Annotated in this window: 49 protein-coding genes and 2 tRNA genes (2 of these 51 cut by a window edge); 32 read left to right on the top strand and 19 right to left on the bottom strand. The window is 60.2% G+C overall.

What is annotated here, in order from left to right:
• Nucleotides 1-601, bottom strand: the 5' portion of a protein-coding gene (locus GTP69_RS05975) for a hypothetical protein (RefSeq protein ID WP_161054023.1). Its footprint begins 29 nt before the window's first position; only the first 601 of its 630 coding nucleotides appear in the window; the start codon lies at nucleotides 599-601; the stop codon falls past the left edge of the window.
• A 92-nt stretch (nucleotides 602-693) separates the two neighbouring features.
• On the opposite strand from GTP69_RS05975, the gene dusA reads away from it, so the two are divergent.
• From dusA to GTP69_RS05950, 5 genes are all read left to right on the top strand, one after another.
• Nucleotides 694-1,719: a tRNA dihydrouridine(20/20a) synthase DusA gene (dusA, locus tag GTP69_RS05970; protein ID WP_161054022.1), complete on the top strand. Its 1,026-nt coding sequence runs from the start codon at nucleotides 694-696 to the stop codon at nucleotides 1,717-1,719.
• 338 nt (nucleotides 1,720-2,057) lie between these two features.
• Entirely contained in the window at nucleotides 2,058-3,809 is a 1,752-nt protein-coding gene (locus GTP69_RS05965) for a methyl-accepting chemotaxis protein (protein ID WP_202424312.1), read from the top strand.
• 111 nt (nucleotides 3,810-3,920) lie between these two features.
• Nucleotides 3,921-4,253 (top strand): energy transducer TonB, encoded by a 333-nt coding sequence (locus tag GTP69_RS05960; RefSeq protein ID WP_161043764.1) that lies wholly within the window; start codon nucleotides 3,921-3,923, stop codon nucleotides 4,251-4,253.
• Nucleotides 4,254-4,321: 68 nt separating this feature from the next.
• Nucleotides 4,322-4,663 (top strand): energy transducer TonB, encoded by a 342-nt coding sequence (locus GTP69_RS05955; RefSeq protein WP_110847039.1) that lies wholly within the window; start codon nucleotides 4,322-4,324, stop codon nucleotides 4,661-4,663.
• A 152-nt stretch (nucleotides 4,664-4,815) separates the two neighbouring features.
• Nucleotides 4,816-5,229, top strand: a complete 414-nt coding sequence (locus tag GTP69_RS05950; RefSeq protein ID WP_161054021.1) for a hypothetical protein — start codon at nucleotides 4,816-4,818, stop codon at nucleotides 5,227-5,229.
• A 312-nt stretch (nucleotides 5,230-5,541) separates the two neighbouring features.
• Here the strand turns inward: GTP69_RS05950 and GTP69_RS05945 are convergent, their stop codons facing one another.
• Nucleotides 5,542-5,991 (bottom strand): hypothetical protein, encoded by a 450-nt coding sequence (locus GTP69_RS05945; RefSeq protein WP_161054020.1) that lies wholly within the window; start codon nucleotides 5,989-5,991, stop codon nucleotides 5,542-5,544.
• A 187-nt stretch (nucleotides 5,992-6,178) separates the two neighbouring features.
• Here GTP69_RS05945 and GTP69_RS05940 point away from each other — a divergent pair, with 187 nt between their 5' ends.
• A complete protein-coding gene (locus GTP69_RS05940) occupies nucleotides 6,179-6,586 on the top strand; it encodes a response regulator (protein ID WP_161054019.1) in 408 nt (135 codons plus the stop codon).
• Here GTP69_RS05940 and GTP69_RS05935 read toward each other — a convergent pair.
• The 5 genes from GTP69_RS05935 to GTP69_RS05915 form a co-directional block, all read right to left on the bottom strand.
• A complete protein-coding gene (locus tag GTP69_RS05935; protein WP_161054018.1) occupies nucleotides 6,583-6,942 on the bottom strand; it encodes a hypothetical protein in 360 nt (119 codons plus the stop codon). The genes GTP69_RS05940 and GTP69_RS05935 overlap by 4 nt on opposite strands.
• Before the next feature lie 207 nt (nucleotides 6,943-7,149).
• A tRNA-His gene (locus GTP69_RS05930) sits at nucleotides 7,150-7,225 on the bottom strand.
• Between the two features lie 107 nt (nucleotides 7,226-7,332).
• Nucleotides 7,333-8,160, bottom strand: coding sequence for a glutamate racemase (gene murI / locus GTP69_RS05925; RefSeq protein WP_161054017.1), 828 nt, complete (start codon nucleotides 8,158-8,160; stop codon nucleotides 7,333-7,335).
• Nucleotides 8,160-9,689: a fumarate hydratase gene (locus tag GTP69_RS05920; protein WP_161054016.1), complete on the bottom strand. Its 1,530-nt coding sequence runs from the start codon at nucleotides 9,687-9,689 to the stop codon at nucleotides 8,160-8,162. The genes murI and GTP69_RS05920 overlap by 1 nt, the downstream gene beginning before the upstream one ends.
• Before the next feature lie 16 nt (nucleotides 9,690-9,705).
• Nucleotides 9,706-10,296 (bottom strand): YqhA family protein, encoded by a 591-nt coding sequence (locus tag GTP69_RS05915; RefSeq protein WP_161054015.1) that lies wholly within the window; start codon nucleotides 10,294-10,296, stop codon nucleotides 9,706-9,708.
• Nucleotides 10,297-10,505: 209 nt separating this feature from the next.
• On the opposite strand from GTP69_RS05915, the gene acs reads away from it, so the two are divergent.
• The 6 genes from acs (at nucleotide 10,506) to GTP69_RS05885 (ending at nucleotide 17,326) form a co-directional block, all read left to right on the top strand.
• Nucleotides 10,506-12,494 (top strand): acetate--CoA ligase, encoded by a 1,989-nt coding sequence (gene acs / locus GTP69_RS05910; RefSeq protein ID WP_161054014.1) that lies wholly within the window; start codon nucleotides 10,506-10,508, stop codon nucleotides 12,492-12,494.
• Between the two features lie 119 nt (nucleotides 12,495-12,613).
• Nucleotides 12,614-12,703: transfer RNA gene (locus GTP69_RS05905), tRNA-Ser, on the top strand.
• A gap of 220 nt (nucleotides 12,704-12,923) precedes the next feature.
• On the top strand, nucleotides 12,924-14,165 hold the full coding sequence (locus GTP69_RS05900; RefSeq protein ID WP_161054013.1) for a tyrosine-type recombinase/integrase: 1,242 nt from the start codon (nucleotides 12,924-12,926) through the stop codon (nucleotides 14,163-14,165).
• A 1,006-nt stretch (nucleotides 14,166-15,171) separates the two neighbouring features.
• Nucleotides 15,172-15,972 carry a YaaC family protein gene (locus GTP69_RS05895; protein ID WP_161054012.1) on the top strand — a complete coding sequence of 267 codons (801 nt, stop codon included), beginning with the start codon at nucleotides 15,172-15,174 and terminating at the stop codon, nucleotides 15,970-15,972.
• A gap of 123 nt (nucleotides 15,973-16,095) precedes the next feature.
• Nucleotides 16,096-16,734: a DUF5343 domain-containing protein gene (locus GTP69_RS05890; protein ID WP_161054011.1), complete on the top strand. Its 639-nt coding sequence runs from the start codon at nucleotides 16,096-16,098 to the stop codon at nucleotides 16,732-16,734.
• A complete protein-coding gene (locus tag GTP69_RS05885; protein WP_161054010.1) occupies nucleotides 16,727-17,326 on the top strand; it encodes a Swt1 family HEPN domain-containing protein in 600 nt (199 codons plus the stop codon). The genes GTP69_RS05890 and GTP69_RS05885 overlap by 8 nt, the downstream gene beginning before the upstream one ends.
• 250 nt (nucleotides 17,327-17,576) lie before the next feature.
• Here the strand turns inward: GTP69_RS05885 and GTP69_RS05880 are convergent, their stop codons facing one another.
• The 10 genes from GTP69_RS05880 to udk all read right to left on the bottom strand — a co-directional run bounded on the left by GTP69_RS05880 (nucleotide 17,577) and on the right by udk (nucleotide 29,332).
• Nucleotides 17,577-18,311, bottom strand: coding sequence for a ribonuclease activity regulator RraA (locus tag GTP69_RS05880; protein ID WP_161054009.1), 735 nt, complete (start codon nucleotides 18,309-18,311; stop codon nucleotides 17,577-17,579).
• Nucleotides 18,308-19,078 (bottom strand): polysaccharide lyase family 7 protein, encoded by a 771-nt coding sequence (locus tag GTP69_RS05875; protein WP_161054008.1) that lies wholly within the window; start codon nucleotides 19,076-19,078, stop codon nucleotides 18,308-18,310. Before GTP69_RS05875 ends, GTP69_RS05880 begins: the two co-directional genes overlap by 4 nt.
• Entirely contained in the window at nucleotides 19,075-19,827 is a 753-nt protein-coding gene (locus tag GTP69_RS05870; protein WP_161054007.1) for a GDSL-type esterase/lipase family protein, read from the bottom strand. Before GTP69_RS05870 ends, GTP69_RS05875 begins: the two co-directional genes overlap by 4 nt.
• A gap of 13 nt (nucleotides 19,828-19,840) precedes the next feature.
• Nucleotides 19,841-21,112, bottom strand: coding sequence for an MFS transporter (locus tag GTP69_RS05865; protein ID WP_161054006.1), 1,272 nt, complete (start codon nucleotides 21,110-21,112; stop codon nucleotides 19,841-19,843).
• A gap of 35 nt (nucleotides 21,113-21,147) precedes the next feature.
• Nucleotides 21,148-22,092, bottom strand: a complete 945-nt coding sequence (locus tag GTP69_RS05860; RefSeq protein ID WP_161054005.1) for a sugar kinase — start codon at nucleotides 22,090-22,092, stop codon at nucleotides 21,148-21,150.
• 12 nt (nucleotides 22,093-22,104) lie between these two features.
• A complete protein-coding gene (locus tag GTP69_RS05855; protein WP_161054004.1) occupies nucleotides 22,105-24,099 on the bottom strand; it encodes a DUF4962 domain-containing protein in 1,995 nt (664 codons plus the stop codon).
• A gap of 19 nt (nucleotides 24,100-24,118) precedes the next feature.
• A complete protein-coding gene (locus GTP69_RS05850; protein ID WP_110847021.1) occupies nucleotides 24,119-24,874 on the bottom strand; it encodes an SDR family NAD(P)-dependent oxidoreductase in 756 nt (251 codons plus the stop codon).
• Nucleotides 24,875-24,907: 33 nt separating this feature from the next.
• On the bottom strand, nucleotides 24,908-25,945 hold the full coding sequence (locus GTP69_RS05845) for a LacI family DNA-binding transcriptional regulator (RefSeq protein ID WP_161054003.1): 1,038 nt from the start codon (nucleotides 25,943-25,945) through the stop codon (nucleotides 24,908-24,910).
• 25 nt (nucleotides 25,946-25,970) lie between these two features.
• Nucleotides 25,971-28,433 (bottom strand): TonB-dependent receptor, encoded by a 2,463-nt coding sequence (locus tag GTP69_RS05840; RefSeq protein ID WP_161054002.1) that lies wholly within the window; start codon nucleotides 28,431-28,433, stop codon nucleotides 25,971-25,973.
• Between the two features lie 257 nt (nucleotides 28,434-28,690).
• Complete coding sequence (gene udk / locus GTP69_RS05835) at nucleotides 28,691-29,332, bottom strand: uridine kinase (RefSeq protein ID WP_161054001.1); 642 nt, start codon at nucleotides 29,330-29,332, stop codon at nucleotides 28,691-28,693.
• 106 nt (nucleotides 29,333-29,438) lie between these two features.
• Between udk and GTP69_RS05830 the strand changes: the two genes are divergently transcribed.
• The 6 genes from GTP69_RS05830 to GTP69_RS05810 all read left to right on the top strand — a co-directional run bounded on the left by GTP69_RS05830 (nucleotide 29,439) and on the right by GTP69_RS05810 (nucleotide 33,469).
• Complete coding sequence (locus tag GTP69_RS05830; protein WP_161054000.1) at nucleotides 29,439-29,825, top strand: hypothetical protein; 387 nt, start codon at nucleotides 29,439-29,441, stop codon at nucleotides 29,823-29,825.
• Between the two features lie 95 nt (nucleotides 29,826-29,920).
• Complete coding sequence (locus GTP69_RS31815; RefSeq protein ID WP_371867816.1) at nucleotides 29,921-30,334, top strand: STY0301 family protein; 414 nt, start codon at nucleotides 29,921-29,923, stop codon at nucleotides 30,332-30,334.
• Nucleotides 30,335-30,435: 101 nt separating this feature from the next.
• Nucleotides 30,436-30,996 carry a peroxiredoxin gene (locus tag GTP69_RS05825; RefSeq protein ID WP_110847015.1) on the top strand — a complete coding sequence of 187 codons (561 nt, stop codon included), beginning with the start codon at nucleotides 30,436-30,438 and terminating at the stop codon, nucleotides 30,994-30,996.
• On the top strand, nucleotides 30,993-32,243 hold the full coding sequence (locus GTP69_RS05820) for a protein-disulfide reductase DsbD family protein (protein ID WP_202424311.1): 1,251 nt from the start codon (nucleotides 30,993-30,995) through the stop codon (nucleotides 32,241-32,243). Before GTP69_RS05825 ends, GTP69_RS05820 begins: the two co-directional genes overlap by 4 nt.
• 19 nt (nucleotides 32,244-32,262) lie before the next feature.
• Complete coding sequence (locus GTP69_RS05815) at nucleotides 32,263-32,847, top strand: sigma-70 family RNA polymerase sigma factor (protein ID WP_202424310.1); 585 nt, start codon at nucleotides 32,263-32,265, stop codon at nucleotides 32,845-32,847.
• Nucleotides 32,840-33,469 carry an NrsF family protein gene (locus GTP69_RS05810; RefSeq protein ID WP_161053999.1) on the top strand — a complete coding sequence of 210 codons (630 nt, stop codon included), beginning with the start codon at nucleotides 32,840-32,842 and terminating at the stop codon, nucleotides 33,467-33,469. The genes GTP69_RS05815 and GTP69_RS05810 overlap by 8 nt, the downstream gene beginning before the upstream one ends.
• 271 nt (nucleotides 33,470-33,740) lie before the next feature.
• Here GTP69_RS05810 and GTP69_RS05805 read toward each other — a convergent pair whose 3' ends face one another.
• Nucleotides 33,741-33,956: a hypothetical protein gene (locus tag GTP69_RS05805; RefSeq protein WP_161053998.1), complete on the bottom strand. Its 216-nt coding sequence runs from the start codon at nucleotides 33,954-33,956 to the stop codon at nucleotides 33,741-33,743.
• Nucleotides 33,957-34,173: 217 nt separating this feature from the next.
• Here GTP69_RS05805 and GTP69_RS05800 point away from each other — a divergent pair, with 217 nt between their 5' ends.
• Complete coding sequence (locus GTP69_RS05800) at nucleotides 34,174-35,388, top strand: MFS transporter (RefSeq protein WP_229260828.1); 1,215 nt, start codon at nucleotides 34,174-34,176, stop codon at nucleotides 35,386-35,388.
• Complete coding sequence (locus GTP69_RS05795; protein WP_161053996.1) at nucleotides 35,385-37,019, top strand: glycoside hydrolase family 43 protein; 1,635 nt, start codon at nucleotides 35,385-35,387, stop codon at nucleotides 37,017-37,019. The genes GTP69_RS05800 and GTP69_RS05795 overlap by 4 nt, the downstream gene beginning before the upstream one ends.
• Here GTP69_RS05795 and GTP69_RS05790 read toward each other — a convergent pair.
• The gene (locus tag GTP69_RS05790) at nucleotides 36,997-37,437 is read right to left on the bottom strand and encodes a hypothetical protein (protein WP_161053995.1); all 441 of its coding nucleotides are present in this window, start codon (nucleotides 37,435-37,437) and stop codon (nucleotides 36,997-36,999) included. The two genes, GTP69_RS05795 and GTP69_RS05790, sit on opposite strands and share 23 nt — an antisense overlap.
• Nucleotides 37,438-37,563: 126 nt before the next feature.
• On the opposite strand from GTP69_RS05790, the gene GTP69_RS31040 reads away from it, so the two are divergent.
• The 12 genes from GTP69_RS31040 to GTP69_RS05735 all read left to right on the top strand — a co-directional run.
• A complete protein-coding gene (locus GTP69_RS31040) occupies nucleotides 37,564-38,994 on the top strand; it encodes a GDSL-type esterase/lipase family protein (RefSeq protein ID WP_202424309.1) in 1,431 nt (476 codons plus the stop codon).
• Nucleotides 38,994-40,874: a WD40/YVTN/BNR-like repeat-containing protein gene (locus tag GTP69_RS31035; RefSeq protein ID WP_202424308.1), complete on the top strand. Its 1,881-nt coding sequence runs from the start codon at nucleotides 38,994-38,996 to the stop codon at nucleotides 40,872-40,874. Before GTP69_RS31040 ends, GTP69_RS31035 begins: the two co-directional genes overlap by 1 nt.
• Before the next feature lie 125 nt (nucleotides 40,875-40,999).
• On the top strand, nucleotides 41,000-42,214 hold the full coding sequence (locus tag GTP69_RS05780) for a XylR family transcriptional regulator (RefSeq protein WP_161053994.1): 1,215 nt from the start codon (nucleotides 41,000-41,002) through the stop codon (nucleotides 42,212-42,214).
• Between the two features lie 85 nt (nucleotides 42,215-42,299).
• The gene (xylB, locus tag GTP69_RS05775; protein WP_229260827.1) at nucleotides 42,300-43,079 is read left to right on the top strand and encodes a D-xylose 1-dehydrogenase; all 780 of its coding nucleotides are present in this window, start codon (nucleotides 42,300-42,302) and stop codon (nucleotides 43,077-43,079) included.
• 65 nt (nucleotides 43,080-43,144) lie between these two features.
• Nucleotides 43,145-44,149, top strand: a complete 1,005-nt coding sequence (gene xylF / locus GTP69_RS05770) for a D-xylose ABC transporter substrate-binding protein (RefSeq protein ID WP_161053992.1) — start codon at nucleotides 43,145-43,147, stop codon at nucleotides 44,147-44,149.
• 58 nt (nucleotides 44,150-44,207) lie between these two features.
• A complete protein-coding gene (gene xylG / locus GTP69_RS05765) occupies nucleotides 44,208-45,728 on the top strand; it encodes a D-xylose ABC transporter ATP-binding protein (RefSeq protein ID WP_161053991.1) in 1,521 nt (506 codons plus the stop codon).
• The gene (locus GTP69_RS05760) at nucleotides 45,725-46,867 is read left to right on the top strand and encodes a sugar ABC transporter permease (protein ID WP_161053990.1); all 1,143 of its coding nucleotides are present in this window, start codon (nucleotides 45,725-45,727) and stop codon (nucleotides 46,865-46,867) included. Before xylG ends, GTP69_RS05760 begins: the two co-directional genes overlap by 4 nt.
• A gap of 346 nt (nucleotides 46,868-47,213) precedes the next feature.
• On the top strand, nucleotides 47,214-50,201 hold the full coding sequence (locus GTP69_RS05755) for a TonB-dependent receptor (protein ID WP_161053989.1): 2,988 nt from the start codon (nucleotides 47,214-47,216) through the stop codon (nucleotides 50,199-50,201).
• Nucleotides 50,202-50,224: 23 nt separating this feature from the next.
• Complete coding sequence (locus tag GTP69_RS05750; protein WP_161053988.1) at nucleotides 50,225-51,874, top strand: GH35 family beta-galactosidase; 1,650 nt, start codon at nucleotides 50,225-50,227, stop codon at nucleotides 51,872-51,874.
• Nucleotides 51,875-51,893: 19 nt separating this feature from the next.
• Nucleotides 51,894-54,755, top strand: a complete 2,862-nt coding sequence (locus GTP69_RS05745; protein WP_161053987.1) for a glycoside hydrolase family 31 protein — start codon at nucleotides 51,894-51,896, stop codon at nucleotides 54,753-54,755.
• A 2-nt stretch (nucleotides 54,756-54,757) separates the two neighbouring features.
• Nucleotides 54,758-56,305 (top strand): GH39 family glycosyl hydrolase, encoded by a 1,548-nt coding sequence (locus tag GTP69_RS05740; protein ID WP_161053986.1) that lies wholly within the window; start codon nucleotides 54,758-54,760, stop codon nucleotides 56,303-56,305.
• A protein-coding gene (locus GTP69_RS05735; RefSeq protein WP_161053985.1) for a glycoside hydrolase family 95 protein crosses the window boundary here: on the top strand, nucleotides 56,302-57,671 show its 5' portion. The gene runs 940 nt beyond the window's last position; 1,370 of the gene's 2,310 nt are visible here — the first part of the coding sequence; it begins with the start codon at nucleotides 56,302-56,304; its stop codon lies beyond the right edge, outside the window. Before GTP69_RS05740 ends, GTP69_RS05735 begins: the two co-directional genes overlap by 4 nt.

The raw sequence follows: 57,671 nt of genomic DNA, 5'->3' as shown, positions 1-57,671 counted from the left end.
TTTCCAGCTGGCGGAAGAACTCCTTCATGGCGGCGCCATAACGCTGCGTGGCATCCTTGCTGATCCAGCGCATCTGCGCCTGCGACAGCGCGGCGGCGCCTTCCGGCGAGGCCAGCAAAGTATCGATGTGGCGGATCGCCTCACGGCCCCAGGCCGTGCGCGGACAGGCAATGCCACCCACCAGCAATCCCGGTCCGCCGGCCAGCGGTAGCGATTTCAGGCTGGCCAGTTCCGGACTTTGCAGGATGGCGTGGGTCATCACAAAGTCCAGTTCGATGGTGTAATCGGCGCGGTTCAGGGCCAGCATGGCCGGACGATCGGTTGCGGTGGGGGCAGCAGGTAGGCGTTGCGGAAATAAGCCAGCTTTTCCCGGTCGGGTGTGCGCAGCGCGTTGGCAAAGCAGGCGTGCTGGCCCGAGGCGATCTGCGACCAGGTAGCGGACTACCTGATCCGCCATGCCGTTACCAGGCTTGCCGTCGATGAGTTCGCCGACCGGCGGAAAGTCCGACATCATCCAGGTGATGGTTTCGGTGGCCCGCACCGGGGCATTTGCCAGCAGCAGTGCGGCGAAGAACGCACTGGAAGTGAGTGACAACCGCACGGCTGGCGTCCTTGCTTGGGGAGGTGTCCGGTAAGGGTAACTGAAGTTGCGCTATAATGTCGACCCTTCCGCGATTCCACTGCGTAGCCATCATGACCATCATCACTCTGCCGACCGCCGACCAAGCACCCGTAGTGCCAAGCCGCCGCCTGTCCGTGGCGCCGATGATGGATTGGACTGACCGCCACTGCCGCGTGTTCCACCGCCATATCAGCAAGCACACCTGGCTGTACACCGAGATGGTGACCACCGGCGCGCTGGTGTATGGCGACGTCGAACGTCACCTGCGCTTCAACGAGGAAGAACATCCGGTGGCCCTGCAACTGGGCGGCAGCGACCCGACCGACCTGGCCACCAGCGCCAAGCTGGGCGAGAAGTGGGGCTACGACGAGATCAACCTCAACTGCGGTTGCCCGTCCGAACGCGTGCAGAAGGGCGCTTTCGGCGCCTGCCTGATGGCCGAGCCGGAACTGGTGGCCGACTGCGTCAAGGCGATGCGCGACGCGGTCTCGATCGATGTCACCGTCAAGCACCGCATCGGCATCAACGACGTGCAAAGTTACGACTTCGTCCGCGATTTCGTCGGTAAAGTGGCGGATGCCGGTTGTACTACTTTCATCGTCCACGCCCGCAATGCGATCCTGAAAGGGCTGTCGCCGAAGGAAAACCGCGAAATCCCGCCGCTGAAGTATGAGTATGCCTACCAGCTCAAGCGCGATTTCCCTGACTTCGAAATCATTATCAATGGCGGCATCAAGACCGAAGCCGAAATCGATGAGCACCTGAAGCATCTGGACGGCGTGATGCTGGGCCGCGAGGCGTATCACAACCCGTTCGTGATGGCCAATTTCGACCAGCGCTATTACGGCGACACCAGCGCGCCGTTGACCCGCGACCAGGTGCTGGAAGCCATGATTCCCTACATCCAGGCCCAACTGGCGCAGTACGGCCCGCTCGGCCTCAAGCTCAATTCCATCACCCGTCATATGCTCGGCATCATGACCGGCCTGCCGGGCGCCCGTGCCTTCCGTCAGACTTTGTCCGACTCCAAAAAGCTCGCCCTTGGCGACGCCAATCTCCTGCTCGAAGCCGCAGCCCGACTGCGTATTGCTGCGTAGAACTACGTATATTGACAAACTTTCATTGGCTGTGGTGGCATTTCCACACAGAAAGTTCGTTTGCGTATTTTCCGGGCAGTAATTGCTTGCTTTGAGGCAAAATTTGCATCTATAATTCCTGAATATACACACATATCCACCGACTTTCGTGATGTATTGGGGTTCCAAAAAACTACACGCAGGCTGCTGGTGGAGCTGCAAATTTTTGCATTCGCAGTCATTGTTTGCTACTGTCACAGCTTATTACTTAGCAGCAAGGGTTTTGTTCCGATGACATCCCAAGCGTTGTGTCATCCATGGCAACTTCTATCAACTGTGTCACTTAAGAAGAAGACGAAATGAATTTAGCAAAAATGAAAGTCGGTACCCGCCTGGGCCTCGGATTTGCCCTGGTGCTGGTATTCCTGGTGGCCGTGACTGCTGTCGGCATCCTGCGCATGTCGCAGATCCAGAACCGTCTGGACCACGTCATCAGCGTCAACAACGTCGTCTCCCGCCTGGTGCTGGATATGCGCAACAACGTCGCCGAGCGCATCAACTCGCTGCGCGTGCTGACCATGATCGCCGATCCGGCCGACATGGAACAGGACATGAAACGCATCAAGGAACTGTCGGGCACCTATACCGAGTTCCAGGACAAGCTGAGCAAGCAGTTCGCGCAGGAATCGCTGCCGGAAGAAAAAACGCTGCTGGTCGCGGTCAAGGAAGCGGAAGCCGTGGCGATGCCGGCGATTGCCAAGGCGTCGGAACTGTGGCTGGCCAGCAAGCCTGAAGAAGCCACCCGCGTGCTGGTGAAAGAAATTCGTCCTGCCCAGAAAAAATGGATGACCGCGCTGGAACAACTGGGCGCGCTGGAAGACAAGATGAACGCGCAGATGCAGGTGGATGCCGCCAATGGCTTCTCCAGCGCCCGTACCTTCATGATCATCATGGGCCTGCTGGCTGTGGCGATCTCGGTGGTGGCTGCACTGGTCATCACCCGCGGCCTGCTGAAGCAGCTGGGCGGCGAGCCGGACTACACCGCCTCGATCGCCGGCAGCATCGCCGCCGGCGACCTGTCGATTTCGATCAACACCACCGGCGCTGACAAGAACAGCCTGGTCGTGGAAATGCGTGAAATGCGCAACAGCCTGCGCGACATCGTCAGCCAGGTGCGCACCGGTACCGAAACCATCGGCACCGCCTCGCGTGAAATCGCCGCCGGTAACGTCGACCTGTCGTCGCGTACCGAAATGCAGGCATCGTCGCTGGAAAAAACCGCGTCGGCCATGGACGAGCTGACCTCGACCGTGAAACAGAACGCCGACAATGCCCGTGAAGCCAACCAGCTGGCCTCGGCCGCTTCGGATGTGGCCGTCAAGGGTGGCCAGGTGGTCTCGCAAGTAGTCGACACCATGAGCTCGATCGACGCCTCGGCCAAGAAAATTGTCGACATCATCGGCGTGATCGATGGCATCGCCTTCCAGACCAACATCCTGGCGCTGAACGCCGCCGTGGAAGCAGCCCGTGCCGGTGAGCAAGGCCGTGGCTTCGCCGTGGTGGCGTCGGAAGTGCGTAACCTGGCGCAACGTTCGGCCGGTGCAGCAAAAGAAATCAAGATGCTGATCGATGATTCGGTCGAGAAGGTCGGCGCCGGCACCAAGCTGGTCGGCCAGGCCGGTGTGACGATGGACGAGGTAGTGTCCTCGGTACGCCGCGTGACCGACATCATGAGCGAGATCGCCAACGCCAGCCAGGAGCAGAGCGCCGGTATCGCCCAGGTCAACCAGTCGATCATCGAGATGGACAGCATGACCCAACAAAATGCCGCGCTGGTGGAAGAAGCCGCCGCCGCAGCACAAAGTTTGCAAGATCAGGCCAGCGAGCTGTCGCGCGTGGTCAGTGTCTTCAAATTGGTGGAAGGCGAGGAGCGCGCGCCAGTGGCAGCGCCCGCAATGGCCACCAGAGCAGCCGTGGTCAAGCCGATCGCTGCCGCCCGTACGCCAGTGAAGAAACTGGCTGCCAAGCCAGCGCCTGCACCGGCCGCCAAACCGAAAAAAGTCGCCGCAGCAGCCAGCGCCGCCGGCAGCGATGAGTGGGAAGAGTTCTAAGCAGTTCTGAAAAATATTTGCCGCAGTCTGCCGTCCGCTGTTGTGGACAGATGGCCCGCTGTGGAGTTCGTTTAACCAGTCATTAATAACAAATTGTTGGGAAATCGTAATATGAACAAGTCTGTATTCGCCGCTGTCATCCTGTCCGTCGCCACCTCGGCTGTGTTTGCTGCTGAAGTGCCAGCCTCGCTGTCCGACAAAAACTGCAAAGCGGAATATCCAAAAGCCTCGCTGCTGAACGAAGAGCAGGGCGACGTTTCGATGGCCTTCCTGGTCGGCGCCGACGGCAACGTGATGGATTCCAAAGTGGAAAAGTCGAGCGGTTACAAAAACCTCGACAAAGCCGCGCTGAAGGCACTGAGCGCCTGCAAATTCAAACCAGGCACCAAGGATGGCGCTGTAGCCCAGACCTGGACCAAGGTCGACTACAGCTGGAAGCTGTAATTAGTCTCAAACAGGCTCTGCATGGGTAGAGCCTGCACGCCGGATTCTTACACTTTTGGGGAAATCAGATGTTTACAAATAAGCGTTGGTTGAGTGTGATCGCAGCAGTGCTGATGTCGGGCACCGCTTTTGCCGCCGAAGTTCCTGCATCGTTCGATGCCAAGAACTGCAAGGCTGAGTATCCAAAAGCCTCCCTGATGAATGAAGAGCAGGGTACCGTGTCGATGTCCTTCCTGGTCAAGCCGGACGGTAGCGTTGCTGATTCCAAAGTCGACAAAAGCAGCGGTTTCAAGAATCTGGACAAGGCTGCCATCAAGGCGCTGAGCGCCTGCAAGTTCAAACCGGGCACCAAGGACGGCGCTCCGGCCGAAACCTGGACCAAGGTTGATTACGCCTGGAAACTGGACTAATCTGGCTGAAGGCGGCCGCGTGCTGAGCAAAAAGGAACCGACTGCGGTTCCTTTTTTTTCGGCTGTCATGACTGTTGTAAGCAACTGTAATGGCGCAAGAGTGCCACGCGAGTTCCTTATATAGTACGATCTGGATTGAGGAGAAAACCGCCATGAAAACTTTTGTTATCGCCGTTGCCGCGCTGGCGGCGCTGACCGGCTGCGCTACGCAGCGTCCAGCTTATTACACCACTGCCCGCGTGCAGGACCCGTATCAATGGCACACCGTGTCGGTGCTGCCGTCGGGTTCGCAAGCGCAATCGGGCACGTGGACCGAGGAACTGCCGCCGCAGCCGCAGCAGCAGTCGCGCGTGGTCTACAGCACCGAGCCGGCTTACAGCACCAGCACGGTCTATGTGACGCAGCCGACCTACTACGCGCCGGCGCCGGTGTATTACGCTCCGGCGCCATCGTATTATTACCCGCCGGTATCGATCGGCCTCGACTTCTCGTTCGGCCGCTGGTGCTGTGGCGGTGGCCGCGGTTGGGGCGGTCGCGGCTGGGGTGGTGGCTATCACCGCCGTTAATCAGTTACGGACGTAAAAAATCCCGCTGGCGCCTTCGGGCGCACAGCGGGATTTTTTTATGGCGCTGCTTAACGCAGCACGTAGATCGATGCCTGGCTTAGTACGTTTTCCGAGCATAACTCGTAAGCCGAAGCGCCTGCCACGACAAGCAGCAAAGCACCAAATGCGATGTGTAAATAGCGTGCCATGACGGGCTCCTGAAAGAAGGTGGGACTGGAATGACTTCAGGATAGTCCACGACCCGCATTTCAGGCATCAGCCGAATGTCCGACAAAATGTAGGACAAAAGCTCGTCTCTAGCTTTTCAACAACTTATTTGGTTTTCCACAGCGTGACCGGTCCGGCCGGGGCGGTGTCGAGCGCGTTGGACACGGTCAGCCACTGCTGCAGGCGTTCCGGTTGCTTCAGGTGGATGCCCATGCCATCGATGATGCCGATCTGTTCCAGCATGCTGGCGCTGATCTTGGCCTTGGAGACGGTAGGGGCGCCCATGACCATGCGGTCATAGGCCTTGCGCGCCTTGTTTTCCCACTTGTGCAGGCTGGTTTCGTCGAAGCGGTTGGCTTCGAAATACACGGTCAGCGTGCCATCCGGGTTGCCGAAACCAACGATGCCGGAGCCCATGCGGATGGCGGCGTTGTTGCCGGCGTCAAACGCTTCGGAAGGAACAAAGACTGCGGCGCGACCGTCGGTATCTGGACGGCCAATCGGCGTGTCTTTGCTATAGGTGCTGACTTCAATAATAGGTTTTTCTTGGGACATACACTTACGCGTTTTCAGGGGATAAGTCGAGCTAGGCGGGGGTTTTGCATGGGGATGCAAACGACCGTTCTATTGTAGCGTTAACCTAGTTCCAACGGGCAATAGACGTGGTCAAAATGTTGTAACGTTACGCATTAGTAAGGACATTCGGTTATAGTTGGCAACATGATAGCGACGGGAGGCGGGCATGCCAGCACACCAGGGACTAAGCGTTTTCATCATTGACGACAACGAAATGACGCGCAGCCTGTTGCGCGTGATTATCCAGGGCGATAACTACGATGTGGTAGGCGATGCCGGCACTGCCGAATCCGCGCGATTACGGTTGCGTTCGCTCCGCGCCGACATCATTTGCCTGGATGTGGTGATGCCGGACGGGAACGGCCTGGAGCTGTTGAACTGGATCAGCGAGAAGCAGCCCAAGGCCGCCGTGCTGATGGTCACTGCCAGCACCGACCGCAGCACGGTCGAACAATCGCTGCGCAACGGCGCCAAGGGCTACATCGTCAAACCCTTCAATCCCGGCACCGTGATGAATACGCTGGATAAAATCGCCGCCCAAATCCACGCCCAGCGCGCCGCCAGCAAAACCTAGAGATAACGCACGCAAGCCACCATGGCGCCAATGATCGCCACGGCGAAGCCCGCCATGCGCCAGGTGAGTTGGTAGACGGCATCGGCCAGTTCTGCCTTGGTGGCATAGGTATGCTGAAGGCTGAGCAGGACATCCAGCTTGCCGTTTAAGACTGCTAGCTCTTCCTTGGTGGCATAGGTGTGCTGAAGACTGAGTAGGACATCCAGCTTGCCATTTACGACGGCTAGCTCTTCTTTGGTAGCGTAGGTGTGCTGGAGACTCAGAATGGCATCCAGTTTGCCGCTTGCAATCGACAGTTCTTCCTTGGTCGCGTAATTGGATTTGATAACCGCAACCGACGTGATGAGATCGTCCATGGCCGCAGACTTTCTTTCTGCAGAAGATGAACGATCATCTGGCCTCTCTGATTCGATGTCAAGCAAGCTCCTGTGCGCCATAGCAGCCTCCGTCTTGTTATCGGGGCAGCGTACATGCCGCTGTGGGTGCGGGCGTGGAGGTGCATCAAGCGCCGGCCTGAAACGCAAAAAGCCCAGTCTGGAGACTGGGCTTTTCACTTAATTCTTTGGGGTGGCTGATGGGGCTCGAACCCACGACAACAGGAATCACAATCCTGGACTCTACCAACTGAGCTACAGCCACCACTGTCTTACTACTACTCGCTGTTTAACTACTGCTGAACAACGAGCCAGAATTATACAAGCCAGTTTCGATTCCTGCAAATTTAATTTTCGAAACTTGAAGATGACCTAAACATCAACCTTTTCCACCGCCGGCTTCAGGTCCAGCAAGTCGGCAAATGCCTGCGCCAGGGCGGCCGCGTCACCGGTGGTGTAGCCGCGCAGGGTGGCGACGCCATCCGTACCATGCGGCAAGCCGGACGCATCCAGCAGACGGCCCAGCTGGCGCGCCACGGCGTCACCGGTATCGATCAGCACCACATCGCCGCGCGCGTGATCGCGCAGCACGCGTTCGATGCCGGCGCGGACAAACGGGTAGTGGGTGCAGCCGAGCACCAGCGTATCGGCACCCTGCTCAAGCAGCGGCGCAACGTAGTGTTCCAGCATGGCGGCGATGGCCGGTGCGGCAAGGTCGCCTTTTTCGATTTCATCGACTAGGCCCACCGCCGGCTGCAACAGGAACTCGGCCTGCGTGGCGGCGCTGATCTGCTCGCGCAGTTGCAGGAACTTGTCGCCCTTCAGCGTGCGCGCCGTCGCCAGCACGCCGACCTTGCCATTGCGCGTGGCGGCAGCGGCTGGTTTCAGGCCAGGCTCCACGCCTACCACCGGCAATTCGGGATATCTGGCGCGCACCGCCTTGATGGCGGCCACGGTGGCCGTGTTGCAGGCCACCACCAGCGCCTTGGCGCCGTGCGTCAACAGGAAGTCGGTCACCGCCAGCGCGCGCTCAACCACATACTGCTCGGTCTTGTCGCCATACGGCGCGTGGCCGGAGTCGGCGAAGTACATCAGATCTTCATGCGGCAGCTGCGCTCGGATGTGGCGCAGCACCGACAGCCCGCCCACGCCGGAATCAAAAACCCCGATCGGGGAGCCGGGAGAGCGGGCGATTTGCATCAGGCAGTCACAACAGGCACGTTGAGCTGCTCGATGCGGGTCTTCCATTCCGCCGGGCCGGTGTTGTGCACCGACGTGCCTTGCGAATCGACGGCCACGGTAACCGGCATGTCGACCACGTCAAACTCGTAGATCGCTTCCATGCCCATGTCGGCAAAGCCCAGCACTTTCGATTGCTTGATGGCTTTCGACACCAGGTAAGCCGAACCGCCCACCGCCATCAGGTACGCCGACTTGTGCTTCTTGATCGACTCGATCGCAGCAGGGCCGCGCTCGGCCTTGCCGATCATCGCGATCAGGCCGGTTTGTTCCAGCATCATGTCGGTGAACTTGTCCATGCGGGTGGCGGTGGTTGGGCCGGCTGGGCCGACCACTTCATCACGCACCGGATCGACCGGGCCGACGTAATAGATCACGCGGTTCTTGAAGTCCACCGGCAGTTCTTCGCCCTTGGCCAGCATGTCCTGGATGCGCTTGTGCGCGGCATCGCGGCCGGTCAGCATTTTGCCGTTCAGCAGCAGGGTCTGGCCCGGCGTCCACGAAGCGACTTCTTCCTTGGTCAGCGTGTTCAGGTCGACGCGTTTCGATTTCTCGGTATCCGGCGCCCACGACACGTCAGGCCAGGTCGACAGCGGTGGCGGCGTCATGTAGGCAGGGCCCGAGCCGTCCAGCACGAAGTGGCCGTGGCGGGTGGCGGCGCAGTTCGGGATCATCGCCACTGGCTTGGACGCCGCGTGGGTCGGGTGCATCATGATCTTCACATCCAGCACGGTGGTCAGGCCGCCCAGGCCTTGCGCGCCGATGCCCAGCGCATTGATCTTGTCGCACAGTTCGATACGCAGTTCTTCCAGCTTGTTCTGCGGGCCGCGCTGTTTCAGCTCGAACATGTCGATGTCTTCCATCAGCACTTCCTTGGCCATCAGCATGGCCTTCTCGGCGGTGCCGCCGATGCCGATACCCAGCATGCCTGGCGGGCACCAGCCGGCGCCCATGGTCGGCACGGTTTTCAGTACCCAGTCGATCAGCGAATCGGAAGGATTCATCATGATCATCTTGGATTTGTTTTCCGAGCCGCCGCCTTTGGCTGCGACCTTGACGTCGACGGTATTGCCTTCGACCAGTTCCATGTGGACCACGGCCGGCGTGTTGTCCTTGGTGTTCTTGCGGTCGAAGTGCGGGTCGGCCACGATCGAGGCGCGCAGCTTGTTGTCGTCGAAGTTGTAGGCGCGGCGCACGCCTTCGTTGACCGCGTCGGTGACGGTGCCGGTGAAGCCTTCAAAGCGCACACCCATGCCGATCTTCAGGAAGACGTTGACGATGCCGGTGTCCTGGCAGATCGGACGCTTGCCCTCGGCGCACATGCGCGAGTTGGTCAGGATCTGCGCGATGGCGTCTTTGGCGGCCGGGCTTTGCTCGTGCTCGTAGGCGCGGGCCAGGTGCTCGATGTAATCGGCTGGATGGTAGTAGCTGATGTACTGCAGCGCGGCGGCAACGGATTCGATCAGGTCTTCTTGCTTTATGATGGTCATGATGTTCTCGCGGGGGTTAATGGGATTCGTTGTGCGTCACGGTGGTGATGCGGTCGGTGTAAGAAATAGCCAGCGCCGACAGCAGGAATACAACGTGAATACCGGTTTGCGCCAGCAGCGTCTTCTCATCGTAGATGCTGGCGTTGATAAAGGTCTTGAGCAGATGGATCGACGAAATGCCGATGATCGCCATCGCCAGCTTGGTCTTCAGCACGGAGGCGTTGACGTGCGACAGCCACTCCGGCTGGTCTGGATGGCTGTCCAGATTCATGCGCGAGATAAAGGTCTCGTAGCCGCCGATGATCACCATCACCAGCAGGTTCGAAATCATCACTACGTCGATCAGGCCCAGCACCACCAGCATGATGGTGGTTTCATTCAATTTGGTCGGCATCGGCGCGTTGGGCACGGCGACCGCTTGCAGAATGTGCTGGAGTGCGGCATCGCTGCCGAGCGCGGCGCCGATCAAGTCTTTCAGCTCGACCCAGAAATGGAATACGTAGACGCATTGCGCCAGGATCAGACCCAGGTACAGCGGCAGTTGCAGCCAGCGGGTCATGAAAATAAAAGCGGGCAGGGGACGCAGCTTTTGTTTAGGCTCGGTCATTACGGCAAAACTCCTGGAAATGAGGCAGACTATGAAGACTGCCGACATTTTACACGCGCTGCCGAGCGACCGCATCCGATCGCTGCATTGAATTATTGGTAAAATTGTCCGGCATGCCATCCTCCGCCGGGGATGATCAAGGCTGTAAGGGCGCAGTAAGCGATACCGTTTATGTTGCTAAGCAAACGATTACAACATTTGGAGACACCATGAGCAGCACTACCACCCAACAAGGTCCACAGGAATCCCGCGTCTTCGCGCCACCGGCGGCGTTTGCAGCACAGGCTGCCGTGTCCGGCATGGATGCCTACAACGCATTGTGCGCGGAAGCCGAAGCCGACTACGAAGGCTTCTGGTCGCGGCTGGCGAAAGAACATCTGGACTGGCAAACGCCTTTCACCAAAACCCTCAACGAAGACAACGCACCGTTCTACAAATGGTTTGAAGACGGCAAGCTGAACGTCTCGTACAACTGCCTCGACCGCAACCTGAACAACGGTAACGCCGACAAGACCGCCATCATCTTTGAAGCGGACGACGGCCAGGCGACGCACGTATCGTACAAAGAGCTGCACGAAAAAGTCTGCAAATTCGCCAACGGCCTGAAGTCGCGCGGCATCAAAAAGGGCGACCGCGTCATCATCTACATGTCGATGTCGGTCGAAGGCGTGGCCGCGATGCAGGCCTGCGCGCGCATCGGCGCCACGCACTCGGTGGTGTTTGGCGGCTTCTCGGCCAAATCGCTGCAAGAGCGCATCATCGACGCCGGCGCCGTGGCCGTCATCACCGCCGACGAACAACTGCGCGGCGGCAAACACCTGCCGCTGAAAGCCATCGTCGACGAAGCATTGGCGCTGGGCGGCTGCGACACCATCAAGGACGTCATCGTCTACAAACGCACCGGCGGCGCCATCGCCTTCAAAGAAGGCCGCGACCTGTGGCTGCACGACCTGGTCGAAGGCCAGTCGGCGGTATGCGAGCCGGAGTGGGTGGAAGCCGAGCATCCGCTGTTCATCCTCTACACCTCGGGCTCGACCGGTACGCCAAAAGGCGTGCAGCATTCCAGCGGCGGCTACCTGCTGTGGGCGGCGCTGACGATGAAATGGTCGTTCGACCTGAAACCGTCCGACGTCTACTGGTGCACCGCCGACATCGGCTGGGTGACCGGCCACAGCTATATCGCCTACGGCCCGACCGCAGTCGGCGCCACGCAAGTGGTGTTTGAAGGCGTGCCGACCTACCCGAACGCCGGCCGCTTCTGGGAAACCGTGGCCAAGCACAAGGTCAACATCTTCTACACCGCGCCGACCGCGATCCGTTCGCTGATCAAGGCGTCGGACGTGGACCCGAAAGTACACCCGAAAAACTACGACCTGTCGTCGCTGCGTCTGCTAGGCACGGTGGGCGAGCCGATCAATCCGGAAGCGTGGATGTGGTACTACACGCAAGTCGGCGGCGAGAAATGCCCGATCGTCGACACCTTCTGGCAGACCGAAACCGGCGGCCACATGATCACCCCGCTGCCAGGTGCGACGCCGATGGTGCCGGGTTCGTGCACCTTGCCGCTGCCGGGCATCATGGCCGCGATTGTGGACGAGGCAGGCGTGGATGTGCCGAACGGGCAGGGCGGTATTCTGGTTGTGAAACGTCCGTGGCCATCGATGATCCGCACCATCTGGAATAATCCGGAGCGTTTCAAGACGTCCTACTTCCCGGAAGAGTTGGGCGGCAAAATGTACCTGGCGGGCGATGGCGCGATCCGCAACAAGGACACCGGTTACTTCACTATCACCGGCCGTATCGATGACGTGCTGAACGTGTCGGGTCACCGCATGGGTACGATGGAGATTGAGTCGGCGCTGGTGGCCAATCCGCTGGTGGCGGAAGCGGCGGTGGTCGGCAAGCCGGATGACACGACGGGTGAATCGATCTGCGCGTTCGTGGTGCTGAAGCAGGCGCGTCCGACGGGCGATGAGGCCAAGAAGCTGGCGCTGGAGTTGCGCAATTGGGTGGCCAAGGAAATTGGTCCGATCGCCAAGCCGAAGGAGATTCGTTTCGGTGACAACTTGCCGAAGACGCGTTCGGGCAAGATCATGCGTCGCCTGCTGCGCGTGCTGGCCAAGGGCGAGACGATCACGCAGGATGTGTCGACGTTGGAGAATCCGGCGATTCTGGAGCAGCTGAAAGAGACCTCGTAACAGCGTCATTCCCGCGTAGGCGGGAATCCATGCTGACGTGATGACGTACCGGCAAATAATGTTGGTACTCGCTGGAATCTTTGCTATAATTCGGCGCTTCCCGTGGTTTGGGAAATGCAGGAGAGGTGGATGAGTGGTTGAAGTCGCACGCCTGGAAAGCGTGTATAGGGTCAAACCTATCGGGGGTTCGAATCCCCCTCTCTCCGCCAAGGATTCAAATTGGGTGATCCGAGCAAGTCCGAAATCATCCAGAAAAAGCCGCTTTAGCCCCTGCTACAGCGGCTTTTTTGTTTTCTGGCGTCCTCCACTGTCCAGCTGCATCCAGCCTTTTTGGGGGCTTGATACGGATCAGCTCTTGCTCTCACAGTCAACCCATACCCTCAGACGCGGTCTAAAGTAGTTTTCGGCATCAGGCCGAGGGAGACTGTCATGGGAAAAATCATTGCACCGCTGACCGAGACTCAGGTCAGAAACGCCAAGCCGCGTGAGAAGAACTACAAGCTCTTCGATGGTGGCGGTCTGTTCCTTGATGTCGCAACAACCGGTTCTCGCATCTGGCGGCTCAAGTTTCGCCAGAAGAACCGCAAGGAAAATACGCTGACGTTCGGACACTACCCAGAAATTTCGCTGCTAGAGGCCCGAGAAAAGCGTTTGGAAGCCCGACGCCTGATGGCTAGGGGTGTTGACCCAGCCGAGTACCGCGACGACTTAAAACGCCTTGCAGCGGACAAGGCTGCTAACACCTTCGAGAGGATAGCCCGCGAGTGGTACACCAACAAGATCCCGACATGGAGTGAGCGTACAGCCAAGAACATGCTCTTGCGTCTGGAGGCCGACATATTCGACCAGATCGGCGACAGGCCGATCGGTGAGCTCAAGCACCGCGACATCATCGCAACGCTGCGCAAAATTGAGGCGCGCGGTGCCAGTGAAATTGCGCACCGCATGAAAGCGGTGTGTTCACAAATTTTCAGCTATGCGATCCAGTGCGGCCTGGCCGACCGCAATCTGGTTGTGGACATGAAAGACGTGCTGAAGACTCGGCGCGCTTCTCATTTCGCGGCAATTGATGCCGATGAACTCCCAATGTTTCTAAAGGTGCTAGAGCGGAATGAGGCCCGAATGTTCAAGCCGACGCGCATTGCGCTGCGCCTGATGCTGCTTGTTTTTGTCAGAACCAGCGAACTCATTGAAACGCCATGGAGCGAGGTCAACTTAGAAAAATGCGAATGGATCATTCCATGGCAACGCATGAAGCGGGGCAAGCTGACCGTCAACCCGGACATGACCGACCATCATGTGTGTTTGTCACGCCAAGCCTGTGAGCTGCTGCGTGAACTGCACGCCATTACAGGTGGGGGCAAGTATCTGTTTCCGAACCAGCGCGATCCGCGCAAGCCGATTAGCAATAACACGATCCTGGTCGCGTTGGCTCGCATGGGGTACAAAGGCCGTATGACGGGGCATGGCTTCCGTGCACTTGCCATGAGCACGATCAAGGAACGGCTTGGCTATCGGCACGAGGTCGTTGACCGGCAATTAGCCCATGCCCCGAAGGACAAAGTCGCTAGCGCATACGACCGTGCGCAGTTTCTTGCTGAGCGCCACAGGATGATGCAGGACTGGGCCGACTACATCGATTCGGTCGCGGCCGATGGGCAGCAGAAATAGGGGTACTTTCCAAGGCTCGCACTATTGTTGGCTGTGCTTAGCCTTTGCAGACAATAGAAGGTATTTGCATTGCTATGCCGTCCTGTTGTGCTTGGCTTCGCGGAGTGGCGTTCAGTGGCGTTCGGAAGCGCCGAAATCGCACTTAGTGGCGTTTGGAAGCGCAGAAAATCTCACTTCAGTTGCATTCAGAGGCGGAAAAATAGCGTAGAAACGGCGGGCAGGATATGTGAAGTTAGCTAACCTGCGGTTAGCTAACTTCACTTCCCTCATTCGCACCTTCGGCGCTCAACGGTACCTGCCCCGGGGGGCGCCGCTGCTCCCGCAGCCGGAAAAGAGAGCTTATTGATGTCGATTCGGCAGACAGTGGATACCTCAACTGAAGGTCCCCCAAAAGTGACTATTTACGCATTTTTCTGTTTGGCAAACTGATATGCTTTACGGCAGGTCTGCGCTCGTCTGGAGGACGCCAACCAGCTGCCGTCGTTACATTGATGGCGAGACGCAATGGTGTCCGATCGGTTAAAGGGCTTACCACACGGGAACAGGCAAAATTCGCCTAGAAGCGGCCTGTCCAGTCGCGCGCCAACAAAATTCGTCGAGAAGGTTGAGTAAATAAAAGTGAGTTTCTTTCATAAAATGCAATGCACATTGCACTTGCACATGGCCGTTGTCGGCTTGGGATTCTGGACGTTGGCCCATCACGACGGCGATACGAAGTACATTGCCATTTAGTTTTGATTGTTTAGCGCTGCTGGTCTTTATTGGCCAGAAGCACCGTTATGAGGCGCTCCGAGCTAGCGAAAAATAAATCGTGATTAGGGGAGTTGATGGCCAGATTCAGACGTTGGCTTTGCTGGCATGTGTGTGTTTTCGGAGCTTCCATCTCTGAAGATTACCGACATGAGCCGAGCCGAGAGAGGGAGCTAACATAAAAAAAATAGCGAAAAAATTATGAGTGAACTATAAATAAATTCAAATTAAAAGTAAAAAATGAAAAGGAAGTTCCGTGGAAATTGATGAAATTTTAAAGGATAGCTATGAGCGCGTGGCTGCCCAAAATAAGCCACCGTTCGATTCAACTTTTGATTACGCGAGTTATCAAAAACAAAGAGATTTAGCATTGGCCGAATGGAAGAAAATAGGAAAAGAAGGCCAGGAAAAATACAACGGAAATCTTAAAAATTTTTATTTAGAGAAAAAACTTGAGCCTGATATTACACAAGAATTTTTAAATGCAAAGAATCTTTTTCTTCTGAATAACGAAATTAATGCAAGGGTTGGAATCAAAAGCAATATTGATTTAATACTTTTAGATGAGTTGAATTTTCCTTCGCCAGCGATTGAGCTTTTGGAAAACATTGATAATTCGGATTTGGTTCGCGAACTTTATAAAGTTCGCAAACGGACAACAGGTAGTGAAAAAAATTCAGGAATAACTTCTGATGAAGCTCGCAGACTAAAAAATTGTATGCGACAAGGTCGAGAACTTTATTTAAGTAGCAGAAGTGGTCCGTTAATGGTAAAGCCGCTTACTCTATTTTATTCTCTAACAGCATATGCTTATGCGATTATTATATTAAATAATCCAATTCGATTTAAGCTTGAAAATCTCCCTGGCTCGCATGGGATGAATTATTTGCCGAACAACATTCAGGCTCAATTTGGCGGGGATATGCCACACGGGACATTCAGTGATTTGCTCGTTTCTTTTCCATCGAACTCCATTCGAACTAGAGATGTTGATTACGCTCAAAGTAGCGAGACGTCGATACTCGAGTTTTTTAAGAATGTCTCTAACGAAAATTGACGCTTTAAGTCCTATTGGGACACTTGGATGTAGGCAATCTCGGCTTGGCACAAGGCATTAGGCTGAGGGAATAACCGAGGGCTACACTTCTAATCTGGATTAAAAATATATTAGGGTGAATCAATGGCTACAACAATTCCGTATTTAACGTCACCTGGCTCGATAAAAACTGCATTAGAAAAAATCCGTTCGGCAGCGACACCTGAGCGGGTTACGAAGGACTTTGTTACAACTGTATTGCAGATAAAGGGAGGAACCGGTGCAACTATCCCTCCATATCTCAAACGTATTGGAATGGTTGGCTCGGACGGTGCTCCAACTGACTTATATAAGCAGTTCCGCAATCCGGCAAGGAGCGGTGTAGCAATCGCCGATGCAATAAAAACTGGATACCGTGAGCTACTCCAGGCAAACGAGTATTTTTTCAAACTCAGTGACAAAGATCTGAAGTCATTAATCGTTCAGGTGACTGGTCTAGGATCTGACGATAGAGTGGTTGCGCTTATTCATTCAACTCTGGTCCATCTGCGTGGATTTGCTAATTTTGAGAGCAACTTTGAGCACGTAGAAATAAACCAGGCGATAGAGCAAAATAATGATTTCCCACGTCAGATTGCAATATCTCCCACACCATCTTCTGGCCGGGTTGGCTTGAATCTTTCATATACGATAAATCTTAATCTTCCGGCTACGTCTGATCAGGCTGTGTTCAATGCAATCTTTCGCAGTTTGAAAGAACACCTATTGTCATCTGATGAATAAGCATATTCTTAATCGGATAAAAGCATTTGGAATGACAAACCAATTGTTAAGTGAAGATTTGGGTCGAATTGGCCGAGCCCATAACATTGAACTCGGGCATACTCCGGTTACGCCTAGCGCGCCAGAAGTAGATGCTGTTTATTATCCACAGTTTGATGCCGCTGTTAGGATAGAAGCCTCATCGATGTCAAAACATTATGAAATATTCTATGCGCTTGAAAAGACTATTAGGGCACTTGTAGCTGAAACAATTGAAGCTACAGAAAAACGAGATGATTGGTGGAGCTCGTCGCGGGTGCCGACAGTTATCCAAGTTGAGGTCAAGTCACGAATTCAAAAGGAGCTAGATGCTGGTGTAACTCGTCGCTCTCTTGATGAGTTGGACTACACAACATTCGGCGAGCTTTCGGTGATTATCGTGTCGAATTGGGATATTTTTGGAAGCCTTTTCACTAGCAAAAAAGCATTGGAAAAGATCATCTCCAGCCTTAATGCACTCCGTAATCCGATAGCACATTGTAGTCCTCTAGCTGAAGACGAAGTTCTCCGCCTTCAACTAACGGTCCGTGACTGGTTTAGGTTGATGGAATGATTTAGTCCGACGGTTATCTTATTTGTTATTTTAAAAAAATAAAATTAACTTGAAAGCCCGTGATGCGAAAGTGGGCTGGGCAATTCGAAAATTATTTATATTTTTATTTTCAAAAGGAAAGTTGATCTACCAGAGGGCATAATTGGGGGCGTCGTTATGCCGTGTCTGGAAGAATACCAATGGAAATAAGGGACGCTTTCTTTAATAAGAATCCCCCTCTCGAATAGTGCCGCCGATGGGAACGGATCGTCTAAGCTTGCTCTGCGCGCGAAGGGTTGCTCGCTAGCCAGGCGTCGAACAGGGCGCGATTTTCCGGCTTGGTCAGCGGGTACAGGCCGATGATGCTGGCGCCGCCGCGCACCTGTTCCAGCACGAAGTCCTCGTAGCGCTCCATCGGCACCGCGTCGCGGGCGATTTCCTCGGCCAGGTGGACGGGAATGCAGACCACGCCGTCGTCGTCCCCGACCATGATGTCGCCGGGATAGACCGGTACGTCGCCGCAGCCGATCGGCGCGTTGATGTCCAAAGCGTGATGGCGGATCAGGTTGGTCGGTGCGGATGGGCCGGAGCACCAGGCCGGAATCTCCAGTTTGGCGATGCCGCTGGCGTCGCGCAGTCCGCCGTCGGTGACGATGCCGGCCACGCCGCGCACCTGCATGCGGGTGGCCAGAATGCTGCCGGCTGACGCCACCGACACGTCGCCACGGCAATCCATCACCAGCACGGCGCCGGGCGGGATCTCCTCCACTGCCACCCGCTGCGGATGGCGCGGATCGAGGAAGGCGTCGATGCCGTCGAGGTCTTCACGCGCCGGGATGTAGCGCAGCGTGAAAGCCGGGCCGGCCAGCCGCTGGCCGGTCTTCAGCGGCCGCGCGCCCTGGATGAAGACGTTGCGGAAGCCGCGCTTGAACAGCAGCGTGGTCAGCGTGGAGGTGGCAATGGTCTTCAGGGTCGCCAGGGTTTCGTCGGATACGGTGGTGGTCATGGCTGCGCTCCGTTGCGTTCAAAAATGGTGTGGCTGAAGCTGATCTGGCTGCTGTCGATGTGGTTCTGGCGGTAATACTGATCCCACTTGGCGGGCTCGATGGTGTGTTTGCCGGTGTCTGGGTCCAGCGCTTGCAGGTAGTCGCCGAACTTGAAGTAGATCTGGCGGTCGTCCCCTTTGATGCGGGTGAGCGGCGTTTTCAATTCGCCACCGCTGGCCGTGCGCGCCGTCACCAGCGCTTCGCCTGCGTTGAAGACGATGTCCAGGTCGAAGCCTTCGCCCGAATGCACCGTGCCCAACGCGGTCGTCGCTTCCTTGCCATCGGTGCCGAGAATGCGCACCAGGATGTCGAACACGCCGTTGCCGGCCTTGCCATCCAGCCCCTGTTTGTCGGCCGTATCCTGCACGTAGACTTTGAGGATGGTGTCCAGTCCTTCCACATGGTATTGGGCGACGATGGTCTTGGCGCCGGCTGGCAGCGTCGGCGTGATGCGGGCGGCGAAATGCTCGTGCGTTTGCGCGGCGCTGAGGCGCTGCTTGTCGGTGACCTTCACTTCGTTGCGGTAACCGTGGCCGTGGCCTGAATCGTATTTCGATGTCAACGCGCTGAAGTTCAGCGTGCCCGCGTAGGGCGATGGATACGGCGAGTTGCCCTCGACCGCGAACAGTTTTTGCAGAGCGGCCTGCGGCGTGTAGCTTTGTGCGGCGGCGGGCAGTGTTATTGCGGCGAGCAGCGACAGGGCGGCGGCATGGAGGACAATTCTCATTTCAGCATTCCTTCGAGCGTTGGCTGCATGGCGTCGGCCCACAGCTGGTAGCCGGCGGCGCCGGGGTGCAGCTGGTCGGGCATGATGGTGTTGGGGATGCGGCCGTCCTGGCCCAGGAACACGTGGTTGATGTTGAGGAAGCGGATGGTCTTGCCGTCGTCCAGCTTGGCCAGGTCCTGGTTGACGGCGTCGATGGTCTGCATGCGCTTGGCCGCTTCGGCGACGCCGGCCTCGGTCACCGGCGCGCCTTTCGGATCGCGCGGTCCACGTGGGAATACGCCCAGCAGCAGGATCTTGGTTTGTGGCAGCTTGGCGCGGATCATGTCGACAATCTTGCGGTCGGCGGCGGCGATTTCGTCGGCCGTGTAGTCGAGGCTGTTATTGGTGCCGAGCATCAGCACGGTCACTTTGGGCGAGATGCCATCCAGCTCGCCATGCTCGATGCGCCAGATGACGTTCTGCGTGCGGTCGCCGCCGATGCCGAAGTTGGCCGGCTGGTACTTGCCGTAGTAGGCGTCCCAAATGTGCGGCGCAATCTTCCAGCGTTCGGTGATGGAGTCGCCGAGGAACAGCAGGCCGACCGGGCCGCTCTTGCCGCGCGCGAGAATGGCTTCATGCTTTTTCAGGAAGGTGCCGTCGTCTTTTTTCTCGAACGCTTCGGAAGCGCTGAGCTTGGGGCCGGCGGCATGGGCGGTGAGTTGGCTGCTGGTCAATAGCAGGGCCAGCAGCAGGCTTTTATAGAAATTCATGGTGATCTCCTGTTTAGTTTTTCGGCTGCACGCGCACCACGGCGCCGCCCAGCCAGATGGACACAAATACCAATGGCAGCAACAGCGCGCCAAGAATGAAGAACGGGGTGTAGTTGCCGCCGGTGGTCAGTTCCGGCACCAGCTGCATGCAGATGATTACGCCCAGCACCGCCGACGTACCGCTCAGTCCCGCCAGTGAGCCTACCGTTTTTCCCGAGAAGAAGTCGCTGGGCAGCGTCTGGATGTTGGTGATGGCGGCCTGGAAGCCGAACAGGATCACGCCGATGGCCAGCACGGCCAGTAGCGGCGTTTGCGCGGCGGCGCTGAGCAGCAGGGCAGGCAGCATCAGCAGCAGGCCGATGGCGATCACCAGCTTGCGGGCGCGGTCGACCGACCAGCCGCGCTCCAGCAGGCTGCCGCACAGCCAGCCGCCGGACAGCGCACCCGCCGCCGCGCCGACGTACGGCACCCAGGCGAACATGCCAATCTGCTTGACGTCGAAGTGGAATTTCTCATTGAGGTACAGCGGCAGCCAGCTGACGAACAGCCACCACACCGGATCGATGAAGAAGCGCGCCGCGATCACGCTCCAGCTCTGGCGGTGGCGCAGCAGCTGGCCCAGCGTCGGCACGTATTCGTTTTGAACGGCTTGCACGGTCTGTTGCTGGCCGTGCAGGATGTACTGGCGCTCCTCTTCGCTGATCCACGGATGCGTGCCGGGGCCGGATTTGTAGACGATCAGCCATGGCACGATCCAGATGAAGCCCAGGCCGCCGATCAGGATGAAGGTGGTTTTCCAGCCGACGTAGGCGTACAGGAAAGCCACCAGCGGCGGCGCGATGACGGAGCCGAGCGAGGCGCCGGCGCCGAAGATGCCTTGTCCCAACGCGCGCTCGCGCACTGGAAACCATTCGGCAATGGCCTTGGTGGCGCCCGGCCAGTTGCCGGCTTCGCCCACGCCCAGCATGATCCTGAACAGGCTGAACGACAGCGCCGAACGCGCCACGAAGTGCAGGGCGATGGCGCCGGACCAGACCACGATCGACAGCAGGAAGCCGATGCGCGTGCCGAGCGCGTCGAACAGCTTGCCGAACAGCGACTGGCCGACCGCATAACCGATCAGGAACACGGTGATGATGTTGGCGTAGTCGCGCTTGTCCATGCCGAGGTCGGCCGCGATGCCCGGCCACATCACCGCCAGCGCCGAGCGGTCGATGTAGTTGATGATGGTGGCGATGGCGACCAGTGTGATGACCAGCCAGCGCAAACCTTTGATTGTTTTCATGCCTTTGTCTCCGTTATTTTTGTGGGGCAGGCGTGTCAGGCGGAAGCCAGTTGGTCGCGGGTGGGCAGGCCTTCGCAGTCGCCGCGGAACTGCACCACGCGCGCGCCGATGGCGTTGCCGCGCGCGGCGGCCTCGCTGAGCGGCAGGCCGTCGAGCAGGCCGCTGATGACGCCGACCGCGAAGCCGTCGCCGGCGCCGACCGTATCGATTACCTCGCGCACCGGCAGTCCGGGAACGATGCAGTTGCCGCCGTCCGCGCTGGCGGCATAGGCGCCGCGCGGCCCGAGCTTGACCACCACGTGTCGGGCGCCGCGCGCCAGATACCAGTCAGCGATGCCGGCGGCGTTCTGACAACCGGTGAGCAACTGTCCTTCCGCCAGGCCGGGCATCACTACGTCCGCCTGGCTGGCCAGCGCATTGATGGTGGCGATCATCTCCTCTCGTGACGGCCACAGGCGCGGCCGCAGGTTGGGATCGAAGCTGACCAGCCGTCCATCCGCACGGGCCTGTCGCGCCAGCGCAAACGCCAGTTCGCCGCAGCCGGTCGACAGCGCCGGCGAAATGCCGGTCAGGTGCAGCAGGCGAGCCTGCTGGAATGCGCTTCCCGGCGCCGGCAGATCGTCCAGCGACAAATGGCTGGCGGCCGAACCGCGCCGGAAATACTCTACCTGCGGATCGCTGCCGTCGGCCACCATCTGCTTGAGCATGAAGCCGGTCGGGTAGAGCTCGTCGGTGCGCACGTGGCGCAGGTCCAGGCCCTCGGCCGTCATGAACGCGCGCAGATGCCGACCCAGGCTATCCTGCCCCAGGCTACTGATGTAGCCGACCTTGAAGCCCAGCCGGCTCAGTCCCACCGCCACGTTCAGCTCGGCGCCGGCGGTGGCGCGCTCGAATTCGCGCACCTCCTCCAGCAGGCCGGGCTGGCGGGCGATCATCAAGGCCATCGCTTCGCCCACGGTGACTACATCGGGTATCTGCATGCGTGCTGCTCCTTAGAACTTCAGTGTGGTGGTCAGCGTGGCGGCTTTGCTGGCCGGCAGGGAGACGCGCAGCACGGCGCCGCGTTCTTCCTTCGGTCCCTTGTCGACATTGCCTGGCGGACCGGCTGCCACCACGATGCCCGGTGCAATGACTGCCTTCGCGCCGGTGGTGGCGACATCCACTTTCAGCGATGCCGGCTGGCCGGGTACGACGAAGCTGTGTGCGCCGGTCTGGGTGATGGCGCGGTCGCCATGCACCTGTGCCGTCAGCACCACCGGCTTGCTGGCGCGCAGCGTATCGGTCACGGTCCAGACGCCGCGTGCATAGCTGAAGCGGCGTTCCAGCTTTTCCACGCCCAGTTCCGGCCGGTAGGCGCCCGCCAGGTCGGCGACGATGTCGGCGCGGTCGCGTTCCAGTTTGGTGCTGGCGATGCGGATGCTGTCCAGCCGGGCATACGGATAGTCGCGGAAGGCGTCATGGCCGCCGCCTTCGTTGGCCTGGCCCTGGTCATCGATCAGCAGCGTGTTGCTCAGATTGCTTTTGGGGATGCCGGCGTAGCCCATCGGGCCGGTCAGGTAGCTGCCGCCGCCGAACAGGATGAAGCTGCCCGCGTCGGGATGCGAGTGGCCCATTTCCAGATGCCAGTCCGGCAGCTTGTCGATCACGTGCGCCACGTGATGGCCTTCCGGCGGGCCGGCGCGGAAGGCGAAGGCGGTGGCCTTCGGCGTCCAGTCGCTGCGCCAGTAGACGGTGCCAAGGTCGTCGAAATGATGGTGCGGCGTCATGGCCGACATCGGCGACGATTTCAGTGTCGGATCGCGCCACAACAGCGTCCAGAAATCTTCCGCGCAGACGTGGCCCAGCGAGGCCATCCAGTCCGCCACGCCTTGTGCTTCCGGATTCTTGAAGCGCGCCGCCAGACGGTACAGCAGATTGTAGTTGGAGTTGAGCTTACCGCCGGGATGGGTGCGCGCCGGTTCCTCGCCGACGCGCGAACGCGTGATCGGGCCTTCGAAGGCGTCGCCGAAGTCGTAGATGTCCTGGCCGTTCGGCGTGATCGAATGGGCGATGTACAGGTGCGCCTTGCTCAATGCCGGCGTATCGTACAGGTCGTCGCCGGCGGCGTGGGCGAAGGCATCCAGCGCGTGGATGATCCATGGCATGGAGAAGATCCAGTATTCCACGCCTTCGTAGAAGTAGCCGTCCGGCGAGGCGACTTCCAGCACGCGGGTGAAGATGGCGCGCGACAGCGCTGCCCATTGAGCCGCTTCCGGCGTGTCGTCCCACACCGCGTAGGCCGCCACGGCCAGGCCGGCGATCGGGATGAAGCAGTGGTTCTGGCTGTACGAGTACGATTTTCCCGGCTTTGGGGAAAAGTGCTTGGCCAGGATGCCGGCCTGGCGTATCAGCTTGTCGCGGTAGCGCTTGCGTTCCTCTTCGGTCAACGCGTCGTACAGCAGGTCGTAGCCGGCGCCCAGGCCGTACAGCAGGTGGCCGGCGGCGAGGTCGATGTCCGGCTTGCTAAAGGTGTAGCCCCAGACTTCATAGCTGACCGCCGCGTCCATGTAGCGCTTGGCCGCTTCCAGGTATTTGGCGTCGCCCTCGATCTGGTAGGCCAGCGCCGCGCCGATGATGCCGATGGCGGTGTTGTTCTGCGCGCGGCGTTTCTGCGCCGGTGCTGCGGCTGGCGCTTCGCGCATGGCGATCAGGCCGGCGAGGCCTTTCTGCCATTCGGCGCGCTGGCTGCCCTTGGCGCGCTGGCGCAGGTCATCGAGGCCGGCCTTGGTGGTGTAGACGCGAGGATGCACGCCGCGCAGCTCGGCGCGCAACGCTGCCGGATGCGCTTGCATCAGCGTTTCCAGCGGATGCGGGCCGCCAGTCACTTTGCCCTGCATGGTGCCCAGCGACTCGCGCGCATCCTGCGCCAGCGCGCTGGTCAGCGAAAACGCGGGCAAGGAGAGGGCCGCAGCGCCAAGGAAACGGCGCCGTGTGAAGGTTTGATTCATCGATGGCTCCGGAAGGGAATCAGTAGAGGCCAAGGCCGCCGTTGACCTGGATGATTTCGCCGGCCAGGAAGGCGGCACGTTCGGACGCCAGGAACACTACCACGTTGGCCACGTCTTCCGGCGTGCCTTCGCGGCGTGCCGGCGTGCGTTCGGCGATGGCCTGGCGGTTGGCTGGCGTGTTGAAGGTGTCGTGGAAGCGGGTGGCGATCAGGCCCGGCGAGACGCCGTTGACGCGGATGCCCAGCGGGCCGACTTCCTTGGCCAGCGCGCGGGTGAAGGTGGCGATCGCCGCCTTGGAGGCAGCATAGTGCGCCGAACCCGGTCCACCGCCATCGAACGCCGCCAGTGACGACATGGTGATGATGGCGCCACGGCCGCGCGGTTCCATGCGCTTCAGCGCCGCCTGGCTGATCAGGAAAGTGGTGGTGAGGTTGAGGTTCAGCGCCTCGTTCCACAAGGTCAGCGGCATTTCCGACACGCGGCAGCGCTGGATCAGGCCGCCGATGTTGGCGAACAGGATGTCGATCTCGCCGATGGCGCCTTCCGCTTCGGCAAAGACCTGTTCGGCGATCTTGTCATCGGTCAGGTCGGCCTTGATGGCCTGGGCGTTGCGGCCGAGGGCGCGGATCTGCGCCACCACGTCTGCCGCTTCGTCGGCGCTGCTCCAGTAGGTCAGTACGACGTCGGCGCCGGCCTGTGCCAATGCCAACGAGCTGGCCTTGCCGATGCCCGAGGCGCCGCCCATCACAAGTGCGCGTTTTCCGATAAGTTCCATGGCTATGCTCTTTCAGATAAATGGTTGAGTTGACTACTTGGGTGGCGCCGCAGTGGACGCCCGTACGATCAGTTCCGGTGCGAACAGCTCGCCGCCCGCCGTTGCCGTGTTCGGCGCGAGGATGCGTTGCACCGCCGCGTCGGCCATGGCCTGGATCGGCTGGCGCAGCGTGGTCAGCGGCGGGTCGTTGGCGGCGGAGAAGAAAATATCGTCGATGCCGATCAGCGAAAAATCCTGCGGCAGCCGCTTGCCCAATTGCTTCAGGCCGATGCCGATGCCGATCGCCATCATGTCGTTGATGGCGATGGCTGCCGTCGGCTTGCTGGCGGCCGACAGCAGGCGCGCCGCCGCGCTGCGGCCCAGTTCGAACAGCTGGGTGTCGCCGTGCAGGTCGGTCGGCGCGTCGGTGGCGTCGGCGATCACCAGCTCGCCGCTGACGCCGGCCGCCGCCGTCGCCTGCTGGAAGCCCTTCACGCGGTCCTGGCGGTTCAGCGTGTACGGCGGCGGCGTCACCAGCGCGATGGAACGGTGCCCCAGCGCCACCAGGTGTTCCACCGCCTTGGTGGTGGCCGCCACGTTGTCCACCGAGATGGTGGTGATGCGTTCGTGGCTGTCATCGGAGCGCTTGATGTCGAACGCCACCACCGGGCAGCGTGCCGTCATCGCTACCAGATGGTCGGTGTCGTTCAGGGCCGAGCCGGTGATGATGCCCTGCGCGCCGTAGGCCAGCAGGTCGGCCATCACGGCCCGTTCACGCTCCGGATCGCGGAAGGTGCTGAAGGTCATCACGTGGCAGTGGTGGCGCGCGGCGGCCGTCTCCACCGCGCAGGCCAGCGAACCGAAGAACTGATTGGCCAGCGACGGCACCAGCAGTCCCACCATGGAGGCGACGCCGGTCTTCAGCTGGCGGGCGGCGTTGTTGGGCCGGTAGCCCAGTTGCTCGATCGCCTGCTGGATCTTGCGCTGGGTGTCGGGCCGCATCTGCTCCATGCGGTTGTTCAGAAAATTCGAGATGCTGGTGGTCGATACGCCGGCCAGTCTCGCTACATCCTGAATTTTTGGTTCGCTCATGATTTCCTTGTTGAGTGTTATGCGTTCAGAACGCCACGTCCAGGCGGATCGAGGTGTAGCGGAACGCGTCGCGGGCGGGTTGCCAGCCGTAAGATCTGATATCGGAGCCGCCGGCAGCCTTCTTGAAGTTCAGGAAGGTGCCGACATTGCCGACAGCATAATGGTGGTCGAACAGGTTTTTGACGCCGAACGACAATTTATATTTACCCTTGGCGTCCTTGATCGAGGCGCCGAGGTCGAAGATGCCATAGCCGGGCCGTTGCAGCGACGGGTCTTGGCTGATCGCGCCCTGCACCTTGGCCTGCGTGCGCCACTGGGCGTTGATCGCTGCCACGTAGGGCATCCACGACACCGCCGGCAGTGTGTACTCGCCGCCCATGCTGGCCTTCCATTTCGGCGCGTTGGGCATCATGCCGCCGCTGGCGTCGCGCAGGAAGGAACCGGGCACCAGCTGGTTGGGAATGGTGCAGTCGGTGGCGCCGCTGTAGCACGGACCCTGGGTCCAGTCGCGCACCACGGCGCGGGTGTAGGCCATGCTGGCGTTGAGCAGCAGCGCACGGGTGGCGAGCACGGTGGCGTCGGCCTCGAAGCCGCGCGTCTGCAGCGATGGAATGCTGTACAGCACGCTGGCCTGGCTGCCGTCGGTGAAGCGTTCGGTGGCCGAGGTCTGGTAGTCGCGGAAGCGGGTCTGGAAGATGGCCGCATTCAAGGTCGCGCGGTTGTTCCACAGGTTGGCCTTGAAGCCGGCTTCGAAGCTGGTGGCTTTTTCCGGCGCCAGCGGCAGGTGGGCGAACACGTTGACGTTGTTGGCGCCGCTAGTCATGTCGTAGGCCACGCCCTTGTGGCCGGTGGAGGCGGTGCCGTACACCATCATCTCGTCGTTCAGGTGATAGGTGTAGCCGAGCTTGCCGGTGACGGCGTTTTCCTTGTTCTGCGGCGCCACGTACAGGTTCTCGCCGGTGTGCACATTGTTGGCGGCGGTCGAGGACAGGCTGTCGATGGTGTGGAACGAGTAGTCGTTGGCCTCGTGGTTGTAGCGCAGGCCGGCGCTCAGGCTTTGTTTCGGCGCGAAGTCCCAGTTGGTGTTGGCGTAGATCGCGTGCGTCAGGCTGCCCGAGTTGGTGTCGTAGTTGGTGTAGTTGGTTTCCTTGACGAAGGCGTTGCCGCGCAAGTAGGTGCGGTACAGCGTGTTACGCGCCGCCCACAGGCCGACCAGGTAGCGGAAGTTGCCGCTGTCCGGCGAGGTCAGGCGGAACTCCTGGGTCGAGGTCTTGCTGGCGATCGTGCCGTTGATCATCGGTGACTCGGCGATGCCCGATGGCTTGCCGGCGGCGTTGACCTGGTAGTAGGTCGAGATCAGGTCGATGTTGTCGTTGTCGCGGAAGTCGTTGGACAGGTTGTTGTCCACCGAGGTGATCGAGGTCAGCGCGTGGCCGGCCAGCGGCGAGCTGTCCGGGAACAGGTAGTTGACGCGCACGCCCAGCGCGCGGTCGGTCGCCTCCAGGCCGGTCGGCGAGTCGTTGCGGATCTCGCGGTTCCATTGGCTGACGTGAATGTCGCGCAGCACCGCGGTGTTGGACAGCGCCGTGTAGTTCTTGTTGTACAGGTAGCCGACGCCGGGACCGATGGAGGTGATCGCGGCGGTGTTGCCGGTGGCCCGCGAATGGTCGAAGCGCGGCGTGATCAGCACGTCCAGGTCGTTGGAGATTTTCCATTGCAGCTTGGCCATGAAGGTCTTGGCACCGGAACCGTTCTGCATGCTGTCATCGGTCAGGTTGTGCAGCATGCCGGGGAAGTTGGTCTTGCTGGCGTACAGGCGCAGGCCGACGGTGTCGGTCAGGCGGCCGCTGAGCGAGGCGGCGACGCGGTACTCGTGGTCGCTGGTGTCGTAGACGCTGACGCGGGTCTGCATCGGGCCGGCGCCGATCGGCTTGGTGGTCATGACTACGGCGCCGGCGATGGCGCTTTTGCCGAACAGCGTGCTTTGCGGGCCTTTCAATACTTCGACGCGGGCCATGTCGGTCATGTCCTTGAAGGCCTGCTGCGTTTGCGAATAGGGGATGTCGTCGACCAGGATGGCGACGTCGCCCTCGATGCCGAGGTTGTTTGAGGTGGTGCCGATGCCGCGCATATTGATGCTGTTGGTGCCGACCTGCGTACCGACCGACACCGACAGCGCCGGCGACAGGTTGATGATGTCGACCAGTTCGCGCACATTATTGCGCTGCATGTATTCCTCGCCCAGCACCGAGATGGAGGCGGGCACGTCTTCCAGTTTTTCCACGCGGCGGTTGGCGGTCACCACCACCGATTCCAGCTTGAGCTGGTCGGCGGCGGGCGCCGCCGGCGTCGTCGCTGCTGCATCGCCGGCTTGCTGGCCATGCGCGGGCAGGGCGCCCAGCAGGGCCAGCGCCACGGCGGAGGCGAGCGGCGTCATCCGGAAAGAGGGGCGGCGGCGCAACGCGCCGGGCGTAAGTGGTCCAGTCATCATAGTCTCCGTTATCTTATATTTATCATCTTGGAACTGCAACGATTTACTGTATCGATACAGTAAATCGGGAAAAAAATATAGCGGTGAAACGTACGGCGAAAATCCGGGTATGGCTGAATCGGTTTACTGTATCGATTTACTGTAACGATGCAGTAAGCATAAACCAACGAGGGACGATGTCAACAGTTTTTTGTGCTCGCCAAAATGCAAAGAGCCGCTCGGCGGCGGCTCTTTGCGTTTTGGCATGAGCGAAATCAGGACTGTTTCAACTGCCCGATAACGCTGGCTACTTTGGTGGTGATCATATCCACAGCTGGGCCATTGGCGCCGTGCGGAATGATGATATCGGCGTTGCGCTTGGTTGGTTCGATGAATTGCTTGTGCATCGGACGGACCGTTTCCAGGTACTGGTCGACCACGCTTTCGACCGAGCGGCCGCGTTCGGTAATATCGCGTTGCATGCGGCGGATGAAGCGGATGTCGGAGGCGGTGTCGACATAGATCTTCAGCGACATCATGTCGCACAAGTCCGCGTCATACAGCGCAAACAGGCCTTCGATCACGATGACCGGGGCGGGCTTGACGGTGATGGTGCGGTCGGAGCGGTTGTGGAGTGTGAAGTCGTACTCCGGCATTTCGATCGTTTCGCCGTTGCGCAACGCCTGGATGTGTTGCACCAGCAACGACCACTCGAAGGCCTGGGGATGGTCGTAATTCTGCTGGGGACGGACTTCAGGGCTGAGATGAGTTTGGTCGCGGTAGTAATCGTCTTGCATCACGACCGAGACCATGTCTGCGCCAAACGCAGCGAGCACTTTCTGGGACACAGTGGACTTGCCACTGCCGCTACCGCCTGCGACGCCAATAATAAACGGTTGGAAGGAAATCGTATTCATGCCGAATGATACCGGAATCGCGACCGAACCGACAGAGACTGCCGGCGGCGACAGGACTTTTACCGCTCCGCTAAGATGATGTCTCTTCAAGGAAATTGGAGGAAATGTGAAAAAATATGCAGGGCAGTCACTGGCGGCGGGAATAGTTCTTTTGATACTGTTGTCGCCTGCGCACGCCGGCGATCCGTCGTCTGCTGTTGCGGCGGTGGCCGACGCGCCGCCCGAAACACAGGTGCGCATCCTGAAGCTGGTCTTCAACGATATGTTTGGCTCGCGTGCCGAGTTGAAGGCCAAATTCGTCGCCGCTTGCCAGACGCGGGAAAAGGCTGCGCCAGCAGCAGCGGCCGCCGCGCCGGCCAAACCAGCCAAGCCGATATCGGAGGTTGCCCAGCAGAAGGCGGGGGAGCTTTCGCAGGAGGCGGTACTGGCAGCGCTGTGCAGCGGTCCCGCGCGCCGCCAGGTGGAGGCGGCCTTGACGCCGCCGGTACGCTAATCAGTCGCCGAGCGCGCAGGTTTTGCGCAAGGCCAAACTCATACGCTGCTTAATCCTCAAGAATAAGACCTCTGGATTCCACAAGAGGAGTGGCGATGCTTGGAATGGGGCTGTCTTTGCTTTTCATGCAAGGTGCGGCAGCCACTTCACTCAGCTTGACATGTCCAGATCGATATCCTGATCGGCAGCACGTCCTGACGTTAAACAATGCGGGTTGGCATGCGCCTGCCGGTCATAGCGCGGGTTCTGGTCTCGCAGAGGCTGGCGTCCTTATTGGACTGGCCACAGATATTGGCGAGCTTCGCGGGGCCGATTTGCCTTCTGGTTCGGGACGCCAGTTCAACTTCGCGGGCACAGATGCGGATGGCGCCAAGTGGTTCTACTGTGATTACCAGTCAGCGAGTGGCGCGCGGCTGGCATATCAGCTTCCGATCGCTGCAACGAAGTGTGTAACTACCGAGAAGATCGTTCGACACCAGCTGGTCGCTGCCAGTATTCGGTGTGAATAGCCAAATTTATTTTTCTGTGACCGAAACTTTTCCGCTGTCCTTGGCGAACCTCCGATATGGCCATGATCACATGGTCAACAATCCATCAACAGGAGTTCACAATGGCACGTCTCGGGACCTATCTGGCGCAAGCTACGCTCTCAACTTTCCTGGCGCTTTCGGCGTCCTATGCGCTGGCGGCGCTGCCTGAAGGCGCGAAAGCCCCGGATTTCCAGTTGGATGCTGCGCTGGCCGGCAAGCCGACTACGTTCGCATTGGGCAAAGCACTGCGCCAAGGTCCAGTGGTCCTGTATTTTTTTCCAGCCGCGTTCACCCAGGGCTGCACCTTGGAAGCGCATGAGTTCGCCGAGGCGACGGATGATTTCCGCAAGCTGAATGCCACCGTGATTGGCGTCACGGCCGGCAATGCCGACCGCGTTGCCGAGTTCTCCAAGCTGGAATGCCGCGACAAGTTTGCCGTCGCCGCCGATCCGGGCGCCAAGGTTGCCGCGCTGTATCACACCCAGTTCACCACCAAGGACGGCAAAGCGCTCTCCGAACGCACCTCGTTCGTGATTGCGCCGGACGGCAAGATTTTGCTCAGCTACACCGATCCAAACCCGGAACTGCACATCAAGAAAGCGATGAGCGCTGTCGAAGCGTGGCATAAGACCGCCAAATGACCATGCTCACCACCCTTGCGGCCGCCTTTCTGGGCGGACTGATCCTCAACTGCATGCCGTGCGTTTTCCCGGTGATTTCACTGAAAGCGTTCGGCGTCATCCGTCATACCGGCGACCCGAGGGCGGTGCGTATTGATGGCCTGGCGTTTCTGGCCGGCGTGGTCGTCACCATGATGCTGCTCGGTGGCGCGCTGCTGATGGCGCGTGCTGGCGGGGCGGCGGTCGGGTGGGGCTTCCAGTTGCAGTCGCCTGTGCTGATTGCGGCTCTGGCACTCGTCATGCTCGGTTCGGCGCTGAATCTGATGGGCGTATTTGAAGTCGGCCTGTCGGTGCAACGCATCGGCGGCGTTGGCGCCTCGCAAACGGGGCCGCTAGGCGCTGCGCTGACCGGGGCACTGGCCATTATTGTGGCTACGCCTTGCACGGCGCCGTTTATGGCTGGCGCGATCGGCGCGGCGTTGGTGCGTCCGCCGGTTGAGGGCATGGCGATCTTCCTGGCGCTCGCGCTTGGCTTTGCCGCACCGTTCACGGCGATTTCCCTTGTGCCTGCCTGTGCCCGTCTGTTGCCCAAGCCCGGTGCATGGATGGCAGTCCTCAAGCATGTGCTGGCTTTCCCGATGCTGGCTGCCGCTGCGTGGCTGGCGTGGGTACTGGATCAGCAGGCGAGTTCCTCCGCGCTGGGAACGTTGCTGGCTTCATCGGTCGTGCTGGGGTTTGCCGCCTGGATTTATGGACTGGCGCAACAGCGTCTGCTGGCTGGACGATCGTATCGGCTGTTGTTGGGCTTTTCGATTGTGCTGCTGGTTGGTCTGACGCTGCCACTGGCTGATTTGCCCAAGACCAGTGCTGGTGCTATCGCCGGCGCTGGCCCGTCCAAACCGATGTCGTCGGCAGCGCCAATCGCATGGACGCCGCAGGCGGTGGAGGCACAACGCAAAAGCGGCAAGCCGATCTTTGTCAATTTCACTGCGTCGTGGTGCATTACTTGCCAGGTGAATGACAAGGCAGCGTTATCCACCTCTGCGGTGAAGGAAGCCATGGCGCAGACAGAAACAATTTACATGGTCGCGGATTCAACCAAATATAATCCCGATATTGACCAGGCCATCAATCAGTTTGGCCGAGGCGGACTTCCGGTGTACGTTGTTTATCCAGCTGACGGCGGCGAGCCCACGCTGCTGCCGCAACTTCTGAGTCCGGAAATCGTCATATCCGCCTTGCAGCACGCCTCAAAAAAACGGTCGTAAATAACATTGGGAACGAGATTTGATCGATTCATCGCCAGCGGAGAGCCTTGCTTCAGGAGCTGCCTGGGCGCAGCTCATGGTGCGGGCTCAGGATGGCGATCAGATTGCCTATGCACGTTTGCTGAAAGCGATCGTTCCCATCATTCGCGGCATGGTGAGGCGCAAGATCTATCACGATGACGCCTTCGTGGAAGACGTGATACAGGACGTCTTGCTGACGGTGCATCGGGTGCGCCACACCTATGACCCGGCCCGTCCGTTTTTGCCGTGGCTGGCGGCGATTGCTTCCGCGCGCGCGATTGACGCGTTGCGCGCGCGCGGCCGCCGCCAGGGCTGGGAAGTGCTGGACGAGGAGGCCGTGTTCGCGCATCCCGATGGCTCGATCGCCGAGGCGCATGACAGCATGGCGGCCCATCAGCAACTCGACGGCATGCTGAGCCGTCTGCCCGACCGTCAACGACGCATGGTCGAACTGGTGCATTTATCTGAATTGAGCCTGGCTGAAGCAGCGACGGCCAGCAGCATGACGCTGTCGGCGGTGAAGTCCTTGCTGCACCGCGCTTTCACTACGCTTCGCCGGAATGGAAACACAGACCATGAATAACCATGATGCCCTGATTGAACGCCTCAGCCGCGACGTGACGCCGGTGAAAAGACCCGCGTCGCCGTGGCAGCGGGCGCTGGGCTGGATGCTGGTGGCGATGCCATGCGGTTTTCTGGCGTCGCTGATGATGCCATCGGCCGCTGCGAACTGGGCTGATCCCGGCGCACTGTGGGCCGGCCTGGGCATGCTGGTGTCGCTGGGCTTGGGCGTGTTTGCCCTGAAGACCGCATTTGCGCTGAGCATCGCTGGCCACAAGCTGCCGCAGTGGCGATGGCTGGCCGCGTTTTCGGTGGTGTGGTTGCTGGTCGAGCTGCTGCAAATCACCAGTTCAGGCGATCCAGTCGGGCACTTTGGTGATGGGATCTACTGCTACACCTTCATGATGATTGCCGGCATACCGATGGTGGTGGTCGTGGTCGCAGCGCTGCGGTTGACACGCTCGCTCTATCCCGCCGGTAGCCTGGCGATTGCTGGTCTGGGTATCGCCGCAATGTCGCAAATCATCCTGGGCTTCTGTCATCCCGTGGCGGGAGAACTGATGGATTTGTTGATGCATCTCGCCGCCGCCATCACGCTGATCGCCATCGCCGTGCTGGCAGGGCGGCGCTGGATCGCAATATAGTTCGGAAGGTCGTCAAGACGGATTTTAGGCGGCTTATGTGGCTCAATATCCGGCAGCTTTTCGTCCATGCATCCAACATTCTCTGCTAGATAAGCAGAACGATTTCAGGCCAGATATGGCGCCAGTGCCAGATAAAAGTGCGACCACCAAGCCGCTGATATCTAGTCTGCTTCGATTCATACCGGCGCCAACTGCGATCACTATAAAAACCAAGATAGATGCTGTGGCTGCTGTCGTGCCGAAGTCCTTGCCAAACAAGGACAAGATAGCTTCAATCATGTGTATAGCTCACGTATGCGCCTATGCTGCCAGCGATCACGGCGCCCAGTAACACCCCAGCGATGCCTAAGCACAAGCCGCCGATAGTACTGCCGCCGATGGAACATGCGAAGATCGTGGAGAAGGCGCCGCCATGGTGGTGGTCAGGCTTTTCTATATCAACGCTTGGCGTGGATGGCACGCCGGCTGCTTTTTTGCCAGTCTTCATGGCACTGCCTCCTGGATGGGCGATATTGACCAGACTAGCATGTGTCGTTACGCAGTTTCGTCGAATAGCGCGTTGATTGATACATAACAATAATCTCTGACATACCAGCGGCAAAAAAGTTCAAGGTTGCGCAATCATGTGGGCACCGAGTGTGGTATCGTCGCGGTCATTATAAAATGATTGCGCAATCATGAAAATACGGGGACTACGCTGGTGGATGATCAGTTTGATCATGCTCGGGGCGGTAATTAACTATCTGACGCGCAGCACGCTGGCGGTGGCGGCGCCGACGTTGCTGACGGAACTGGGCATCAGCACCAAGGAATATTCCTATATTACGGCAGCCTTTCAGGGCGCGATCATGCTGCAGCCGCTGTGCGGCTACGTGCTCGACGTGATCGGCCTGAAGTTCGGCTTTGCCATGTTTGCCGCCGCCTGGTCGGTGATCTGCATGGCGCATGGTTTCGCTACCAACTGGCATACGCTGGCGGTGTTGCGCGGCATGCTGGGGCTGGCGGAAGGTTCGGCCAATCCGGCCGGCATGAAGGCGGTATCCGAATGGTTCCCGGCGAGGGAGCGCGGCATGGCCGGCGGGATTTTCAATATCGGCGCTTCGTTCGGCTCGATGCTGGCGCCGCCGCTGGTGGTGTGGGCGATCCTGCATTACAACTGGCAGTCGGCGTTTGTGATCACCGGCGCGCTGGGGCTGGTCTGGGTGGCGGCGTGGCTGTTGCTGTATGACGCGCCGGCGCGCCATCGTCGCCTGTCGCAAGAGGAGGCGCAGCATATCGCCGCAGGGCAGGAGCAGCATCTCGAAGGCGACGGCAAGCGGCCGTCCATTCTCAGCATTTTTAAGATGCGCAATTTCTGGGGCATCGCGCTGCCGCGCTTCCTGGCCGATCCGGCGTGGGGCACGCTGTCGTTCTGGGTGCCGCTGTATCTGACCACGGTGCGCCATTTCGACCTGGCGCAGATTGCGATGTTTGCCTGGCTGCCGTTCCTGGCGGCCGATCTGGGCTGCCTGTTCGGGCCGATGGTGGTGCTGGCGTTGCAAAAGCGCGGCGTGCGGCTGATCAATGCGCGGCGCGGCGCCTTCACGCTGGGCGCGTGCATGATGATGGGCGTGGCGTTTGTCGGCTTTGTCGATAGTCCGTATGCGGCGATTGCCTTGCTCAGCCTGGCCGGCTTTGCGCACCAGACCTTGTCGGTCACGGTGATCACGATGTCGTCCGATCTGTTTCGCCGCAACGAGGTGGCGACGGTGGCCGGCATGTGCGGCACTTTCGGCAACTTCGGGCTGCTGATTTTTTCGCTGATGATCGGCGGCTTGATGGCTACCGTTGGCTATACGCCGTTCTTCGTCAGCCTGGCGGTGCTGGACCTGGTGGCGGCGCTGCTGCTGTGGACTTTGGTGCGAGAGAAAACGTCATGATTCAAAATCCTATTCTGCGGGGCTTCAACCCCGATCCGTCCATCGTGCGCGTGGGCGATGATTACTATATTGCGACGTCCACCTTTGAGTGGTATCCCGGCGTGCAGATTCATCACTCGCGCGACCTGGTCAACTGGCGTTTGCTGACGCGGCCGCTCACGCGCGCCAGTCAGCTCAATATGCTGGGGGCGCCGGATTCGTGCGGCGTGTGGGCGCCATGCCTGACGTATGCGGACGGCTTGTTCTGGCTGATCTATACGGATGTGAAGCGTTATGGCCGCACCTCCACCGGCGGCGCCTCGGGCAGCGCATCCTTGCGCGATTTTCATAATTATCTGGTGACCAGTCCGTCGATTGAGGGGCCGTGGTCGGAGCCGGTGTATCTCAACAGCAGCGGCTTCGATCCGTCGCTGTTTCATGATGACGATGGGCGCAAGTATCTGCTGAACCAGTTGTGGGATCACCGGCCGGGCAGCAACCGCTTCAATGGCATTGTGGCGCAGGAGTATTCCGAGGGCCGGTTGATCGGCCAGCGCCAGACCATTTTCAAGGGCACGGCGCATGGGCTGACCGAGGCGCCGCATCTGTACAAGCGCAATGGCTATTACTACTTGCTCACGGCGGAGGGCGGCACTGGTTGGAATCACGGTGTGACGATGGCGCGTTCGCGCAACCTGAACGGACCATACGAGTTGCATCCGGATCAGACCATGCTGAGCTCACGCCATCGGCCTGATGTGGCGTTGCAGCGCGCCGGCCATGCGGATCTGGTCGATATGCAGGATGGCCAGACCTACATGGTGTATCTGTGCGGCCGGCCATTGCGCAATCGCGGCACTTGCACGCTGGGACGTGAGACGGCGATTCAGCCGGTGGTGTGGGGCGAGGACGGCTGGCTGCGCACGCTTGATGGGCTGGGCACGCCGGAGTTGCAGGCAGCGTCGCCAGGCTTGCCGGAGCATCGTTTTGCCGACGAGCCGGTGCGCGAGGAGTTTGATGCGCCTGAGTTGCCGATGGCTTTCCAGTGGCTGCGCACGCCATGGCCGGAGGAGTTGTTCAGCCTGACGGCGCGGCCGGGGCATCTGCGGCTGTATGGCCGCGAGAGTATGGGCAGCACGTTCCGCCAGTCGCTGCTGGCGCGGCGGCAGCAGGCGCAGTGCTACAGCGCGTCGACGGTGGTGGAGTTCGAGCCGGAGCATTACCAGCAGCAGGCGGGGCTGGTGTGCTACTACAACGCGTCCAAGTTCCACTATCTGTATATCTCGCACGATGAGGTGCTTGGCAAGCATTTGCGGGTGATGAGCAGTTTGCCGAATCATGTGCAGACCGATACTTTTACCGCGCCGATTGCGTTGCCGCCGGGTGTGAAGGTGCAACTGCGCGTTGAAGTGGATGAGGAGCGCCTGTACTTTGGCTACCGGCTGGATGCCGGTGAGTGGCAGTGGCTGCCGCAGCAGTTTGATGCCAGCATCCTGTCGGACGAGGCCAATGCGCCGGGTATGCCGAACTTTACCGGCGCGTTTGTGGGCGTGGCGTGCCAGGATATGGCGGGCACGGCGTTGCATGCCGACTTTGATTACTTCGAATACTGCGAACGGGCGTACTGCATCAATCCGACGGCGGCTGTTTAGGTCTATTTTCCTTCTCCTCAGCTCTTTTGAGGAGTAGGGCGGCTTGCGCAGCGACGCGTTCTACTTGAGCTTTCGATTCAGCCATATTACTACCCGTCTGAAGGGCCGCCAGCATATTGGAATACAGAGCAGCGTTGAATGCCGAGATACCGAGGACGGCGGCCAGGACACTGCTGACGCCGGTGACTATGATGGTGGTGCGCAGACTGGCGATGCTAGCGCGTATCTCCGCAATCATCGCTTCCATCCGGTCCATGCGGGCTTCTGATGCCTTGTGGCGTTCGCTCGCAACTTTTTCGCGCTCATCCATTACCTTAACGAAATTCGCGAATGTCACTTCCACGGACGAAATCCGGCCATCCACCCGGGCTTCAAGGATGGCGACTTGGGCTTCGCTGTTGTTGGTGGGAGGCGTCATGATGGTTTAGACCGCCGATTGCGAGCACAAGTTCAATATTGTTGTGCCGGTTGGTGATTTTCGTAATTGCGGTGCGTGGCGGGGCGTCGCACAATGGTGCGCATAAAAATACGTGAGACATCCCCTATGAATATCCGCCTTGCCGCTACCCTGGCTGTGCTGTCGTCGTCCGCTTTTGCGGCGGCGCCCAATGATCTAAATGTGTATGCCGGCCAGCCGCTGGCGTCCGGCAGTATCGTCATTTCGGATTCCGACTCCGCCAAGACGATGACGGGCGCTGCGGTCGAGATTCCCAAGGCCGAGAACGGCGTGGTCGCCGTCAGCAAGTCGGCCAAGGCGAAGAAGGATGATGCGCTCACGCTGAATTTTAACAAGGCCTGGTACGCCAGCCTGCGCGTGCAGGGCGGCAAGCCGGTCGATCTGCGGCCTTATCTGGACAAGGGCGTGCTGGCGCTGGATCTCAAAGTGGAAGAGCTGGCCGAAGGCGGCCTGAGCTTCCGCGTCAAGTGCGGCGACCAATGCGAGCGCGGCGTGCCGTATGTGATCCCGGCGCGCGCGGCAGAGGGCAAGGGCTGGCAGCATCTGGTGATGTCGGCTAGCTGTTTCTACCGCGACGGCGACGATTTCAGCCAGATCACCCAGCCGTTCGAGCTGAACGGAACCGGCAAAGGCAAGGTCTCTATCGCCAACGTCAAGTATCAGCTGAGCGGAAAACCCAACGTTGCATGCCCAGATTACAGGACCGTCTCGGTCACGCCGGATAAACTGAACGAGTCATGGTCGATCAGCTGGTGGACCGAGCGCCACGAGAAGAAGCTGGCCGACGTCAAGCAGCTGGGCAAGAGCGCGCAAGTGGTCTTCATCGGCGACTCGATCACCGAGGGCTGGGAGAAGAGCGGCGCGCCGGTCTGGGACCGCTATTACAAGCCACTGAACGGCATCGCCCTCGGCTTTGGCGGCGACCGCACCGAGAACGTACTGTGGCGCCTGCAGCATGGCGAAGTGGACGGTCTGGCGCCGAAAGTCGCGGTGCTGATGTTCGGCACCAACAACACCGGCCATCGCCAGGAAGATCCAAAGACCACGGCCCTTGGCATCAAGCGCAATATCGAGGAGTTGCAGCAGCGCCTGCCAGACACCAAGATCCTGCTGCTGGCGATCTTCCCGCGCGGCGAAAAGCCGGACGACAGTCTGCGCCAGCTGAACGACAAGGTCAACGCCATCATCGCCGGCTATGCCGACAACCAGAAGGTGTTCTTCCTCGACATCGGCAAGGCTTTCCTGCAAGCGGACGGCACGCTGTCGCGCGACATCATGCCGGACCTGCTGCACCCGAACGAGAAGGGCTACGAGATCTGGGCCAAGGCCATGGCGCCGACGCTGCAACAGCTGCTGCCAGGCGCGGAGAAGTATGCGTGGGATAACGTCTCGATCGGCGGCAGCGGCTTCGTCTCCGGCCTGATCACCAGCAAGACCGAGCCTGGCCTGATTTACGCCCGCACCGATGTCGGCGGCGCTTATCGCTGGGACGTAAAAAAAAACGCTGGATTCCGCTGATGGACTGGGTGTCCGATAAGGACACCGGCCTGCTCGGCATCGAATCGCTGGCGATCGATCCATCGTCGCCCAACAAACTCTACATGACCGCCGGTGTCGCCTACCTGAACGGCGGCGCCAGCGCGGTGCTCAAGTCCGACGACTACGGCAACACCTTCAAGCGCATCGACGTCACCAGCCAGTTCAAGGTGCACGGCAACGGTATGGGGCGCGGCAACGGCGAAAAGCTGCAAGTCGATCCGGACAACGGCAAGATCCTTTACGTCGGCACCCGCGCCAATGGCCTGTTCAAGAGCACCGACGAGGGCCTGAGCTGGCATCGTCTGGCTGGCCTTGACGTCACCACTACCAACAACCAGAATGGCATCAGCCTGGTGCTGCTGGATCACGGCAAGATCTACGTCGGCGTCTCGCGCTTTGGCGAAAATATGTATGTGTCGGCCGACGGCGGCAAGACTTTCCGCGCCATGACCGGTGGCCCGACGAAGCTGATGCCGCACCGCGCGGTGGTGGCCGACGGCAAGCTGGTGCTGACCTTCGCCAAAGGCGCTGGCCCGCATGCGGACAAAGCCAAGGACGAGGGGCTGGAGGAAGGCGGTGTCTGGCAGTACGACATCGTCAGCGGCAAATGGGCGGATATCTCGCCGCCCCTGAACGCCGCCTATGCCGGCATCACCGTCGATCAGCGCAATCCGCTGCGCATGGTGGTGTCGACCATCTCGCATTACGACATGCGCGGTGGCATCGGTGACCAGTTCTACGAAACTGTGGATGGCGGACGTAGCTGGAACAGCATCGTCGCCAAGGGCGTGCAGATCGACTCCAACGGCGTCAGCTGGATTGCCGGCAGCTTCATCCACTGGACCGCCAGCATCGAGTTCGATCCGTTTGACAGCCAGCGGCTGATGGCGGTGTCCGGCAACGGCGTGTTCGTCTCCAACGACATCCACGGGGAAAAGCCGGTGTGGAAGTTTGAGGACATCGGCCTGGAAGAATCGGTGCCGCTGAACCTGGTCAGCATTCCCGGCGGCCCCGTCATTTCCGCGATTGGCGACTACGACGGCTTCCGCCATACCGACGTCACGCATTATTCGCCGATTCACACGCCGACCATGGGCACGACCTGGGGACTGGATTACGCCGCGCAGCAGCCGAACGTAGTGGTGCGGGCCGGCAAGGCGATGTATATCTCGAAAGACATGGGCGTGACGTGGGCTAAGACAGCCGGCATGCAGGGCACGCAGGGGCAGGTGGCGCTGAGCGCGGACGGCAAGGTCATCGTCCACTGCCCGGAAAAGTCCACCACCTGCTACCGCTCCGCCGACGAGGGCGCGAGCTGGACCGAGGTCGCGGGTCTTCATACGGAGCGCGGTCGTGCCGTGGCCGATCCGGTCGATGCCCGCAAATTCTATGCACTGTCTGGCGACCGCCTGCTGGTCAGCACCGACGGCGGCGCCAGCTTTGCACCGACGGCGGCCAAGTTGGCGTCCGCGCGTGGCGCGAAAACCGTGCGCGCCATGCCGGGCCGCAATGGCGACGTCTGGGTGGCGCTGTACGACGGCGGCCTGGCGCGCTCCACCGATGCAGGCGCCAGTTTTGCCAATCTGCCCGGCGTCAGCTATGCGGCGGCGGTCGGTTTCGGCAAGGCCGCGCCGGGCGCCAGCGACCCCACCGTCTACATCTGGGGCGAGGTCGGCGGCGTGCGCGGCGTGTTCCGTTCCACCGACAGCGGCGCCAGCTGGCTGCGCATCAATGACGATCAACATCAATACGGCGGCCCCGGCGACGCCCAGTTCGTGGTCGGCGACATGAACACCTTTGGTGTTGTCTATATGAGCACAGCGGGCCGGGGCATTGTGTTCGGCAAGCCGAAAACGTAATTTCCTTAAGGTATTTAGTCAAATTCGTTATGGATGAAGCGAAATTTTTCATATCTGCACCACGCGGGCGGGCTGTAGTATCAAGACGGCCAAATTCGTCCTGGAGCGGGGTAGTAGAGATGCAGATGAAGTCACACCGGATTGCGCTACTGTTCAATGCAAACAAAATCTTCGACCGCGAAGTCATCGCGGGGATCGCCGCGTACCTGAGTTCCACGCGCGCCAGCTGGGATTTGTTCCTGGAAGAGGACTTCCGCCTGCGCCTGCCCGGCATCGAGAGCTGGCAGGGCGACGGCATCATCGCCGACTTCGACGATCCGGCCGTGGCCGAGGCCCTGACGCGCAGCCGCGTGCCGGTGGTGGCGGTCGGCGGCTCGTACGAGAACCAGGCGGCCTATCCGGAGGACGTGCCCTACGTCGCCACCGACAATTTCAAGCTGATTAAAATGGCGCGCGATCACCTGATCGAGGCCGGCCTGCGCCACTTCGCCATGTTCTCGCTGCCGGAAGCGCAGACCAACCGCTGGGCGCAGGAGCGCGAACACGCCTTCCGCACGCTGATGGGGCAGGACAAGATGGAGCCGCATATCTACCGCGGCCTGGGCACCAGTGCGCCGTCGTGGGATGCGGCGGTGGAGCAGCAGATTCAATGGTTGCATAGCCTGCCCAAGCCGGTCGGCATCATCGCCGTGACGGATGCGCGGGCGCGCCAGCTGATGCAGGCTTGTATCATGGCCGGCATCGCGGTGCCGGAGCAGGTGGCGCTGATCGGCATCGACAACGATCCGCTGGCGCGCATGCTGACGCGGATTCCACTGAGTTCCGTGATCCAGGGCGCGCAGGAGATGGGCCGCACCGCCGCCCACCTGCTGGACCAGATGCTGCACGGCGTGCGCATGAGCGGCACGCGGGTGCTGGTGCCGCCGGTCGGCATCAATGTGCTGGCGTCCACCCAGCACGAGGCGCCCAAGCATCCGCACGTCATGCGCGCGCGGCACTTCATCCGCCAGTACGCCTGCCAGGGCATCAAGACGCACCAGGTGGCGGAGTATGTCGGCATTTCGCGCTCGTCGCTGGAGTCCTACTTCCGCCAGGAGCTCAATTGCAGCGTGCATGATGTGATCCTGCGCTTCAAGCTGGATGCGGCGACGTCGATGCTGGCGCGCGGTGAGCGCAGCATCGCCGAAGTGGCGCTGTGCTGCGGCTTTACGTCGGTGCAGTATATGCACGCGGTGTTCAAGCGCGAACTGGGATGCACGCCGCGCACCTACCAGGACCGCGCCATGATGGGCATCGTCGATGACGGCTCGGCGCTGCCGCCGCCGGAGCTGGCGGCGTAATATCATTGCCGCGATTGGTGATTTTCGTAATTGCGGCTTATGTTTAGCCGGGTCAGAATCCTCCAGCTATTTTGGAGAACAGACCTTGGAAAAAAATTACAACACGCCGCGTGAGCAGGCCATCTATCCCAGCCTCGCCGGCAAGCGCGTGGTTATCACCGGCGGCGGCAGCGGCATCGGCGCCGGTATCGTCGAGGCGTTTGCGCGTCAGGGTGCGCTGGTCACCTTCCTCGACATCGCCGAACAGGATTCGCGCGCACTGGCGGCCAGCCTGGCTACGCTGCCTGCGCCGCCGGCCTTCATGCCGTGCGATCTGACCGACCTGCAAAAGGTGGCGCAGATCTTCGAGACCATCGGCCCGGTCGACATCCTGGTCAACAACGCCGCCAACGACGACCGCCACGAGATTGCCAACGTCACGCCGGCGTACTGGGAAAACCGCATGGCGGTCAATCTGCGTCACCTGTACTTCTGCGCGCAAGCCGTGGTGCCGGGCATGCGCGCGGCGGGCGGCGGCGTGATCCTGAATTTCAGTTCCATCTCGTGGCATCTGGCCTTGCCGGAGCTGACCCTGTACATGACCGCCAAAGCCGGCATCGAGGGCATGACGCGCGGTATGGCGCGCGATCTTGGCCGCGACAATATCCGCGTCAACAGCGTGATACCAGGCGGTGTGCGCACGCCGCGCCAGGAAGCGTTGTGGCATACGCCGGACGAGGAAGCGCGCATGCTGGCCGGCCAATGCCTGCCGCGCCGCGTGGAAATCGCCGACGTGGCGGCGCTGACCCTGTTCCTCGCTTCCGACAGTGCGGCGCGCTGTTCGGGACGCGAATACTATGTGGACGCGGGATGGTACGGCGCGTGATGTAACATAGCGGTGTAGTGTTTAGTTGGGCATAGAACTCGGCAGCATAATTGGAGACTTAATTGATGAAGAAATTACTGAGCACGGCGGCTATTGCCGTGATGATGGCTTTTGCAGGCGGTAACGCCATGGCCGACGCCAAGAACCCGAAGATCGGCTTTTCGATCGACGACCTGCGGCTGGAGCGCTGGGCGCGCGACCGCGACTACTTCGTCGCCGCCGCCGAGCAGCAAGGCGCCAAGGTATTTGTGCAGTCGGCCGACGCCAGCGAGCAGCGCCAGATCGCCCAGATCGAGAACCTGATTTCGCGTGGCGTCGACGTGCTGGTCATCGTGCCATACAACGCCACGGTGCTGACCAACGCCATCCGCGAAGCGAAGAAGGCCAAGATCAAAGTCATTTCCTATGATCGTCTGATCCTCAACGCCGATATCGACGCCTATATCTCGTTCGATAACAATATGGTCGGCCAGTTGCAGGCGCAGGGCGTGCTGGCGGTGAAACCGAAGGGTAATTTCTATCTGCTTGGCGGCGCGCCGACCGACAGCAACGCCAAGATGCTGCGCGAAGGCCAGCTGAAAGTGCTGCAACCGCTGATCGACAAGGGTGACGTGAAGGTCGTTGGCAAGCAGTGGGTGAAGGACTGGAGCCCGTCCGAGGCAATGTCCATCGTTGAAAACGCGCTGACCGCCAACGGCAACAAGATCGACGCCGTGGTGGCCTCCAACGACGCCACCGCCGGCGGCGCGATCCAGGCGCTGGCTTCGCAAAAGCTGGACGGCAAGGTCGCCGTGTCGGGCCAGGACTCCGATCTGGCGGCCGTCAAGCGCGTGATCGCCGGCACGCAGACGCTGACCGTCTACAAGCCATTGAAGCTGATCGCATCGGAAGCGGCCAAGCTGTCGGTGCAGCTGGTGCGCGGCGAAAAGCCGGCCTTCAACGCCAAGTACAACAACGGCTTCAAGGAAGTCGATTCGGTGTTCCTGAAACCGATCGCGCTGACCAAGGCCAATGTGGACGTGGTCGTGAAAGACGGCTTCTACACGCAAGCCCAGCTCTCGGGCAAATAAGCTTTGCCGCATAACGGGGCCGTCCGGCCCCGTTTTCCCACCTCTGCGAGAATCCTGAATGTCCGGCTATTTGCTAGAAATGAAGGACATCGTCAAAAAATTTGGCGGTGTACCTGCGCTCGACGGTATTGACCTCAAGGTCAGTCCGGGTGAGTGCATCGGTTTGTGCGGCGAGAACGGCGCCGGCAAATCGACCTTGATGAAAGTGCTGTCCGCCGTCTACCCTCACGGCACCTGGGACGGCGAGATCCTGTGGAACGGCGCACCGCTGAAGGCGCAATCGATACGCGAAAGCGAAGCGGCCGGCATCGTCATCATCCACCAGGAGCTGATGCTGGTGCCGGAATTGTCGGTGACGGAGAATCTCTTCCTCGGCAACGAGATCACGCTGCCGGGCGGCCGCATGGATTATCCGGCCATGAACCAGCGCGCCGAAGCGCTGCTGAAAGAACTCAAGCTGGATGACGTCAACGTGGTGCTGCCGGTGTCGAACTACGGCGGCGGCCATCAGCAGCTGATCGAGATCGCCAAGGCGTTGAACAAGAACGCCAGGCTGCTGATCCTCGACGAGCCATCGTCATCGCTGACGGCGTCCGAGATTCAGGTGCTGCTGGATATTATCCGCGGCCTGAAAGCCAAGGGCGTGGCCTGCGTCTACATCTCGCACAAGCTGGATGAGGTGGAAGCCATCTGCGACACCATCGTGGTGATCCGCGATGGCAAACACATCGCCACCACGCCGATGCAGCAGATGGATGTGCAGCAGATCATCGCGCAGATGGTGGGCCGCGAGATGAACCAGCTGTATCCGCAGCTGGAACGCACGCAGGGCGACATCGTGTTCGAGGCGCGCAACGTCACTTGCTACGACGTCGAAAAGCCGGAACGAAAAAAAGTGAAGAACGTCTCCTTTCAGCTGCGCAAGGGCGAGATCCTTGGCATCGCAGGGCTGGTGGGTGCCGGCCGCACGGAGCTGGTGTCGGCGCTGTTCGGCGCTTATCCCGGCGTGAGCGAGGCCGAGGTGTGGCTGGACGGCGCAAAGATCGATACGTCGACGCCGCTGAAGGCCATCCGCAACGGCCTGGCGCTGGTGCCGGAAGACCGCAAGCAGCACGGCATCGTGCGCGATCTGGACGTGGGGCAGAACATCACGCTGTCGGTGCTGGGCCGCTACTCGCGCTTCAGCCGCATCGACCGCGAGGCCGAACTGAAAACCGTGAGCGAAGAAATCGCGCGCCTTGGCCTGAAGACGGCCAGTCCCTTCCTGTCGATTACCTCGCTCTCTGGCGGCAACCAGCAGAAAGCGGTGCTGTCCAAGATGCTGCTGACCCGGCCCAAGGTGCTGATCCTCGATGAGCCTACGCGCGGCGTGGACGTCGGCGCCAAGTTCGAAATCTACAAGCTGATGCTGGAACTGGCCAGCCAGGGCATGTCCATCATCATGGTGTCGTCGGAACTGGCCGAGGTGCTGGGCGTGTCCGACCGCGTGCTGGTGATGGGTGAAGGGGAGTTGCGCGGCGATTTCGTCAATCAGAATCTGACTCAGGAAATGCTGCTGTCGGCAGCGATACATCAATGAATCCAACCAAAATCAAACAGCTGTTCACGCAGTACAAAATCCTGGCGCTGCTGATCGCCATCGCCGTCATCTGGGCCTTCTTCAGCTTCAAGACCGAGGGCGGCTTCATCTCTCCTCGAAACCTTTCCAACCTGATGCGCCAGATGGCGGTGACCGGCGTGGTGGCGTGCGGCATGGCCTTCGTCATCATCGCCGGCGAGATCGATCTGTCGGTCGGCTCGCTGCTCGGGCTATTGGGCGGCATTGCGGCGGTGCTGGACGTAACGCACCACCTGCCGGTGCCGGCCACCATCGCGGTGGTGCTGGCGTGTGGCCTGGTGCTTGGCCTGTTCAATGGCTGGCTGACGGCGTATGCGGGTATCCCGTCCTTCATCGTGGGCCTGGGCGGCATGCTGGCGTACCGCGGCATTGTGCTGGGCGTGACGGATGGTGCGACGGTGGCGCCGGTGTCGGATTCGATGGTGCAGCTGGGGCAGGGCTATCTGCCGCCGCAGATCGGCGTGGCGCTGGGCGTGGCCTTGTTCGTGCTGGCGGCGGTGCTGATCTGGCGCCAGCGCGTGAACCTGGCGCGTCACCATCTGCCGGTGCCTGCGCTGTGGCGCCATGGCTTGCGCCTGGCCGCGATTGGCGTGGTGCTGTTCGCATTTGTGACTACGCTGAACGAATACGAAGGCATTCCGCTGCCGGTGCTGCTGTTGCTGGTGCTGTTGGGGATCTTCAGCTACGTGGCGACGCAGACGGTGTTCGGCCGCCGCATTTACTCGGTGGGCTCGAACATGGAGGCCACGCGGCTGTCCGGCATCAACGTGCAGGCGGTGAAGCTGTGGATCTTCGGGATCATGGGCCTGATGTGCGCCCTGGCCGGTCTGCTGAACACCGCGCGCCTGGCGGCGGGTTCGCCGTCGGCCGGCACCTCCGGCGAGCTGGATGCGATTGCGGCCTGCTTCATCGGCGGCACCTCGATGCGCGGCGGCTCAGGCACCGTGTACGGCGCGCTGATAGGCGCGCTGGTGATGGCTTCTCTCGACAACGGCATGTCGATGCTGGATGTCGATACCTACTGGCAGATGATCGTCAAAGGCGCGATCCTGACGCTGGCGGTGTGGGTGGATGTGGCGACGCGCTCGGGCCGTCGTTAAACGTTTTTTTCAACGCGGCCCGCGCAGCCGGGCCGCGTATCTGTGGGATTCGCGCGACGATTGCTGATTATCATTCTTCGCATTGGTGAATTTCGCAATTGCGACTCAATTGTGTAACTTGCACAATGGTTCAAAGTCGCGCGCCGTGGCACCCCGCCAGCCGGCAGCAGCGATAAAAAAATACAGACGAGCGAGACCTTATCAATGACGACCAGTTTAATGCGCTGTTCAGCGCCGGCGGGCTCCCTTACCCCGCAGATTCCCTTAACCCCCACAGATGACGAGAAATACCAATAATAAGTGGCCAAAGAGCCATGACATATTCGTATAACTTTGGAGAGTGTAGATGAAACAGTTCAAAAAAACGGCCATCGCAATGGGCCTGGCCCAGATGACGATGATGCTGAGCGGCGTAGCATTAGCCCAGACGACCGATGCACCGAAGACCAATGACGCGCCGGCAGCAGAACCGGTAGCGGTGATCGTGACCGGCCAGCGCGCAGCGCTGCAATCGGCGCAGAAGATCAAACAGAATTCCGATGAAATCGTCGACTCCATCGTCGCCGAAGACATGGGCAAGCTGCCGGACCGCTCGGTCACCGAGGTGCTGCAACGCGTGGTCGGCGTGACCATCGACCGTACCATGGCCAAGGGCGACCCGGAGCACTTCTCGGTGGAGGGCTCGGGCGTGTCGATTCGTGGCCTGAGCTACGTGCGTTCGGAACTGAATGGGCGCGATTCGTTCTCGGCCAACGGCGGCCGTTCGCTGAACTTCGAAGACGTGCCACCAGAACTGGTGTCCGGCGTCGACATCTACAAGAATCCATCGGCGGAACAGATTGAAGGCGGCATCGGCGGCCTGGTCAACCTGCGTACCGCCATGCCGTTCGATTACAAAGGCTTCAAAGCCTCGATCTCGGCCGACCGCACCTGGTCGGAACTGAAGAAGGGCAAGACCTCGCCATCGTATTCCGGCCTGGTGTCGGACCGCTGGAAAACCCCGATCGGTGAAGTCGGCGCCTTGCTGGATATGGCCTACTCGGAAAGCGCGACCCGCACCGACGCCTTCCAGGTCGAGCCGTACTATCCACTGAAGGACGCCAACGGCAATTCGGTCTACGTACCGAAAGGCGCGCAATGGCGCACGCTGGAATTCAACCGCAAGCGCGAAGGTGCTTACGGCGCGCTGCAATGGAAAAAGGACGAGTGGTCGAGCGGCCTGACCTACTTCAAATCGAAATACGAAATGAAGTGGGACGAGCAGGCGATCTTCGCCCAATCGAGCCCATACAATATCCGCGTCTCGCCTGATTCGACCTTCAACTCGCAGGGCGCGCTGCAAACCGGCACCCTGACCGATTCCACCGGCGCCGGCATCAACTTCGGCGACGACACCCGCGCCGCCAACCGCAAGTCCGACACCACCGACCTGTCGTGGAACCTGCGCTGGCGCAAGGACAGCTGGACCGTCACCACCGACCTGCAGCACATCAAGGCCAAGACCAACAGCTTCGACTCCACCGTCGCTACCGCCATCCAGCTGCCGAAGGAAAAGCTGGACCTGACTGGCAGCGTGCCGAACCTGATCTTCGATGCATCGGACCGCGCTTACCTGGCCAATCCGAACAACTACTACTGGGCCTTCACCCAGGAGCATCTGGACCGCAGCACGGCCAAGGAAAACGCCTGGAAGACCGACGTCAAATACGACTTCGATAATCCAGTGCTGCGCGACGTGCGTTTCGGCGTGCGCTTTACCGACCGTTCGGCGACCACCACCAACAGCAACCCAAGCTACAACTGGGCTGCCATCACCCAGCCATGGCAGGGCGAGATCTCGCACCTGGCTTACCTGAGCGATCCGCGCTTCTCGGGTAACACCAATCTGCATAGCTTCAACAACTTCTTCAACGGCAGCGTGTCCGTGCCGTCGGTGGTGTTCCCGAATGTGTCGCTGGCCCAGGGCTATCCAGGCACTTACGCCACGCTGCACACCTACCACGATCTGCTGTGCGCGGAAGCGGGCAATACCTGCGCGCCATGGACGCCGGCCACCTTCGGCACCGATCCAGCCGGCACCAACGACCAGTCGGAAAAAACCAAGGCGCTGTATGGCCAGATGCGCTTCGGCTGGGACGACCTGAAATATCCGGTGGACGGCAATATCGGCCTGCGTTACGTGAAGACCGATTCGACCGCGCACGGCTACACGGTATTCACCGCGACGCTGCCGACCGGCCCGACCCAGGGCGTGCCGATTCCGACTATCACGCCGTTTTCGAAAGCCCAGGATTTCGACAACACCTACCACAATGTGCTGCCTAGCCTGAACCTGCGCCTGAAAGCCAGCGACACGCTGCAATTCCGCTTTGCCGCAGCGACGGCGATCTCGCGTCCTGACTTCACGCAGTTGCAGGCCTACACCACGCTGCAGCAGTCGGTCGACACCACCACCGTCAACGGCGTCACCACGGTCAATACCGTGAACCTGAGCGGCACCGGCAACGGTAACCCCAACCTGCGTCCGACCACGTCCAAGCAGCTCGACCTGACCATGGAATGGTATTTCGCGCCGACCGGTTCGTTCACCGCTGCGGTGTTCAACAAGCGCCTGAAAGACATCATCATCAACCAGGTGTACAACTACCAGTTGCCTGACACCACCGGCAAGCTGCAGAACTTCACCGTCACCGGTCCGGTCAACGGCGCTCGTGGCCATGCGCGCGGTATCGAGCTGGCTTACCAGCAGTACTTCGACAAACTGCCAGGCGCCTTGTCCGGCCTGGGCGTGCAAGCCAACTTCACCTTCGTCGACAGCAAGCGCGATCTGTATAACCCGGTGTATTCGAAGTACTGCACCGGCGGTGACAGCGCCGCCAACGTCAACCTGAACCTGAACGGTTGCGACACCAACGGCACCACCTTCGGCAACCTGCCGCTGGAAAACCTGTCGCGCCAATCGTATAACCTGGCGCTGTTGTACGATAAAGGCCCATGGTCGGCGCGTCTGGCCTACAACTGGCGTTCGAAATCGCTGCAAGGCGTGAACGTCAACGGCACCAAGGGCGGCGATGGTACGGACTCCAATCCAGCCAGCCCGACCTACGGCCAGACCAATGTGGCGTGGGCGCTGCCAACCTGGGCGGATTCCTACGGCCAGCTGGATGCGTCGGCATTCTACAAATTCAGCGACAAGGTGTCGCTGGGTGTGGAAGCGCAGAACTTGACCGACTCCACCTACAAGCAGCTGATGCAGCAGAATATCGGTATGATGGGACGTGCATGGTTCAAGACCGGCCGCCGCGTAGTGGCTAAACTGAGCTACGACTTCTAATCTCTGAAAAAGGCTTAATCACGATGAAGCAATCCGCCCGCCAGCTTGTTACCAGTTTCAGTTTTTTAATGGCCGCAGCTGGCGCGGCGGCCGCCGCCTCCGAGCTACCGCAGATCGTGAAGAAGGACGGCCGTTTCGCCTTGATGGTGGACGGCGCGCCTTTCGTCATCCTCGGTGGCCAGGCGCAGAATTCCAGTAATTATCCGCTGGCCCTGAACAAGGTCTTCGCGGCGATCAAGGACATGCATGCCAACACCCTCGAAATTCCGGTCGCCTGGGAGCAGGTCGAGCGGGAAGAGGGCAAGTTCGATTTCAGCTACGTCGATACGCTGGTGGCTGAAGCGCGCAAGAACAAAGTCAAACTGGTGCTGCTGTGGTTCGGCACCTGGAAGAATACCGGTCCAAACTACGCGCCGGAATGGGTCAAGTTCAATAACACCCGTTTCCCGCGCATGGTGTCCAAGGACGGCAAGATCACCTACTGCCTGTCGCCGCAAGGCGAAGAGACGCTGAAGGCCGACAAGAAGGCTTTCGTGGCGCTGATGGCCCACATTAAAAAGATCGACGAAGCACAGCGCACCGTGATCATGGTGCAGGTCGAGAACGAAGTGGGCACCTACGGCTTTGCGCGCGACTACGCGCCGAAGGCCGAGGCGCAGTTCAATCAACCGGTACCGCAGGCGGTGCTGGACTATAAAAAATCCCCGGTACCGCTGGCCAAGAGCGGCACCTGGAAGCAGGTCTACGGCGACTACGCCGACGAATACTTCCACGCCTATTCCATCGCCAGCTATATCGAGGAAATCGCCAAGGCCGGCCGCGCCGTCTACAACCTGCCGATGTACGTGAATAACTCGCAGCGCGATTCGACCGAAGATCCGGTCAAGCCGTGGCATGAGAACTTCGCCAGCGGCGGCCCGACCTACGACGTAATCGATATCTACCGCGCCGCCGCGCCGCATATCGACTTCGCCGGTCCGGATATCTACGGTCCCAACTCAAAGAAATTCAACGCCTCGCTGCGCCTGTTCCAGCGCAAGGATAATCCGCTGATGGTGCCGGAGATGAGCAACGCCGCCGAATACGTGCGCTACACCTATCTGGTGCTGGGCAAGGGCGCCATCGGCTTCTCGCCATTCGGCATCGACTACGCGGACTACAGCAATTTCCCGCTCGGCCACAAGGCGATCGACAAGACCATGGTGGAACCGTTCGGCAAAATCTACGCCGCCTTCCGTCCGATGGAACGCCAGTGGGCCAAGTGGGCGTTTGAAGGCCGTACCTACGGCGTGGCCGAAGGCGACGACCGCGCGCCGCAAACCGTGGACATGAAAGGCTGGAAGGCCACCATCTCGTTCCGCGAGTGGCAGTTCGGCGAACGCGAATACTTCAAGGATATCAAGGACGTGCCGGCGGGGACCGAGATCCCGAACGGCGGCGTATCGATCGCGCAGATCAGCGACAATGAATTCATCATCATCGGCCAGCGCGCGCGCGTGAAGATCGATCATGCCGAAGGCAAGTCGTCCATGTGGGGCCGGGTTGAAGAAGGCCACTACGACGCTGCCGGCAAATGGATCATGGAACGCAACTGGAACGGCGACCAGACCGACTATGGCCTCAACCTGACCGGCAATCCGGTGGTGTTGAAGGTGACGGTTGGTACATACTAAATAAAAGAACGGAGACGATATGCGCTTTACGACGATCGCCACGGCTGTAGCCGTGCTTGCGGCCGGCCATGCGATGGCTGGCACTTTTGAAAAAACCGCTACCGGTGTTGTGATCAAGCCGGATACCGGCGCCGCCAAGGAAGTGCGGCTTGAGGTCATGGCCGACAACATCGTCCACGTGGTCAAGCTGGACCAGGCGGGGAAAGCGCTGACCCCATCGCTGATGACCGTGGCCGCACCTGTTAGCGGTAACTTCAGCGTTACCGCATCGGGCAAGGACAGCGTCACGCTGAAGGCCAAAAAAATCTCGGTGGCGGTATCGCTGGCGACCGGCCAGGTGCAGTTCTTTAACGCCGCCGGCAAAGCGTTTTTGACGCAGCAGGCGGAGAGCATGTCGCCGGTGGACATCGACGGCAAGCCGTTCCTGGCGGTGAAGCAGGGCTTCAACTACGGCACCAAGGACGCCTTCTATGGCCTGGGCCAGCATCAGAATCACCAGATGAATCTGAACGGCGAAGACGTGCTGCTGATGCAGCACAATATGGCGATTGCCGTGCCGTTCGTGGTCTCGGATAAAAACTACGGCGTCCTGTGGGATAACAATTCCATCTCGCGCTTTGGCGACAGCAAGCCGTATGCGTGGCTGAGCCGCGACCTGCAACTGACCGATGCCGACGGCAAGGCCGGCGGCCTGACCGCGCGCTACTACATCGGCGACAAGCTGGTATTCACGCGCCAGGAAAAAGACATCGCCTACCAGTACCTGAAGGACGTGGCGGAGAACTGGCCGAAAGAGGTCGATCCTAAAGCCGCCAACCTGAAGGTGGTGTGGGACGGTGCGATGGCGTCGCCGAAAGCGGGCGTGCACAAGCTGCAGCTGTATTCGTCGGATTACGCCAAGCTGTCGTTGGACGGCAAGGAAATCATGGACGTGTGGCGCCAGGGCTGGAATCCCTGGTATCACAACTTCGAGGTGAAGTTCGAGTCCAACAAGCCGGTCAAGCTGCACCTGGAGTGGAAGCCGAGCGGCGGCATGGTCGCCATCACCCACAACGATCCGCTACCGCAGGACGAGCGTCACTCGCTGACCTTCTCGTCGGAAGTCGCGCAGGGCATCAACTACTACGTGGTGAGCGGCGAGAATATCGATAACGTCATCGCCGGCTACCGCCATCTGACCGGCCAGGCGCCGATGATGCCGAAATGGGCGTACGGTTTCTGGCAGTCGCGCCAGCGCTACGAGACGCAGGAGCAGTTGCTGGGCGTGCTGCGCGAGTACCGCAAGCAGGGCTGGCCGGTCGATAATATGGTGCAGGACTGGTTCTACTGGCCGGAGAACGGCTGGGGATCGCACGATTTCGACAAGGCCCGTTTCCCCGATCCGAAAGCGATGGTGGATGAAGTCCACAAGGCCAATGCGCGCATCATGATTTCGATCTGGGGCAAGTTCTACGCCAATACCGACAACTACAAGGAGTTGGCGGCCAAGGGTTATATGTGGACCAAGAACGTCGAGAACGGCGATCTGGATTGGGTGGGCCCTGGCTACAAGAACAGCCACTACGACCCGTACACCAAGGAAGCACGCGACATCTACTACCGTCAGATGAAACCGAAGCTGGTGGACCTGGGCTTCGACGCCTGGTGGATGGATAACACCGAGCCGGATGTGCTGTCGAATACCCGTCCTGCGGACTTCAAGAAGCTGATCGGCCCTACCGTGTATGGCGGCGGCGAGATCACCTTCAATCCATATAGCCTGGTGCACACGGAAGGCTTCTACTCGCACCTGAAGAACGATCAACCGGAGAAGCGCCAGTTCATCCTGTCGCGTTCCGGCTTTGCCGGCATCCAGCGCAACGCCACCGCCGTGTGGAGCGGCGACACGGCCAGCCGCTGGAACAATCTGTATGACCAGATTTCGGCGGGCGTGAGCATTTCGATGTCCGGCATTCCTAACTGGACGCACGACATCGGCGGCTATGCGCAGGAGACGCGCTTCCAGGTCGGTGACGTCGGCTCGGCGCAAGAAAATCGCAGCACCGGCATCAAGCAGGGCAATCCGGAAGACATCAAGGAATGGCGTGAGCTGAATCTGCGCTGGTTCCAGTTTGGCGCGTTCTCGCCGCTGTTCCGCTCCCACGGGGAAGTGGTCAAGCGCGAGATCAACGAGATTTCGCCGGCCGGTTCGCCGATGCGCGAATCGATGGTCTGGTACGACCAGCTGCGCTATCGCCTGATGCCTTACATTTACTCGACCGCCGCCGAGACGCACTATGAGTCCGGCTCCATCATGCGCGGCCTGGTGATGGACTTCCCGCAGGACGACGCGGTGAAGAACATCAACGACCAGTACCTGTTCGGCCACAACATGCTGGTGGCGCCGGTGTATGTGTACGGTGCGCGCGAACGCAGCGTGTACCTGCCGAAGGGCGTCAACTGGTACGACTTGTACACCGGTGAGCTGCATAAGGGCGGCACCACTGCGACCATCAAGGCGCCGGAGACGCGCATGCCGGTGCTGGTGAAAGCCGGCGCCATCGTGCCGGTCGGCCCGCTGACGCAGTATGTGGATGAGAAGCCGGATGCGCCGATTACGCTGGTGGTCTACACCGGCGCCGACGGAAAATTCAGCCTGTATGAGGATGATGGCGTCAGCAACGCTTACCTGCGCGGTGAGGCCAGCCGTATCCCGCTCAGCTACAATGACAAGACCGGCGTGGTCACCATCGGCGAGCGCGCAGGCCAGTACAAGGGCATGGTCGCCAAGCGCCAGTTCAAGGTGCGCTTCATCAAGCCTGGCGTGTCGAGCACCGACAACTTCGACGTGGCCGACAAGACGGTCAGCTACGAGGGTAAAACCGTTACTGTGAAGCGTTGAGCATGAAGACTCTGACCGCTGCTGTTTTGTTGGCGCTGGGGGCGGCGGCCGTCGCCGCGCCGGTAGCCGATCGTCACATCGTGGTGGATGCCGCCGATGCCGGCTCGCCGCGCGACCGCTTCGCCGATCTGTCGGTGGGTTCGGATTATCCGGGCACGCTGATACGCGACGACAGCCTGGCGCAGCTCAAGACAGCGAAGGACGAACTGGGTTTCCGCTACATCCGCTTCCACGCCATCTTCCATGATGTACTGGGCACCTACAAGGAGGTGGACGGCAAGCCGGTGTACGACTGGACCAAGCTCGATTACCTGTACGACCGCCTGCTCAAGATCGGCATCAAGCCGTTTGTGGAACTGGGCTTTACGCCGCTGGCGATGCGCAGCTCTGACCTGAGCATCTTCTACTGGAAGGGCAACACCTCGCATCCCGATCCGAAGAAGTGGGCGGCGCTGGTGGATGCGTTTGTCCGTCACGCGCAGGACCGCTACGGCAAGGAAGAGGTGCGCAGCTGGTTCTTCGAGGTGTGGAACGAGCCGAATCTGGACGGCTTCTGGGAGAAGGCGGACCAGAAGGTGTACTTCGAACTGTTCGACATCACCTCGCGCACCATCAAGGCGATTGATCCGGCGCTGCGCGTCGGCGGGCCGTCGACTGCGGGTGCGGCGTGGGTGCCGGAGTTCCTGGCGCATGCTAAGTCGTCCGGCGCGGCGGTGGATTTCGTCACCACACATACCTATGGTGTGGATGGCGGTTTCCTCGACGAGAGCGGCAAGGAAGATACCAAGCTGTCGCCGTCGCCGGACGCCATCGTTGGCGATGTGCGCAAGGTGCGCAAGGAGATGGCGGAAGCCGGCCATCCTGAAATGCCGCTGTACTTCACCGAGTGGAGCACCAGCTATACGCCGCGTGATCCGGTGCATGATTCGTATATCAGCGCGCCGTACATCCTGAGCAAGCTCAAAGCCACCGAGGGCATTGCGCAGGGCATGAGCTACTGGACCTATAGCGATCTGTTTGAAGAACCGGGACCGCCGACTGCGCCGTTCGAGGGCGGCTTTGGTTTGATGAATCCGCAGGGCATACGCAAACCGTCGTGGTTCGCTTATAAGTATCTGAATCAGCTGGGCGATACGGCGGTCAAGACGGGCGATGTGCAAAGCTATGCGGCCAAGGATGGCCGTGGCGTGCAGGTGCTGGCGTGGGACTTCCAGTCGCCGAAGCAGGGCCGCAGCAATCGCGGTTTCTACACCACGGTGCAGCCGACGCGCGATAGCCAGCAGGTCAGCGTTGATCTAAAAGGACTGAAGCCTGGCGCGTATTCGGTCAATGTGTACCGCACGGGCTTTGAGGCCAATGATGCGCATACGGCGTATCTGAAAATGGGTTCGCCGAAGACGCTGACGCCGAAGCAGGTGGAGCGCCTGCAGGCTTTGACGACGGACCGTCCGCAGACCAACACTGTGCGTGTGCCGGCTTCCGGCGCGGCCAGCGTGAAGGTGAAGATGCGCGTTAATGATGTGGTACTGATTAAGATTAATCCGCAATGAAGTCCTTGCTGCTGGTTGCCGCCTTTGTTGCGGCAGGTGCGTCGGCTGCGCCGGATCTGACGTTGCGTTACGCGCAGCCGGCGCCGGATACGGCGGCGGGTTGGGAGAAGGAAGCGCTCCCTATCGGCAATGGCCGCATTGGCGCGATGATCTTCGGGCAGCTGGCGCGCGAGCGCTTGCAGTTCAATGACATCACGCTGTGGACCGGCGATAGTGTGGCGATGGGGGCATATCAGCCGTTTGGCGATGTGTATATCAATCTGCCGGGGCATGAGCAGGGGACGACGGCGTATGGGCGCCGGCTGGATTTGTCGCGCAGCGTGCATACCGTGAGCTACACGCACAATGGCGTGCAGTTCAAGCGCGAGGCGCTGGCCAGTTATCCGGCGCAGGTGATTGCGGTGCGGCTGACTGCCAGCAAGCGTGGTCAGTACACTGGTTCCATTGAGCTGACCGATATGCATGATGCGCAGATCAGCGTGCAGGGCGATCGCATTACGGCGACCGGCGCGTTGCCGAATGCGCTGAAGTACGCCAGCCAGGTGCAGGTGCTCAATGAGGGCGGCAAGCTGGCGGTGGCTGGCAACAAGATTACCTTTACCGGCAGCGATGCGATCACGCTGATCCTCGGCGCTGGCACCAGCTACATCAATGACGCCTCCCGCCGCTTCCATGGCGACCCGCCGCTGCCGCGCGTAAGCGCACAGGTGGCCGCCGCTCCGCATGCGTGGGCAACGCTGCTGGCGGCGCATCAGCGTGATTACGCGGCGCAGTTTGGCCGCGTGGGCGTGGACTTTGGCGCCGCGTCGCCGGCCCGCCGCGCGCTGACGACCGACAAGCGCATCGAGGCCTATACCGCTGATGGCAACGATCTCGAGCTGGAAGCGCAGTTCTTCCAATACGGCCGCTACCTGCTGATTTCCAGTTCGCGCGGCTCGCTGCCCGCTAACCTGCAAGGCCTGTGGAACAACAGCCTCACGCCGCCGTGGAATTCGGACTACCACACCAACATCAACATCCAGATGAACTACTGGCCGGCGGAACCGGCCAACCTGTCCGAACACGCCAAGCCATTCCTCGACTTCGTGCAAGGCATGGCGCCGGTCTATCGCCAACTGGTGGCCGACACCGCCGCCCAAGCCATCGCCCATCCGGAATCCGTGCAGATGTCGCAACCGGACCTGAGCGGCGAAGCAGTGCAGCGCGAAGAAACCTTCGTCAGCGCCAAAGGCAAGCCAGTGCGCGGCTGGACCGTGCGCACCGAATCCAACCCCTTCGGCGCCATGGGCTACGTCTGGAACAAAACCGGCAACGCCTGGTACATGCAGCACTTCTGGGAACACTACGCCTACACCCAGGACAAAAC

Source organism: Duganella levis (genome assembly GCF_009857605.1).
Classification (GTDB): domain Bacteria; phylum Pseudomonadota; class Gammaproteobacteria; order Burkholderiales; family Burkholderiaceae_D; genus Rugamonas; species Rugamonas levis.
The sequence above is the reverse complement of the archived record's forward strand: the minus strand, read 5'-3'. Positions and strand labels throughout refer to the sequence as shown.

Excerpts from the sequence above, each read along its gene's own strand:
- dusA (WP_161054022.1), top strand. The coding sequence starts at position 694 with ATGACCATCATCACTCTGCCGACCGCCGACCAAGCACCCGTAGTGCCA.
- GTP69_RS05965 (WP_202424312.1), top strand. The coding sequence starts at position 2,058 with ATGAATTTAGCAAAAATGAAAGTCGGTACCCGCCTGGGCCTCGGATTT.
- GTP69_RS05960 (WP_161043764.1), top strand. The coding sequence starts at position 3,921 with ATGAACAAGTCTGTATTCGCCGCTGTCATCCTGTCCGTCGCCACCTCG.
- GTP69_RS05955 (WP_110847039.1), top strand. The coding sequence starts at position 4,322 with ATGTTTACAAATAAGCGTTGGTTGAGTGTGATCGCAGCAGTGCTGATG.
- GTP69_RS05950 (WP_161054021.1), top strand. The coding sequence starts at position 4,816 with ATGAAAACTTTTGTTATCGCCGTTGCCGCGCTGGCGGCGCTGACCGGC.
- GTP69_RS05945 (WP_161054020.1), bottom strand. The coding sequence starts at position 5,991 with ATGTCCCAAGAAAAACCTATTATTGAAGTCAGCACCTATAGCAAAGAC.
- GTP69_RS05940 (WP_161054019.1), top strand. The coding sequence starts at position 6,179 with ATGCCAGCACACCAGGGACTAAGCGTTTTCATCATTGACGACAACGAA.
- GTP69_RS05935 (WP_161054018.1), bottom strand. The coding sequence starts at position 6,942 with ATGGACGATCTCATCACGTCGGTTGCGGTTATCAAATCCAATTACGCG.
- murI (WP_161054017.1), bottom strand. The coding sequence starts at position 8,160 with ATGCAAATCGCCCGCTCTCCCGGCTCCCCGATCGGGGTTTTTGATTCC.
- GTP69_RS05920 (WP_161054016.1), bottom strand. The coding sequence starts at position 9,689 with ATGACCATCATAAAGCAAGAAGACCTGATCGAATCCGTTGCCGCCGCG.
- GTP69_RS05915 (WP_161054015.1), bottom strand. The coding sequence starts at position 10,296 with ATGACCGAGCCTAAACAAAAGCTGCGTCCCCTGCCCGCTTTTATTTTC.
- acs (WP_161054014.1), top strand. The coding sequence starts at position 10,506 with ATGAGCAGCACTACCACCCAACAAGGTCCACAGGAATCCCGCGTCTTC.
- GTP69_RS05900 (WP_161054013.1), top strand. The coding sequence starts at position 12,924 with ATGGGAAAAATCATTGCACCGCTGACCGAGACTCAGGTCAGAAACGCC.
- GTP69_RS05890 (WP_161054011.1), top strand. The coding sequence starts at position 16,096 with ATGGCTACAACAATTCCGTATTTAACGTCACCTGGCTCGATAAAAACT.
- GTP69_RS05885 (WP_161054010.1), top strand. The coding sequence starts at position 16,727 with ATGAATAAGCATATTCTTAATCGGATAAAAGCATTTGGAATGACAAAC.
- GTP69_RS05880 (WP_161054009.1), bottom strand. The coding sequence starts at position 18,311 with ATGACCACCACCGTATCCGACGAAACCCTGGCGACCCTGAAGACCATT.
- GTP69_RS05875 (WP_161054008.1), bottom strand. The coding sequence starts at position 19,078 with ATGAGAATTGTCCTCCATGCCGCCGCCCTGTCGCTGCTCGCCGCAATA.
- GTP69_RS05870 (WP_161054007.1), bottom strand. The coding sequence starts at position 19,827 with ATGAATTTCTATAAAAGCCTGCTGCTGGCCCTGCTATTGACCAGCAGC.
- GTP69_RS05865 (WP_161054006.1), bottom strand. The coding sequence starts at position 21,112 with ATGAAAACAATCAAAGGTTTGCGCTGGCTGGTCATCACACTGGTCGCC.
- GTP69_RS05860 (WP_161054005.1), bottom strand. The coding sequence starts at position 22,092 with ATGCAGATACCCGATGTAGTCACCGTGGGCGAAGCGATGGCCTTGATG.
- GTP69_RS05855 (WP_161054004.1), bottom strand. The coding sequence starts at position 24,099 with ATGAATCAAACCTTCACACGGCGCCGTTTCCTTGGCGCTGCGGCCCTC.
- GTP69_RS05850 (WP_110847021.1), bottom strand. The coding sequence starts at position 24,874 with ATGGAACTTATCGGAAAACGCGCACTTGTGATGGGCGGCGCCTCGGGC.
- GTP69_RS05845 (WP_161054003.1), bottom strand. The coding sequence starts at position 25,945 with ATGAGCGAACCAAAAATTCAGGATGTAGCGAGACTGGCCGGCGTATCG.
- GTP69_RS05840 (WP_161054002.1), bottom strand. The coding sequence starts at position 28,433 with ATGACTGGACCACTTACGCCCGGCGCGTTGCGCCGCCGCCCCTCTTTC.
- udk (WP_161054001.1), bottom strand. The coding sequence starts at position 29,332 with ATGAATACGATTTCCTTCCAACCGTTTATTATTGGCGTCGCAGGCGGT.
- GTP69_RS31815 (WP_371867816.1), top strand. The coding sequence starts at position 29,921 with ATGCTTGGAATGGGGCTGTCTTTGCTTTTCATGCAAGGTGCGGCAGCC.
- GTP69_RS05825 (WP_110847015.1), top strand. The coding sequence starts at position 30,436 with ATGGCACGTCTCGGGACCTATCTGGCGCAAGCTACGCTCTCAACTTTC.
- GTP69_RS05820 (WP_202424311.1), top strand. The coding sequence starts at position 30,993 with ATGACCATGCTCACCACCCTTGCGGCCGCCTTTCTGGGCGGACTGATC.
- GTP69_RS05810 (WP_161053999.1), top strand. The coding sequence starts at position 32,840 with ATGAATAACCATGATGCCCTGATTGAACGCCTCAGCCGCGACGTGACG.
- GTP69_RS05805 (WP_161053998.1), bottom strand. The coding sequence starts at position 33,956 with ATGAAGACTGGCAAAAAAGCAGCCGGCGTGCCATCCACGCCAAGCGTT.
- GTP69_RS05800 (WP_229260828.1), top strand. The coding sequence starts at position 34,174 with ATGATCAGTTTGATCATGCTCGGGGCGGTAATTAACTATCTGACGCGC.
- GTP69_RS05795 (WP_161053996.1), top strand. The coding sequence starts at position 35,385 with ATGATTCAAAATCCTATTCTGCGGGGCTTCAACCCCGATCCGTCCATC.
- GTP69_RS05790 (WP_161053995.1), bottom strand. The coding sequence starts at position 37,437 with ATGACGCCTCCCACCAACAACAGCGAAGCCCAAGTCGCCATCCTTGAA.
- GTP69_RS31040 (WP_202424309.1), top strand. The coding sequence starts at position 37,564 with ATGAATATCCGCCTTGCCGCTACCCTGGCTGTGCTGTCGTCGTCCGCT.
- GTP69_RS31035 (WP_202424308.1), top strand. The coding sequence starts at position 38,994 with ATGGACTGGGTGTCCGATAAGGACACCGGCCTGCTCGGCATCGAATCG.
- GTP69_RS05780 (WP_161053994.1), top strand. The coding sequence starts at position 41,000 with ATGAAGTCACACCGGATTGCGCTACTGTTCAATGCAAACAAAATCTTC.
- xylF (WP_161053992.1), top strand. The coding sequence starts at position 43,145 with ATGAAGAAATTACTGAGCACGGCGGCTATTGCCGTGATGATGGCTTTT.
- xylG (WP_161053991.1), top strand. The coding sequence starts at position 44,208 with ATGTCCGGCTATTTGCTAGAAATGAAGGACATCGTCAAAAAATTTGGC.
- GTP69_RS05760 (WP_161053990.1), top strand. The coding sequence starts at position 45,725 with ATGAATCCAACCAAAATCAAACAGCTGTTCACGCAGTACAAAATCCTG.
- GTP69_RS05755 (WP_161053989.1), top strand. The coding sequence starts at position 47,214 with ATGAAACAGTTCAAAAAAACGGCCATCGCAATGGGCCTGGCCCAGATG.
- GTP69_RS05750 (WP_161053988.1), top strand. The coding sequence starts at position 50,225 with ATGAAGCAATCCGCCCGCCAGCTTGTTACCAGTTTCAGTTTTTTAATG.
- GTP69_RS05745 (WP_161053987.1), top strand. The coding sequence starts at position 51,894 with ATGCGCTTTACGACGATCGCCACGGCTGTAGCCGTGCTTGCGGCCGGC.
- GTP69_RS05740 (WP_161053986.1), top strand. The coding sequence starts at position 54,758 with ATGAAGACTCTGACCGCTGCTGTTTTGTTGGCGCTGGGGGCGGCGGCC.